36 protein-coding genes (1 of these 36 running past the window's edge) are annotated in these 57671 nt (G+C 56.8%); 22 read left to right on the forward strand and 14 right to left on the reverse strand.

Translation table 11 applies throughout. From position 1 onward, the window contains the following. Nucleotides 1-10879, reverse strand: a 10879-nt coding sequence (locus NHH03_RS01510; RefSeq protein WP_253153951.1) for a hypothetical protein, incomplete at its 3' end; no start/stop codon positions are given. A 631-nt stretch (nucleotides 10880-11510) separates the two neighbouring features. Between NHH03_RS01510 and NHH03_RS01515 the strand changes: the two genes are divergently transcribed. Further along, entirely contained in the window at nucleotides 11511-12239 is a 729-nt protein-coding gene (locus NHH03_RS01515) for a hypothetical protein (protein WP_253153952.1), read from the forward strand. Between the two features lie 139 nt (nucleotides 12240-12378). Here the strand turns inward: NHH03_RS01515 and NHH03_RS01520 are convergent, their stop codons facing one another. Genes NHH03_RS01520 through NHH03_RS01530 form a run of 3 tightly spaced genes read right to left on the reverse strand, consistent with a single transcriptional unit; the run spans nucleotide 12379 to nucleotide 17564 of the window. Continuing rightward, nucleotides 12379-14595: a site-2 protease family protein gene (locus NHH03_RS01520; protein WP_253153953.1), complete on the reverse strand. Its 2217-nt coding sequence runs from the start codon at nucleotides 14593-14595 to the stop codon at nucleotides 12379-12381. Nucleotides 14596-14610: 15 nt separating this feature from the next. Then, a complete protein-coding gene (locus NHH03_RS01525; RefSeq protein WP_253153954.1) occupies nucleotides 14611-15531 on the reverse strand; it encodes an efflux RND transporter periplasmic adaptor subunit in 921 nt (306 codons plus the stop codon). Nucleotides 15532-15572: 41 nt separating this feature from the next. Further along, a complete protein-coding gene (locus NHH03_RS01530) occupies nucleotides 15573-17564 on the reverse strand; it encodes an efflux RND transporter periplasmic adaptor subunit (protein WP_253153955.1) in 1992 nt (663 codons plus the stop codon). Nucleotides 17565-17749: 185 nt separating this feature from the next. On the opposite strand from NHH03_RS01530, the gene NHH03_RS01535 reads away from it, so the two are divergent. Beyond that, the gene (locus NHH03_RS01535) at nucleotides 17750-19852 is read left to right on the forward strand and encodes a TolC family protein (protein ID WP_253153956.1); all 2103 of its coding nucleotides are present in this window, start codon (nucleotides 17750-17752) and stop codon (nucleotides 19850-19852) included. 20 nt (nucleotides 19853-19872) lie between these two features. Beyond that, on the forward strand, nucleotides 19873-21420 hold the full coding sequence (ilvA, locus tag NHH03_RS01540) for a threonine ammonia-lyase, biosynthetic (RefSeq protein ID WP_261364027.1): 1548 nt from the start codon (nucleotides 19873-19875) through the stop codon (nucleotides 21418-21420). A gap of 1344 nt (nucleotides 21421-22764) precedes the next feature. Here ilvA and NHH03_RS01545 read toward each other — a convergent pair. Continuing rightward, entirely contained in the window at nucleotides 22765-23379 is a 615-nt protein-coding gene (locus NHH03_RS01545; protein WP_253153958.1) for a suppressor of fused domain protein, read from the reverse strand. A 958-nt stretch (nucleotides 23380-24337) separates the two neighbouring features. Then, nucleotides 24338-24868 carry a hypothetical protein gene (locus tag NHH03_RS01550; RefSeq protein WP_253153959.1) on the reverse strand — a complete coding sequence of 177 codons (531 nt, stop codon included), beginning with the start codon at nucleotides 24866-24868 and terminating at the stop codon, nucleotides 24338-24340. 230 nt (nucleotides 24869-25098) lie between these two features. On the opposite strand from NHH03_RS01550, the gene NHH03_RS01555 reads away from it, so the two are divergent. After that, nucleotides 25099-25338 (forward strand): hypothetical protein, encoded by a 240-nt coding sequence (locus NHH03_RS01555; RefSeq protein ID WP_253153960.1) that lies wholly within the window; start codon nucleotides 25099-25101, stop codon nucleotides 25336-25338. 458 nt (nucleotides 25339-25796) lie between these two features. On the opposite strand, the gene NHH03_RS01560 is transcribed toward NHH03_RS01555, so the two are convergent. From NHH03_RS01560 to NHH03_RS01575, 4 genes are all read right to left on the reverse strand, one after another. Then, a complete protein-coding gene (locus NHH03_RS01560) occupies nucleotides 25797-27929 on the reverse strand; it encodes a type VI secretion protein IcmF/TssM N-terminal domain-containing protein (RefSeq protein WP_253153961.1) in 2133 nt (710 codons plus the stop codon). A gap of 33 nt (nucleotides 27930-27962) precedes the next feature. Beyond that, nucleotides 27963-28613 carry a DotU family type IV/VI secretion system protein gene (locus NHH03_RS01565; protein ID WP_253153962.1) on the reverse strand — a complete coding sequence of 217 codons (651 nt, stop codon included), beginning with the start codon at nucleotides 28611-28613 and terminating at the stop codon, nucleotides 27963-27965. A 3-nt stretch (nucleotides 28614-28616) separates the two neighbouring features. After that, nucleotides 28617-30032: a type VI secretion system baseplate subunit TssK gene (tssK, locus tag NHH03_RS01570; protein WP_253153963.1), complete on the reverse strand. Its 1416-nt coding sequence runs from the start codon at nucleotides 30030-30032 to the stop codon at nucleotides 28617-28619. 354 nt (nucleotides 30033-30386) lie between these two features. Beyond that, on the reverse strand, nucleotides 30387-31031 hold the full coding sequence (locus NHH03_RS01575; protein WP_253153965.1) for a hypothetical protein: 645 nt from the start codon (nucleotides 31029-31031) through the stop codon (nucleotides 30387-30389). Between NHH03_RS01575 and NHH03_RS01580 the strand changes: the two genes are divergently transcribed. The 10 genes from NHH03_RS01580 (at nucleotide 30994) to tssH (ending at nucleotide 43650) form a co-directional block, all read left to right on the forward strand. Next, nucleotides 30994-32085, forward strand: coding sequence for a hypothetical protein (locus NHH03_RS01580; RefSeq protein WP_253153966.1), 1092 nt, complete (start codon nucleotides 30994-30996; stop codon nucleotides 32083-32085). The two genes, NHH03_RS01575 and NHH03_RS01580, sit on opposite strands and share 38 nt — an antisense overlap. A 402-nt stretch (nucleotides 32086-32487) precedes the next feature. Next, nucleotides 32488-33696 (forward strand): type VI secretion system protein TssA, encoded by a 1209-nt coding sequence (gene tssA, locus NHH03_RS01585; RefSeq protein WP_253153967.1) that lies wholly within the window; start codon nucleotides 32488-32490, stop codon nucleotides 33694-33696. 61 nt (nucleotides 33697-33757) lie between these two features. Beyond that, nucleotides 33758-34288 (forward strand): type VI secretion system contractile sheath small subunit, encoded by a 531-nt coding sequence (gene tssB / locus NHH03_RS01590; protein ID WP_253153968.1) that lies wholly within the window; start codon nucleotides 33758-33760, stop codon nucleotides 34286-34288. 6 nt (nucleotides 34289-34294) lie between these two features. Next, nucleotides 34295-35794 (forward strand): type VI secretion system contractile sheath large subunit, encoded by a 1500-nt coding sequence (gene tssC, locus NHH03_RS01595; RefSeq protein ID WP_253153970.1) that lies wholly within the window; start codon nucleotides 34295-34297, stop codon nucleotides 35792-35794. A gap of 97 nt (nucleotides 35795-35891) precedes the next feature. Beyond that, on the forward strand, nucleotides 35892-36377 hold the full coding sequence (locus NHH03_RS01600; RefSeq protein WP_253153971.1) for an Hcp family type VI secretion system effector: 486 nt from the start codon (nucleotides 35892-35894) through the stop codon (nucleotides 36375-36377). 221 nt (nucleotides 36378-36598) lie between these two features. Next, entirely contained in the window at nucleotides 36599-37474 is an 876-nt protein-coding gene (locus NHH03_RS01605) for a type VI secretion system accessory protein TagJ (RefSeq protein WP_253153972.1), read from the forward strand. Further along, nucleotides 37474-37971 carry a type VI secretion system baseplate subunit TssE gene (gene tssE, locus NHH03_RS01610; protein ID WP_253153973.1) on the forward strand — a complete coding sequence of 166 codons (498 nt, stop codon included), beginning with the start codon at nucleotides 37474-37476 and terminating at the stop codon, nucleotides 37969-37971. Before NHH03_RS01605 ends, tssE begins: the two co-directional genes overlap by 1 nt. 11 nt (nucleotides 37972-37982) lie before the next feature. Further along, the gene (gene tssF / locus NHH03_RS01615; protein ID WP_253153975.1) at nucleotides 37983-39863 is read left to right on the forward strand and encodes a type VI secretion system baseplate subunit TssF; all 1881 of its coding nucleotides are present in this window, start codon (nucleotides 37983-37985) and stop codon (nucleotides 39861-39863) included. Further along, nucleotides 39827-40843: a type VI secretion system baseplate subunit TssG gene (gene tssG, locus NHH03_RS01620; protein ID WP_253153976.1), complete on the forward strand. Its 1017-nt coding sequence runs from the start codon at nucleotides 39827-39829 to the stop codon at nucleotides 40841-40843. The genes tssF and tssG overlap by 37 nt, the downstream gene beginning before the upstream one ends. A gap of 38 nt (nucleotides 40844-40881) precedes the next feature. Beyond that, entirely contained in the window at nucleotides 40882-43650 is a 2769-nt protein-coding gene (tssH, locus tag NHH03_RS01625) for a type VI secretion system ATPase TssH (protein ID WP_253153977.1), read from the forward strand. Nucleotides 43651-43659: 9 nt separating this feature from the next. Here tssH and NHH03_RS01630 read toward each other — a convergent pair whose 3' ends face one another. The 3 genes from NHH03_RS01630 to NHH03_RS01640 all read right to left on the reverse strand — a co-directional run bounded on the left by NHH03_RS01630 (nucleotide 43660) and on the right by NHH03_RS01640 (nucleotide 45917). Then, nucleotides 43660-44031: a hypothetical protein gene (locus NHH03_RS01630; RefSeq protein WP_253153978.1), complete on the reverse strand. Its 372-nt coding sequence runs from the start codon at nucleotides 44029-44031 to the stop codon at nucleotides 43660-43662. A gap of 132 nt (nucleotides 44032-44163) precedes the next feature. Beyond that, nucleotides 44164-45702 carry a type VI secretion system contractile sheath domain-containing protein gene (locus tag NHH03_RS01635; RefSeq protein WP_253153979.1) on the reverse strand — a complete coding sequence of 513 codons (1539 nt, stop codon included), beginning with the start codon at nucleotides 45700-45702 and terminating at the stop codon, nucleotides 44164-44166. A gap of 23 nt (nucleotides 45703-45725) precedes the next feature. After that, nucleotides 45726-45917 carry a hypothetical protein gene (locus NHH03_RS01640; protein ID WP_253153980.1) on the reverse strand — a complete coding sequence of 64 codons (192 nt, stop codon included), beginning with the start codon at nucleotides 45915-45917 and terminating at the stop codon, nucleotides 45726-45728. A gap of 154 nt (nucleotides 45918-46071) precedes the next feature. Here NHH03_RS01640 and NHH03_RS01645 point away from each other — a divergent pair, with 154 nt between their 5' ends. The 8 genes from NHH03_RS01645 (at nucleotide 46072) to NHH03_RS01680 (ending at nucleotide 57296) form a co-directional block, all read left to right on the forward strand. After that, the gene (locus tag NHH03_RS01645) at nucleotides 46072-47118 is read left to right on the forward strand and encodes a hypothetical protein (RefSeq protein WP_253153981.1); all 1047 of its coding nucleotides are present in this window, start codon (nucleotides 46072-46074) and stop codon (nucleotides 47116-47118) included. A gap of 38 nt (nucleotides 47119-47156) precedes the next feature. Next, a complete protein-coding gene (locus NHH03_RS01650) occupies nucleotides 47157-47438 on the forward strand; it encodes a peptidylprolyl isomerase (RefSeq protein WP_253153982.1) in 282 nt (93 codons plus the stop codon). 376 nt (nucleotides 47439-47814) lie between these two features. Then, complete coding sequence (locus NHH03_RS01655; RefSeq protein WP_253153983.1) at nucleotides 47815-48198, forward strand: PAAR domain-containing protein; 384 nt, start codon at nucleotides 47815-47817, stop codon at nucleotides 48196-48198. Between the two features lie 7 nt (nucleotides 48199-48205). Further along, nucleotides 48206-49297, forward strand: a complete 1092-nt coding sequence (locus tag NHH03_RS28085; RefSeq protein ID WP_253153984.1) for a methyltransferase domain-containing protein — start codon at nucleotides 48206-48208, stop codon at nucleotides 49295-49297. Beyond that, nucleotides 49290-50312, forward strand: a complete 1023-nt coding sequence (locus NHH03_RS01665) for a class I SAM-dependent DNA methyltransferase (protein WP_253153985.1) — start codon at nucleotides 49290-49292, stop codon at nucleotides 50310-50312. The genes NHH03_RS28085 and NHH03_RS01665 overlap by 8 nt, the downstream gene beginning before the upstream one ends. Nucleotides 50313-50357: 45 nt before the next feature. After that, nucleotides 50358-53414 carry a PVC-type heme-binding CxxCH protein gene (locus NHH03_RS01670; RefSeq protein ID WP_253153986.1) on the forward strand — a complete coding sequence of 1019 codons (3057 nt, stop codon included), beginning with the start codon at nucleotides 50358-50360 and terminating at the stop codon, nucleotides 53412-53414. Between the two features lie 94 nt (nucleotides 53415-53508). Then, a complete protein-coding gene (locus NHH03_RS01675; RefSeq protein ID WP_253153987.1) occupies nucleotides 53509-55095 on the forward strand; it encodes a DUF1559 family PulG-like putative transporter in 1587 nt (528 codons plus the stop codon). Between the two features lie 305 nt (nucleotides 55096-55400). Further along, complete coding sequence (locus tag NHH03_RS01680; protein WP_261364023.1) at nucleotides 55401-57296, forward strand: sulfatase-like hydrolase/transferase; 1896 nt, start codon at nucleotides 55401-55403, stop codon at nucleotides 57294-57296. Nucleotides 57297-57357: 61 nt separating this feature from the next. On the opposite strand, the gene NHH03_RS01685 is transcribed toward NHH03_RS01680, so the two are convergent. Beyond that, nucleotides 57358-57671, reverse strand: the 3' end of a protein-coding gene (locus NHH03_RS01685) for a methyltransferase regulatory domain-containing protein (RefSeq protein WP_253153989.1). It continues 1270 nt past the right edge of the window; the window shows 314 of its 1584 coding nt (coding positions 1271-1584); its start codon lies off the right edge, out of view; the stop codon is at nucleotides 57358-57360.

Raw genomic sequence — 57671 nt, forward strand, 5'->3', positions numbered from 1 at the left:
CGCTGCTGCCGATCCCCGTGGCGGCTGACAGTGTCAATGTGCCGTCGGTGCGAGCATTGGTTTCGTTTGGTAATCCTGCATCGATGATTGCACCGTTTTGAGCCGTGGCGGCGATCGATCCGGTATCAGTTCCCAATGCATGATCGATCAGCTCCAAATTTCCCGTGGTCGCGGTCAATTCGATGGAGCCGGATCCGGTGTTGAGAATACTTTCACTCCCGGCCGAACCGGCGTTGAGCAACACGCTGGCGGCTTCGATCGAAATGATGGTTCCGTTTCCGCCGCCGACCAATTGCAGACCTGTCGCAACATCCAGCCCGCCGCCGGCGGTGATTTGGATGTCACCACCCACGGTCGATACCCCGTCGATTCCGTTACTGCCGGCACCGATCGTCAGGTCGTTTAACTCGCTGATGTAGATGCCGCCTGAGGCGGTGGTTTGTGCAGCCAAGGTGCCAATGTCGGTGTCGATGGCACCGTTGACGCCGGAGGTGCCGATGCCTGTCGCGGCAGACAATGTCAACGTTCCTGAGGTCGAGACATTGGTGGTTGTGTTGACGATGGATTCTAGGATTGCGCCGGCGCTTGCGGTGATGCTGACCGAACCGCTGTCGGTGCCGATGCCAAAATCTGGTAACAGCACATTGCCACTGGTCGCGGAGATCTCGACGGCGCCGGTTCCGGTGTTTCTCACGGTCTCGTTGCCGTCAGCGCCTTCGGCCAAGGTCACGCTGGCGGCCTGGATTGACACGGTCGTGCCATTGCCGCCACCGATCAAATGACTGCCCGTGTTCACGTCGACGGATCCGCTGGCATCCACCAATACGTTTGCGCCGCTAAGATCCGCATTGACGTCGAATGTTTCGCCCGTCAGTTCGATGTCTCCGCCGCCCGCGCTGACATCAGCGTTGATTTGAAAGAATCCGCTGCCGGATGAGATTTCAATGTCACCGTCTCCAGCGGTCGTCAGCCCCGCGACTCCATTGGCGCCCGTGCCAATCGACAGCCCGTCGTTTTCGGCGATGAAAATTCCGCCAGAGGAAGTTGTTTGCGCCGCCAATGCTTGGACGTTTGTATCGATCGCTGCTCCGGAAGCACCGCCAATCCCGGTTGCAGCCGACAAGGTCAAGGTGCCGGCAGTGGAGATATTGGTGTTCGTGTTGAGATCTGATTCGGTGATCGATCCGGACGTCGCAGTGATCAAGACGTCACCGAAGGTGCTCGTGATGGCGGCGTCCGACAAAACGATGTCTCCGGACGTGGCGACAAGAGTAACGTTTCCAGCAAAACCAGCATCAACATTGGAAACTTCAAGGCCGCCCGTCGAGCGGACTTCGATGTCGCCACCGGCTGTCTGAATCGTGGAGATCACGAGACCATCGGTGTCTTTGACATAGACACCGCCGCTGGCACTGGCGCTGAGCTGCGTGGCTTGAATGTCCAACGGTCCCGTACCATTGATCCCGGCACCACCGCTGGATCCGATCGCTCCACCGGCTGTCAGAACCAGCATCCCGTCAGCACTGATGTTGGTCGTGTTGTTCACACTGGATTCCAAAATCGATCCCACCGCGAGCAGGCTGACATCACCCGTGCCGCCGCTGATCGAATGGTCTGACAGCAGCAAATCAAACGTGTTGGCCGTCAATGCGATCGTGCCGGTGCCGCTGTTTTGAACCGTTGCATTGCCTGCACTGCCGGCCAAAAGAGTCAGATTGGTGGCGTCGATTGTGAGCGTCGTCCCGTCACCACCAGCGATCACCTGACTGCCCGCCGTGATCAGTAATTCGCCGGAGGCGTTCAGATCGATATCGCTGCCGATGATATCTGCGTCGATTTGGAACTCTGCCCCATTCAGCTGGACCGCTGCGTCGCCCGCATCGATCGCACTGTCAACTTGAAACAGGCCGCCACCACTGGTGATAATGATTTCAGCGTCATTGGTCGTCAGCCCACTGACGGTTCCACTTCCGATCGTCAGGTCATCCGATTCGTTGACGTAGATTCCGCCAGAGGTCGTTGATTGGGCCGCCAACGAGACGACATCGGTATCGATCGAGGCGATGCCACTGGAGCCGACGCCCGTTGCCGAGGAAAGGGTCAACAGGCCTCCGGCGGTGATGTTGATGTTTGAGCTGAGATTCGATTCCTCGATCAAACCATTGTCGGCAGCCACTGTGACGGCCGTGACGGCGACAACTGCATTGTCATTGAGCGTCACATTTCCGTTCTCGGCAACGATCGTTACCGCATCCGAACTGTCGATGTCGTTCACAACAATCGCCCCGGTCGAACGAATCGCGATCTCGCCGTCGACCGTGTCGATATCTGAGAGCGTTAACCCGCCGGTGTCATTCACATAGATTCCGCCGGAAACTATCGAATGTGCATTGAGTGATCCGACGCGAACGTCCAACGGTTGGTCACCCGATCCGCCGGATCCGATGCTGCCCTGTGCATTGAGTGTCAATTGTGCGGTGGTGCTAATGCTGATCGTATCGTTGGTGTTCGATTCCAAGATGGATCCCGCTGAATCGATCGAGACCAGTCCATCCACACCACCGATCGCGAAGTCACCCAAGGTAACATTGCCACCAATGGAAGTCACTGAAATGGACCCCGTGCCCTCGTTCCGCAAGGTTTCATTGCCGTCGCTTCCATCAGCCAGACTGATGCTGTTGGCCTCGATCGACAACACAGATCCATTTCCACCGGCGTTCAGATTGGCATCAATGTCAAGTGAATTAATGGCAGCGACGTCGATGTTGAACCCAGCAAGGTCAGCGTTCAAATCAAGGTTGTTGCCACTCAGTTGGATTGATCCGTTGCCCGCATCGATGACTTCATCGACCCGCAAGGTGCCGCTGCCAGAGCGAATCACAATGTCAGCGCTATTGGTCGTCAGCCCGGTGAGCGTTCCTGCACCGCTGCCGATGATGATGCCATCGGTTTCATTGATGTAGATTCCACCTGAGGTGGTCGCGGTGGCAGCCAAGGTGCCGACGTTGGTGTCAATCGCCCCGTCGCCCGAGGCGGTGCCGATGCCGGTGCCGGCGGAAAGGGTGAGTGTCCCCGAGGTGGTGACATTGGTGGCCGTGCCGGCGGTGGCTTCGCTGATCGATCCCGTATCGGCAATGATCGTGACCGCAGCGGTGCCGGCATTGATTCCAGCGTCTGCGAGGGTGATGTTGCCGGCGTTCGCGGTGTAGCTAAATTCTCGATTGGACGTGTTGTGTAGAACCGAGTTGATCGCGTGGTTGTCGTTGATGTCGATCAGATCGGCATTGTTGTAGTTGACATCGATGGTGCCAAATCCGGTGTTGCCGACGGTGATCGAAGTCGACGCGATGGTTTGCCCGGCCAGTTCTGTGATGTCAATCGCGCCGGCTGCGGTGTCGTCGATGACCAGGCTGGTGGCGCCGGCGAGTTCCAATGAATTGGTAGCCGATCCGATGGTTCCGGCGGTCAGCGAAATCTCCGCTTGATCGACATTAATCTCGGCAGTGCCCGTGGCCTGGGTGACAGTGATACTCTGCGTCCCCGCATCCAAGCTGACGTCACCACTGCCGCCACCAACCGCAAAATGATCCAATGCGATGTTGCCGGATCCGGCGATCAAGGTCACCGTTCCAGTGCCGGTGTTCTTGATCGTTTCGCTGCCGTCGGTTCCAGCACCAAGGGCCAGGCTGGCGGCATCGAGCGTCAGGCTGGTGCCGTTGCCACCGGCGATCACTTGGTTGCCTGTTCCGACCGTCAACGCTCCGCCCGCGGTGATTGCGACATCGCCATCGGTAGCGGTCGTCACACCCGCGGCGTCGATCGCCAGGTCATCGGTTTCGTTGATGTAAATCCCACCCGAAGTCGTCGTGGTTGCAGCCAGTGTGCCGACGTCGGTATCGATTGCGCCGTCACCAGTGGCCCCAATTCCGGTGGCCGCCGAGAGCGTTAAGACGCCTGAGGTGGTGACATTGGTGGTGGTGCCGGACGTGGATTCGCTGATCGATCCAGCTTGGGCCACAACCGTGACCGCAGCGGAGCCGGCGTTGATTCCGGCATCGGCAATTGTGATGTCGCCAGCAGTGGCGGTGTAGCTGAATTGACGATTGGCGGCGTTGTGCTGGACCGAGTCGATCGCATGGTCATCGCCGATGTTGATTTGATCGCCATTGTTGTAGTCAACGTCGATGCTGCCATAGCCGTCATCGCCGACGGTGAAGCTGGTCGCCAGGATGGTGTTGCCAGTGGTTTCACCGAGATAGATGTCGCCGGCCCCGGTGTCAGTGATCTCCAGTGCGGTAGCACCTGCGATTTCCAGCCGATTGCTGGCCGAACCGATCGCAGCGGCGGTCAGTGAAACCGTACCAGTGGATAAAATCTCGGCAGTTCCCGAAGCGTTGGAAACGGTGATGTCGCCGCTACCGGCGTCGAGTGTGACGGTGCCAGAGCCGGCGCCCACGGAGAAGTCACCGAGTTCGAAGGTGCCGTCCAGCGTGACTGTTCCGGTGCCGCTGTTACGAATGGTTTCGCTGCCGCTGCTGCCGTCTCCGAGCGTGATGTCATTGGCGGTGACCTGTAGTGCGGTGCCGCTGGCGATCACCTGCGCACCACTGGCAACATCCACTGACCCCGCCGCCGTGACGGTGACTTCGCCGCCCAGAACATCAGCGTCAATGTCAATGTGATTGCCATCGAGCGTGACCGCGCCGCTGCCGGCGTTGACCACCGCAGTGACCTGTAATGTCCCGCCGCCAGAGCTGACTGCGATGTCGCCATTGGTGGCCGTGCTCAAGCCGTTGACGCCGCCGGAACCGTTGCCGATGACCAGTCCATCGGCTTCGTTGATGTAGATTCCGCCGGAGAGGGTGGTGCTGGCAGCCAGCGTGTCCACGTCGGTATCCAAGCCGTTGGTGGTGGTGCCAATTCCAGTCGCGGCGACCAGTGTCAGCACACCGCTGCCGGTGATGTTCGTGGTCGTGCCACTGGACGCATCAAGGATCGCCCCCGCGGTGGCGGTGATGGTAACGTTTCCGTTGCCGCCATCAATGGCGTGGTTGGCGATGGTGAAATCGCCCGCGGTTTGCGTCAGAGCAATTTCACCGCTGCCACTGTTTTGCAGTGTTTCGTTCCCGTCGGTTCCCGCCGCCAAATTAATTGTGGAGGCAGTGATACTGAGCAGTGTGATCGAAGACAGTTGACTGGTCGCACCAACGTCAAAGCTGCCCGAGGCAGTGATGTCAATCGTGTCAGCTTGTATGGCAGCATTGATGTCAAATGTCTGGCCACTCAACGTCACCGTTTCCGTGCCGGCATCGATCGCTTGATCGATTTCAAACGTGCCAATTCCCGATGTGATGGTGATGTCAGCGTCTTGAGTGGTCAGTCCATTCACACCGCCTGCACCGCTGCCGATGATGATGCCATCGTTTTCATTGATGTAGATTCCACCCGAGGTGGTCGCGGTGGCAGCCAAGGTGCCGACGTTGGTGTCAATCGCCCCGTCGCCCGAGGCGGTGCCGATGCCGGTGCCAGCGGAAAGGGTGAGTGTCCCCGAGGTGGTGACATTGGTGGCCGTGCCGGCGGTGGCTTCGCTGATCGATCCCGTATCGGCAATGATCGTGACCGCAGCGGTGCCGGCATTGATTCCAGCGTCTGCGAGGGTGATGTTGCCGGCGTTCGCGGTGTAGCTAAATTCGCGATTGGACGTGTTGTGTAGAACCGAGTTGATCGCGTGGTTGTCGTTGATGTCGATCAGATCGGCATTGTTGTAGTTGACATCGATGGTGCCAAATCCGGTGTTGCCGACGGTGATCGAAGTCGACGCGATGGTTTGCCCGGCCAGTTCTGTGATGTCGATCGCGCCGGCTGCGGTGTCGTCGATGACCAGGCTGGTGGCGCCGGCGAGTTCCAATGAATTGGTAGCCGATCCGATGGTTCCGGCGGTCAGCGAGAGCTCCGCTTGATCGACGTTAATCTCGGCAGTGCCCGTAGCCTGAGTGACAGTGATACTCTGCGTCCCCGCATCCAAGCTGACGTCACCACTGCCGGCACCAACCGCAAAATGATCCAATGCGATGTTGCCGGATCCGGCGCTCAAGGTCACCGTTCCAGTGCCGGTGTTCTTGACCGTTTCGCTGCCATCGGTTCCAGCGCCAAGGGCCAGGCTGGCGGCATCGATCGTCAGGCTTGTGCCGTTGCCACCGGCGATCACTTGGATGCCTGTTCCGACCGTCAACGCTCCGCCCGCGGTGATTGCGACATCGCCATCGGCAGCGGTCGTCACACCCGCGGCGTCGATCGCCAGGTCATCGGTTTCGTTGATGTAAATCCCACCCGAGGTCGTCGTGGTTGCAGCCAGTGTGCTAACGTCGGTGTCAATTGCGCCGTCACCAGTGGCCCCGATTCCGGTGGCTGCCGAGAGCGTTAAGACGCCTGAGGTGGTGACATTGGTGGCGGTGCCGGACGTGGATTCGCTGATCGATCCAGCTTGGGCAACAACCGTGACCGCAGCGGAGCCGGCGTTGATTCCGGCATCGGCAATTGTGATGTCGCCAGCGGTGGCGGTGTAGCTGAATTGACGATTGGCGGCGTTGTGCTGGACCGAGTCGATCGCATGGTCATCGCCGATGACGATTTGATCGGCGTTGTTGTAGTCAACGTCGATGCTGCCATAGCCGTCATCGCCGACGGTGAAGCTGGTCGCCAGGATGGTGTTGCCAGTGGTTTCACCGAGATAGATGTCGCCGGCCCCGGTGTCAGTGATCTCCAGTGCGGTAGCACCTGCGATTTCCAGCCGATTGCTGGCCGAACCGATCGCAGCGGCGGTCAGTGAAACCGTACCAGTGGATAAAATCTCGGCTGTTCCAGATGCGTTGGGGACGGTGATGTCGCCGATACCGGCGTCGAGTGTGACGGTGCCGCTGCCGGCGTTGACGACTGCCGCGACCTGCAATGTCCCGCCGCCAGAGCTGACTTCGATGTCCCCATTAGTCGCAGTGCTCAAGCCGTTGACGCCGCCAGAACCGTTGCCGATGACCAGTCCATTGGCTTCATTGATGTAGATTCCGCCGGAGAGGGTGGTGCTGGCGGCCAGCGTGTCCACGTCGGTATCCAAGCCGTTGGCGGTGGTGCCAATTCCAGTCGCGGCGACCAGCGTCAGCACACCGCTGCCGGTGATGTTTGTGGTAATGTCGTCGGACGCATCAAGGATCGCCCCCGCGGTGGCAGTGATGGTAACGTTTCCGTTGCCGCCATCAATGGCGTGATTGGCGATGGTGAAATCGCCCGCGGTTTGCGTCAGAGCAATTTCACCGCTGCCACTGTTTTGCAGTGTTTCATTCCCGTCGGTTCCCGCCGCCAGGTTGATCGTGGAGGCAGTGATACTGAGCAGTGTGATCGAAGACAGTTGACTGGTCGCACCAACGTCAAAGCTGCTTGAAGCAGTGATATCAATCGTGTCCGCTTGCACCTGATCCTGAATGTCAAACATTTCTCCGACCAGGGTCACGGTTTCCGTGCCGGCATCGATCGCTTGATCGATTTCAAACGTGCCACTTCCCGATGTGATGGTGATGTCAGCGTCTTGAGTGGTCAGTCCATTCACACCGCCTGCACCGCTGCCGATGATGATGCCATCGGTTTCATTGATGTAGATTCCACCCGAGGTGGTCGCGGTGGCAGCCAAGGTGCCGACGTTGGTGTCAATCGCCCCGTCGCCCGAGGCGGTGCCGATGCCGGTGCCAGCGGAAAGGGTGAGCGTTCCCGAGGTGGTGACATTGGTGGCCGTGCCGGCGGTGGCTTCGCTGATCGATCCCGCATCGGCAATGATCGTGACCGCAGCGGAGCCGGCATTGATTCCAGCGTCTGCGAGGGTGATGTTGCCGGCGTTCGCGGTGTAGCTAAATTCGCGATTGGACGTGTTGTGTAGAACCGAGTTGATCGCGTGGTTGTCGTTGATATCGATCAGATCGGCATTGTTGTAGTTGACATCGATGGTGCCAAATCCGGTGTTGCCGACGGTGATCGAAGTCGACGCGATGGTTTGCCCGGCCAGTTCTGTGATGTCAATCGCGCCGGCTGCGGTGTCGTCGATGACTAGGCTGGTGGCGCCGGCGAGTTCCAATGAATTAGTAGCCGATCCGATGGTTCCGGCGGTCAGCGAGATCTCCGCTTGATCGACATGAATCTCGGCAGTGCCCGTAGCCTGAGTGACAGTGATACTCTGCGTCCCCGCGTCGAGCGACACGTCACCACTGCCGCCACCAACCGCAAAATGATCCAATGCGATGCTGCCGGAACCGGCGGTCAGGGCCACCGTTCCAGTGCCGGTGTTCTTGATCGTTTCGCTGCCGTCGGTTCCAGCACCAAGAGTCAGGCTGGCGGCATCGAGCGTCAGGCTGGTGCCGTTGCCACCGCCCAGTACTTGGTTGCCAGACCCGACCGTTAACGCTCCGCCCGCGGTGATTGCGACATCGCCATCGGCAGCGGCCGTCACACCCGCGGCGTCGATCGCCAAGTCATCGGTTTCGTTGATGTAAATCCCACCCGAAGTCGTCGTGGTTGCAGCCAGTGTGCTGACGTCCGTGTCGATTGCGCCGTCACCAGTGGCCCCGATTCCGGTGGCCGCCGAGAGCGTTAAGACGCCTGAGGTGGTGATTTTGGTGGCGGTGTTTTCAGTTTGTTCGACGATTGACCCGGCGGTAGTGGTGATGGACACATTGCCTGTTCCGGCGTCAATGGCGCCATCTTCCAGGGTGATGTTGTCGGCGGAGATGGAAACGTCGCCGCTTCCGTCGACGTCGTCGACCAGCAAGTCGCCGATGGATGCGATCGCGATCGCTCCCGATTGTCCTTGGGCAGTCAGTGTGGTTGCTGAGACACGGATAGGTGACGCGAAGCTGCCGATCGCACCGGTGCTGTTCGTCGCGGAATTTGAGATCTGCAGTGAAACGCTGGTCGCCGTGATCAGGGAGTCATCCGAGGCACGTAGGATGTCGCTTCCTGCGGTGATCCCATCGTTGGTGATCACCACCTCGGCGGTACCGGCGTCCAAACCTTCCAGCGTGATGTCACCGGAATCTTTGTCGGTGCCTCCGACGCCGGTCGACATCGTGATCGAAATATTGTGGTCGTTGGTGTCGATCAGAACGCCGTTGTTCATCGTGAACGCTGCCGCACCGGTGTCTCGTTGTCCTGCGATCGCCCCGCTGTCGTTCGCGGTTGCGGTGAAGGAACCATTGAGCGTTAGATTCTGTTCGAGAATGATCGAACGACCCGCTTGAAGAATCAGTCCATGCGAGTTGGGGTTAAGGGACGCATTCACTGCGACCGTGAAGGTAATGTCATTGTTGGCCTGTAGAACAACATCCGCGGAATTCAGTGCCAGGGTCAACACGGCTGCATTGAGTTCAACATCCGCGCTTGGCGTGTCTGCGAAAGCATCGACGTCAGCGGTTGTCGTCGCGTTGACTGTATTGGAGACGGTGATATTTTTGGGATCCAACAGCAGCGTTCCCACGTCTCCTTTGGTGGCACGCAGATCGGTGGATCCTTGATAGACCAATGCACTGCGTCCCGAAACCTCTGCCATTCCGCCGTCACCGGCAAGCAGCCCGCCGGTGGCGCTGATGGTGCCGTAGAACCGAGTGACGTCATCCGCCCAAACGATGACTTTGCCGCCATCACCGGCAGTGATTGCGTCGGCCAGCACGACCGCGTCGGCGCCGATGAAGGTTCGTTCGGAGTTGACCAGTGTTTCTGACTGACCTTGGTAATCGCCACCGATCAAGACTGCGCCACCGGCGGCATCACCGGACGCATTGATCATGGCTTGGTCGAACAGTCCGACGTGTCGCCCCAACACCTGAACCTGGCCGCCGCTTTGTCCGCTTTCATCGTTTGAGACGTCGATCGTGCCACGGACGATGGTCAGACCCGACGGACCGCTGTCTAGCGAGACCGATCCGCCTTGGGATCGGATCGATCCGTCGACTTCGATGTTGCCTGCTGTCGCGTCTAGGTCACCCGTTCCCAAATCATTCTGGCCGACGATCTGAAATTGATCGGTCGCATCGCCACGAAAAACAAAGTCGGCGTCGAACGAGGCATCCAAACCACCGAGAGTGACTTGATCAACATCCGCGTCACCATCGAGATCGTCTCCGTCGCTGGTGACGATTTGCAACTGTTCGGTCGGATTGGTGAAGGTCAACAAGAACCCGTCAGCAGATCCCGAGTCGTTGTCGCGACTGACTTCGATCTGGCTGGATCCTGACGCGTTGGCGTCGCTGATGTTGAGCGTGTCATTACCGCCGCCGACTTGCAGTTCAAAACGGCCGGTCGAGAGTTGCTGGTCAAACTGTTCGATTCCCTGGTAGCCGACCGATGATTCCGCGCTGCCCGAATGCAAGCTGACATTCCCGCTTCCGGGTTGGCTGATCGCGTGAATCAACGATTCAATGTGCTCGGCCGTGATGATACGGACCGAGTCGACTCCTTCACCGCCTTCGATCTTCAGATTCAGATCCGCCAATAGTCCGTCACCTAGATCGGCGACAACGGAATCTTGGTCGGAAGAGCCACGGATGGTGATCGAGTCCAATTCGCTAAGCGATGCGCTGCGGATCAATTCACCGTTGACAGAAAAGTCGACTTGATCTTGGTTGACCTGAATATGAAACGAATCGGCTTGACCGTCATCGGCGGCATCACCGGCATCGATCACCAATTCGCTGGTGACGCCGTCTCCATTGAGGACGCGGCGTGTTTCCAAACGGGTGATGGCGAGATCGGGAACCAAGTCTCGGCGCAGCCGTTTGCCGCGCTGATTGCTCTGCGGCACGCAGCTTGCGACAAGCTCTCGGATCCACTGGGACAACTTCATAGATTTGATCTCGATCTCGATGGGTGCAGCCAATGGTCCGGCCACGACATTGGGAATCCGATTCCCGGTTTCGATTATAGCTGCCAGTCGCAATCTGGCGGTTCTGAAACCGCTGCGACTCTGATCACTGGCACCAGGCGGAATGCCGACAAAAACAATTCATTGCCGATGACTGCTGCAACCTTTAGAACCCTACCATGCGTCCGGTTGAACCCACCGTTTCTGGCACAATTCAGCCCCATCGCACTGAGTTACTTTCGGTACAGACGGATTAGTTTCCCAGGCACCCGTGGCGATTCGTTCGTCTTCGTTGACAATCGCAGTCGTATGATCAAATTGATCGGGATGTAGGGGTCCTGCCATTTTATTAGTCCAGACGCAGAAATTGAAGAGCCAACCGGGGCCGCGTCGAAGCGATAAATCAGTGCAACGAGTGTATGCCATCTATTCGATTCCATTCGAACGTCCGTCAGCAGGAAGCTCGGCAGGCAATACACATGACACGTTGATTTAATCGTTGAAGGAAAGTGAACACCTAAGGTTCGATTCCATGGATGCCCGGTTCAATCCGAGATTGTTGTTGACCGCCACGGCCGCTGTCTGCCTGTGGTCAGCCCCCGAGTCTCGATCCATGCAAGCGCAAGACTACATCGCGCCAGAGCATTGGGAAACGCCAGCGATCGTGCAGTTGGCACCCGAGATTCAAATGGCAAACTTTGTGAACGGCCCGGAAGATCGTCCGGTCGTCGTGCACGAATTGGTGGTCATGGTTGACGACGACCAAGCATTGCCGCAGCCAAGGCCGGCTGCTGGTGGGCCTGTGTTAGACGATCCGAGTGCGCCCTTTGTTCCCGTGCCACGTCGTGAATTGGCTGCGCCGCTTCCAGAACAGGATTCCGCTGCGAATCTGGAATCAATCGAAGTCCGCCAAGCGGCGCCGAGTCCGATGCCGGCGGCCCGCCAACAGGTGGCCCGACGATCCGAGCGGCCTTGGTTGGACATTCGCCCCCGCGGCGTGGCACCGGATGCGACCACGCTGTTGCCCGCAGATCAGTTGCCGCCGGACACCAGCGGAATGCCATTGCCACCACAAACGCCACAATTGGTTCAACTGTATCAAGCGGATTTGAAACTATGCGATATTTGGGCCGGAGCTTCGTTCTGTCACCAACCGCTGTATTTCGAAGACCAAAATCTGGAGCGCTTGGGCACCACAGGCCGCTGCCTACAGTGCTGTCCACCGCTGCACTCGGCGGTTGATTTTGTTTGGAGCACAGGGACGCTGCCGATCAGCGTCATCCTACAACGACCCTGCAGTTGTGTTCCCAGTGGATACAAAGCTCCACGGTTTCAATTCTAAGGATCGCCCGAACAATCTCTACCGTAGCTGATCCCGCCAGGGTTCAGTCGGCAAGCTTTATCGTAGCTGATCCCGCCAGGGTTCAGTCCGGTCGGAACTCTGCCGGGGCCCCCTACAAAAACCACCAAACCAGCCTGTCTTAGATCACGGGTTTAAACGTGCGGGCGAGAAAACGTTGCACGCGGGTGCGTAGTGGTTGCCAATCGACGGCAATTTTTGCTTTCCCACGCACACCGATCACCATCGGAACCTCTGTCGGGTCCAAACGCACATAGGCTTTGTACGAGGTCTGTTCGGGACGGCGGACACCGGACGGATCGACACGGTTGGCCAATTGTTGGTCGACGCCCAATTCCGTCGGCACGCTTTCAATGTTGATTCGCGCGACTTCTCGAATCGTTCCCTGAATCACGCTGCCGCCGGCGGTTTCCAGCAGCAGCGACACCCGCTGATTCTGATGCACATAGGGTATATCCGCTTGGTCGATATAGACAACGGCTTCAAATTGGTCCGGTTGTCCGATCATGCAATACAGTGTCTTGCGCTCGAGCAGGGAACCCAAGTTCTGACGGTCCAGCGGTGAACCACTCCAGACGCCCAACTCTTGATCCGTTTGCGAGACAAGCTGGACACTTGGGGGCGGCAGGATTTGACCCGCGACGGGCGCGGTCAAGGCCAACGCCGCTTCGTCGTTTTCCAACTGCCGCAGTCGCTGTTGCAAATCCAACAAAATCTGTTTGGCTGCGGGCAATTGCGCCGCGACCTGATCATCTTGTGTACGCATCGATTCCAAGTTTCGCAGCCGTAGTTGTTGGCTGAGCACCTGGCCGTGGACCTTCTCCAAGTCACGTTGGATATCAATGTTCTCCAGCCGTGCCAGCGGATCACCCGGTTGAACTGATGCGCCGACACCGATCGATTCACGCAGTGTTCCCGGTACAGAAACATAGACACGTCGCGCATCGAGCGGTTCAATCATCACCGGTGCCGCGATCCGACAAGGCAGCGGGACCCAGCAGCAGCCTGCGATCAGTGCACCCAGCAATCCCATCGAAAATACGATCCGCTTGGGTTTGATTCTTCGACGAAACACAGGGTCTGTCATCATTCGCCACAACACATTGATCGGACCCGAACAAACACCCACCAACAATAGGATCGCCAAAGCCTGGGCCAGGAACAACAATCCATGCGGTTTGCAAATTCGATAGACCAGGTACAAGATCGATGCCAACACCAACACGCGGTAGGCTGTCGATGCGATCGCATAGACCAGTAGCATACCTGAGTGATTGCCGAGTGACATCGAGTTGCCCGGTTCGATTCCCAGCACCCAGCGGTACAGCAAACGTTGTAGCCGCGCACGGGAATCTTGCCACAGGTTGGGCAATTCGAGCGCATCGGACAAGACGTAGTATCCGTCATAGCGCAAGAGCGGGTTGCCATTGAGCAACAGTGTGCCCACCGAGCAGATCAGCATCACGTTCAAACAAACCGTGTTCAAAAGTCCCGGTGCACTGAACCACCACATCAGGGCGCAGAGTGCTGCCAGCACGACTTCGACAAGGATCCCCGCGGAACTGATTGCCACCCGGTGCCAACGGTTTGGCAACTTCCAGGCATCGGTCACATTGCAATACAAACAGGGGGTGAATACCAAAAACATCACTCCCAGTTCATGACAATGCCCGCCATAGTGTTTGCAGGCGATCGCGTGGCCGATCTCGTGGATGACTTTGGTCAATGCCAGCGCGATGGCGAGACAAATCAAATTGCCGGGGCTGAGCAATCCGTTGACTTCCGCCAAGCGTGTGCCGAAGCCGTGTAGGTTGCTCAGCATCACGGTCAACGCGATCAAGACCAACGCGATGCAGGCGGCGGCCATCGTCGGGGTGAACACCCACCACAGTTTCGGATACAGCCAATTGAGAAAACGCGCCGGATCGATGCCGGGCAACCGGATCGCCAACGGATTGGCTAGCGAGGAAGTCCAATCGGATCGTTGCTGACGCCGGTGACGCAGCAGCAACTGTTCCCCTTGGCCGGGAACATCCGAAAGCACCAATCCATTGCGGTGCAACCCGGCGACAAACGCATGCAGTTTGCTGACGGTCATTCGCTGGGGGGCGAATTGTTTTTCAAACCGAGTCTTCAATTGTTCGAGTGTGGTGTTGCCATCGAGCCATTGCAGGATCGCAAACTCTTCTTCGCGGAACTGAAAGTACCGTAGCGACATCGGATCTTTGATCACCCACACGCGCCGCGAACGACGCCGTTGGGGATAGATTTCCAGATCGAACCGCCGACGCAGTTGCAATGGATTCAGGTGCGATTCTTGCTGTCTCTGACGCGTCACCACAGTCAAAACCCGTCAATCGGTGGCGATCGTCATTTTGGCGCGTAACCCCGGACGCAGGTGACCCTGCGGGTTTTCGACTTCGGCCCAAACGCGAACTTGGCCGTTGACCGGATCGATCTCGGGGCTGACAAAGACGATCTTGCCCGAATACCGCTGGCTGAGTTTGTCGCCCAAATCGGGTGTGACGGTGACCGGTTTACCGCGCAGGTCTTCCACGACGTCGCTGGCACGAACGAATCCCTCGGCACGCAACCGGTCGGTGCGGACGATGCGAAAGATCTGTTCGCCGGGTTTGACCCATTCGCCGGGGTGGTGCAAGACATTGACAACGACGCCACTGAGCGGCGCAAAAATTTTACGAACGTCGACATTTCGTTCGGCGAGCGCCAGATCGTTGGCGGTCAGGTTTTTGCGAATGTCGGCTTGTTCCAATTTGCGTTTGGCGAGTTCCAATTCCAGAGCGGCCTGTTCGGCGTCCAAGCGGGCTTTTTCCAATTCTGATTCCGAGACGCTGCGCGGTTGGGCTTGGTCGGCACGCGAGAGACGCTGGTAGTGGGCTTGCGCATAGATCCCCGCTTTCGTGGCTGATCGAATCGCCACGTCATCGTTGGCTTCATGGCTGGCGATGGCATGTTCGTACTTGGCACGCTGACGTTCCAGTTCGGCTTCGGTGTCATCAATTCGGGCCAACAAATCGCCTTTTTTGACCACTGCTCCCTCGTCGGCATCAATTTCAATCAACGAACCGATCGCACGGGCGGGCACATCGACTTGATCGATCAGTCGAATCAAGACGGAATCGGCTTCGATGTCTTCGCCGTGCGTTGATTGACAACAACATGCCAGAACAAGACCAGCGATCAAGGATGAATACAGATGCAAATTCAGAATCTTTGCGGCGTCAGACGTGAGAGCGTCAAGGTTTCGGTTCATGTCGAATTCAACAGGGAGGATTCGTCAGGTTCGGAAGGGATTTAGAAAAACAGCCAGGCACGAATTGTCTGGAAAATGTCATGCAGCCAGACGAAGCCGAGAGAATGCTGTCCACAGTCAATTTTGGCGTAGATGGTCGCGCCAGGTCGCAGCATTTTGATCGCGGTTTTCGGCACGGTGACTTCGGCCCGAGTTGCGGCCTGGCCCTCGTCGGTCACCTCCGTCCGCCCGGCCATCTTCAGCAACTTGCCACGGTAGGTCGTTGCCCGGCCGGTCGCCAACGCAAACGTCACGTCCAGTGGTTGTTCCTGGGCACGTTGGGCTTGGATGACATGTCCGATTTGACGATCGGGCACGTCAAGTTCCAAAATCCAGGGACCACTTAGATCGGCCACGCTAACCAACAATTGCCCGCGCTGGACCGGTCGGTCGGCCAACAGTTCTTGAGGGTTCCAGGTCAGCAACTGTCCGGTGATCGGACTGCGGACATTCAAAAATTCACGTTGTTGTTTGACTAAATCAATCTGGGTTTGCTGGCTGTCCAATTGTAGTTTCAATTCCTGTTCTTCGGCCGCCAGCTGTCCGGGATAGCGGTCGCTGGCGTTGTCATTGCCACTTTGCACGCGCGCCGATGCAACTGCCAGCAACTTTTTTTGGATGGTCTGGTAGTCACCCTGCAATCGCTGCAGTTCCAATTCCAGTTGTCGGCTACGAAGAACCACCAACACCTGGTCAGCGACCACCTCTTCATCGTGGCCGCTGTTGACTTCCACCACTTCGCCATCCAGCGGCGCGTACAGATGTCGTTGAATCGCGGGTTGGATTTCACCCTGGGCGTCGATTCGCAGCGTCGCCGGGATCAGCCACAACGCCAGCCCCGCCAGTAAAGCGATGGCGGTAGCGATCAATAGCTTTCGCCCCTGCATCTGACCGGCGCGCTGGCCACGGCGGACCCAGCGGGCCAGTGACAATAGCGGCAACGTGTCATATTCGACGGCATTGCGCAGCGCTGAACTCGCTAAATTGGCAACCCGTGTGGTTCGTTCTTCGCTGCCAGCATCCTCGCTGCCCTCGAACCGTTCCAAAATCAACATGCCGATCAATTCACCCGTTTGCTGCGGTGGCGTCTGCGAGGACGAGAGCAGGGGAATGACATCGATGGATTGGGAATGGGATTCATCGGAAAATTCGCAAACCGGTTGTTCCAGTTGCGGCGGCATCGCGTCGGTCTGGCCACGGTAGCGCAGCCACTGGCCGGACGGTGCGACAGCGGCAGCCAGCGATTCCATCGCTCGGACCAGATTCGAACGTCGCTGAAAACTGTCAACGCCACTGATCGCCAGCGTTTGCATTTGGCCACGACGGGGGATCAGTAAACTGGCACGATCGCAACCGATAAATAAACGTCCGTCGTTGACCAGTTGATAGGCCGTGTCCTGAAGATCCAAACTGGCGTGCGCACGTTGCGACAGGATTTCGTACTGTTGCCAGCGATCGGTCGCTTGCTTGTAATCGTTCAATTGTTGGCGGCGTAAAAAATCGCCCGTCAATTCGCCGACCATTGCCAACAGTCGCTCATTGCCCAACAGGGTGGCGTCGTTGGTGGCGGCCGGCTGGGTGACTTCGATCGTGCCGACGACGTCGCGATCGAGCTGAATCGGGACGGCAATCCAGATCTGATCGGATTGTTGTTGCGCCGGACTGGATTGGGGTTTCCCGGAATGAATGACCGCCTGCAGAAATCGCGTGTGCGGCGCGCTGCAGTCAACCTCAGCCGGGTTGAGCTGGGCGTGTTGGTCGACGTGACAAACCGGTTGCAGTTCCGATTGCTGGCCGACGACCCATAACGACGCCGAGTGGGCGGCCAGTAATTCCACGGTTTGGCGCAGCGATTGGCTGGCAAATTCCGCCAGTGAATGGGATGACTGGGAAAGCTCGGAAATCTCGGCAACAAACTGCTCGATTTCGCTCCAGCTTTCGTCGCAGTCGCCGCTGGGTGACATCGCACTATTTGACAATTTCTGTCGACCCATCGAAGTCAAAGGAGGAAAGCCAGGGAACCTACTACGAATGAAACGAAAATAGCGTTCCTAACAAAAATTACGTTTATTCCAGCTGCCAGCCTGCCGATGGTAAGCAAAGTGTCATTCTGGGAACCACGTGACCAGCATCCTACCACGTAAGCACTCGAAACCGCTACGGAAACACAGTTCGCTCCATGACGGCAAGATACATCTCTACCTGGAGCGTTTCGGCGATCGCGTTGACCCTATTGGTGGGTTGTGCGACGGGGCTATCGGTCCCGACCGCTGACTTGGCAAACATGATGGCCGAAGTCGAGGTGGTCGGACCGGCGGAGAGTGAAGTCATCGCCGATGTCGGTCGACAAGGTTCTTTGTCGCCGTTTTCCATTCGCGGAAGTGAATCGCCACAGTGGAAGCCGCCCGAGTCTTGGGAGCTGACAATTGATGAAGCGATCCAGATCGCGCTGGCCAATTCGACGGTGCTCCGCAGTCTAGGCGCCCGTGTGATTCAAACCCCCGGATTGACTCCCACGATCTATGGGCCGGCGATCCAAGCGACCAATCCGACCGCTGGTATCGAAGCAGCGCTCAGCGAATTTGATGCCCGGCTCAACGGTAATATTTACTACGAAGACAACGATCGTGTGCTGAACAATGAATTCGTTGGCGGCGGGGTGAACTTTTTTCACCAAGACCTGACGCGGATGGAATCCAGTCTCAGTAAACGAGCGGCCACCGGCACGCTGTTCACGCTGCGACAGAATTTTGACGCCGACCTGAACAACTCCGATCGCAACCTATTGCCAGGACGCGCCTGGGACTGGAATTTTGAGGGCGAGATCAGCCAGCCTTTGCTTCAGGGACGCGGCGTGATGTTCAATCGCATCGCCGGTCCGAATGCAACGCCCGGCGTTTATAACGGTGTGATCATCGCCCGCTTGAATGCCGACATCACCGTCGCCCAGCTCGAGATCGCACTGCGGAATTTCTTGAGTGATGTCGAGAATGCGTACTGGGATTTGCATTTTGCCTATGCCGATTTGCAAATCAAAACCAAGGCGCGTGACCGCAGCTTGAACACCTATCGATTGTTGCAAGCTCGCAGCGAATTGCCGGGGGCAGAAAAAGACAAATTGGCACAGGCCAAAGAGCAGTACTTCCGTTTCGAGGAAGACGTTCAAAATGCGCTCGCCGGTCGGTTGTTGTTTGGCACACGCGCGTTCAACGGCAGTGGCGGCGGAACATTCCAGGGCACCGGCGGTGTTTATGTCGCCGAGCGGCGATTGCGAATGATCATGGGAGTCCCGATCAACGACGGTCGACTGATCCGTACCGCCAGCGAGCCCACCGACGTACCCGTCACCTTTGACTGGAATGATCTGGTATCCAATGCACTTGCGCGTCGAACCGAACTGCGCAGCCAGCGGTTGCTGGTCGACAAACGCGAGTTTGAATTGGTTGCCAGTCGGAATTTCTTGTTGCCGCGTTTGGATGCCGTCGGTCGCTATCGCTATCGAGGACTCGGTGAAGGACTGTTTGACCGCAACATCCCACTGAACAACGCCGCGGTGGGATCGGACACTCACGAATGGTTGATGGGCTTGAGTCTGTCCTATCCGGTTGGGTTCCGCCAAGCGTTTTCCGCAGTCCGAAACGCCCAGCTGGAACTGGCCCGTGAGCGAGCCATGTTGACCGAACTGGAGCGACAGGTCGTCTACGGACTCAGCAATGCCATCTCAGAAACCGACCGTGCCTATTCGGTCCTGCGAGTCGCGATCAGTCGCACCAACGCGGCTGAAGAACAATACGAAATCTTGAACGGCGAAGCCCAGGCGCCGGTGCGACAATTCGACTTCAACGCGTTGTTGGATGCGGAACAACGATTTGCTGAAGCCGCCACGGCGGCCAATCGCGCCCGAGTCCAATACGCTCTGGCAACAAAAAATTTAAATTTCGAGATGGGTGCATTGCTGGAATACTTCAATATTCATCTCACCGAAGACCAGGGTTTGCTCGCAACGACGACGGCTCAGTCCACCGAGACGACGATCGGTAACGTGGTGTCTCAAATCACCTCGCCCCTGGAGAAATTCTCTCCCGATCATCGATCTGGACCCGCCTCGCAATTTGACGCGGATGATCCCGAGCAATCCGCTACCGAGACCGGTGCTGCGGAGTCCACTATGATCGGCGAAGATTTGATCAACGAGATCATTGAACGCGAGCTCGCAGCGGGCGAGACCATCGTCAGCCGCAGCGAAAGTGATCCGCCCATTGCGTCACCCTCGGATCGGTAGTCTATCCTCGTTATCATCGACTGACGTCACGCACGAGGAATAATGGGATGGAAAAGCAGCACCTGGACTATTTGCAGCGGATCTTGAATGCGCGCGTCTACGATGTCGCCGTCGAATCGCCGCTGGATCACGCCGTCAAGCTTTCGGCTCGGCTGGGCAACCAGATTTGGCTGAAACGCGAAGACACGCAGCCGGTGTTCAGTTTCAAGATCCGCGGTGCGTACAACAAGATGGCGCACTTGACGCGGGAACAATTGGACGTCGGCGTTCTGTGTGCCTCGGCGGGCAATCATGCCCAAGGCGTTGCCTTGAGTGCCCGGCAATTGAACTGTCGTGCCGTGATCGTCATGCCGGAAACCACGCCCGAGCTGAAAATTGATGCGGTCAGAGCGCTGGGGGGCGAGATCGTGCTGCACGGTGAAAGCTATTCGGATGCATTTCAGCATGCGCAGGAGCTCGAAAAGCGTGACCAACTGGTGTTCGTGCACCCTTTCGATGATCCGGATGTGATCGCCGGCCAGGGAACGATCGGGATGGAAATTTTGCGGCAGCACCAGCATCCGATCCACTGCGTGTTCGTCGCGATCGGCGGCGGCGGTCTCATTTCTGGCGTCGCAGCGTACATCAAAGCCGTACGGCCGGAGATCAATGTGATCGGAGTTCAAATGGCGGATTCCGATGCCATGGTTCGTTCGGTCAAAGCAGGCCACCGCGTCGATTTAGCCGATGTCGGAATCTTTTCTGATGGCACGGCGGTGAAGCAAGTCGGTGAAGAAACGTTTCGGATCACGCGAGAGTTGGTCGACGATTTTGTCATCGTGGATACCGACAGCGTTTGCGCCGCGATCAAAGATGCCTTTGAAGACACACGCAGCATCTTGGAACCGGCCGGTGCGATCGGCATCGCGGGGATGAAACAATACATCGCCCAGCACCAGTTGCAGGGGCAGACACTGGTGGCGATCACCTGTGGCGCGAACATGAACTTCGATCGACTGCGATTTGTTGCCGAACGCGCCGAAGTGGGGGAAGAGCGAGAGGCGTTGTTTGCCGTCACGATCCCAGAGGAGCGAGGGAGTTTTAAGCGTTTGTGCCAGACCATCGGCCAGCGCAGTGTGACGGAGTTCAGCTATCGGATCTCCGATCAACAACAGGCGCATGTCCTGGTCGGACTGGCAACTCGAAACCATGACGAGACCGCCGCAATCAGTGCGGCGTTGACTGAACAGGGATTTGTGACAGTCGATTTAGTCGACGATGATCTGTCAAAGGACCATTTACGGCACATGGTCGGTGGCCGCAGCCGGATGGCGGAAAATGAACGCTTGTACCGATTTGCCTTCCCCGAGCGCCCGGGTGCGTTGATGCGGTTTTTGTCCAGCATGCATCCCAGCTGGAACATCAGTTTGTTCCACTACCGCAATCAAGGCGGCGACTATGGGCGAATCCTAGTCGGCATCCAAGTCGCCGACCAAGAGATGCTAGCCTTCCGCGAATTCATCGACGCACTGGGGTACCACTGCACCGATGAAACCCAGAACCACGCCTACCACCTCTTCCTACGTTAAAAGGGGAAAGGGGTTTTTACGTAAAAACCCCCTTCCCCTTTTCGCATTCATTCAAATAGCCAGCCCCTTTTCAGGCTTGATAGAGAACCAATGCCAACACCGCCGCTCATTCACGCGATGTCAAAATCTAATTGGCTACCGACTGTTCGCTAATCGAAACGACCGTCGTATCCGAGCGTTTGTGAAACCCGCCTCGCGAGTGGTTCCGAGCATGCTTCATGCCGTGCATTAGCATATCCGATCAACATCTCTTCGCCTGGAACGAGGTTGAAGGATACGCACCGATCCTCGTCATTATCGACATCCGCAACGACGACGTAGGCTGCGTTCCCACGATGAGATGACCAATGCTCGATCATGTCATCCAATTTTGTTGTGTCCCCAGGTTGTTTCCAACTTTCCCGAGTGCGCTTCATCTTGAGCCAATGCGTGATCATGTCCGAAATCAGGTCGTCACCACGGTCGCGATCAGCCTCAAAAACATTGAATTCTTCACGCAGTAGATCGAGCATCTCATCAAGCGACCTGCGTGGAGTAGATTCAGTTGGCCAAAGTGTGTGGGACATGTTTCATTGCCGGGGAACGAAATGCGATCTATCGAGGTATTCGGATCGATCGGGCGTTGAACTTTGTTGACCATCACGTGGGTCGGGTTGGCGGGGAAGCGATCCGCGTCAGAATGATTCTAACCCATTGCCTCGTCCCAATGCTGTCGGAACTTCTGCGACTGAAGCTCCGCATACCACCGATCTGCACGCTGAACCAAATCCCGCCAACTGATCCGATGATGCCAGAGTTTCTCGGCAACGCGACCTGCGGGCTGCCGGACCGTTGACCGATTGCGATCGCACCTCTGTGCCTTGGTGCCTCTGTGAGAGACCCCGGACCAATCGATCTCACGGAGGCACCAAGGCACGGAGAAACAATGTTGATTCAAACAAAGCGATTGATGACCAACCCTCGTTTCGGATGCTTCGTTGGTGTGGAGGATTTATCCGACCAAGCATGACGCGTTCTCCTTTTGATTTCGTCGGATAAATCCTCCACACCAGCAAGTGGCGTCGCGCGCAAACACGTCGTCGAAATTTGATCCGGCTGGGCGTTCCACGTCGTCAAGCGATTCGCCATGCACGCAGCCGCAAGGGACCTTGGCACATGGCCAAGACCACCGCCAGCGGTGTGGGCATGACGAACAATTGGTTGCAGGACCAGGGCGTCTTGAGCTGAAAGACTCTGTGGGCGGAACTTGCTCCGCTTCGTTGAACTGCCGTATGAGGACCCGCACGTACGGTGGTGTGGGGAGGGCGTCGGGAGACCGGCGTCCTTACCCGATTTCGTCAGTTTTTACGCTACGGCGGGACGATCCATGTCGGAATACGGATAGCAACCAGCCTGCTTCAATTTGGCGATCAGTTTCGTCCCACCGTGCTCTCGCGCGTAGACCATTTCTGAACGGTAAATCTCGATGATTGCTAGCAAACCGAATTCTGCATGATTCCCTTCAAAATCGTACGCATCGAAGATCAGGCATTTACCCCCGACCGTTTTCATGTCTTCGGGAAATTCACACGTTTCTCGTGGATTCAGTGTTGCCTGCTCGCTGTACGGCGCCATGCAATTGAGAATCGCGTTGATCGCGTGATGGGTGCTGCCAAATGGCGTAGATTCATTATTGACCTCGTCAAGCGACAGTGAGTGGCGTGTAAACATTACGAGTTCATATGTTCCAAACGCGTCATTCGATGATCCTTCGCCTGGCGTTTCAGAGAGTTCCTTGGTTGCGATTGCTGTGCCGGCAATACCGTTGGGATAATAGTACAAGTCGAGGCCGCCACCGAGGGCGTACGGAATGATCGCGTGCATCACCTTGTCATGTTCTTCGCCAAGGATTTGCTCCATCATAGCCGACTTCTTGTCGTACCATTCCTCAGCAAGTTTTTCGTCATGGTCTCCGGTCATGGCAGGAGTCTATTTCTCGAGTTGGCGAACGAAACGAAATGCGATCTATCCGGGTACCGGAGGTGCACGGATAGATCGGGCGTTGAACTTTGTCGACCATCATGTGGGTCGGGTTGGCGGGGAAGCGATCCGCGTCAGAATGATTCTATCGCAAAGGATCGCTGTGATGTCATTCCCGCGAGAGACAACTGCAGTGGGGGAGAGGCTGCGGCGGGCGATGATTCCTTTGCACCTTCTACCTGCGTTTCCAGGTGCCAATCGGTCAACCCCGCACCCATTCCTTCGCCCCAATGCTGTCGGAACGCCGCAACCGAAGCTCCGCATACCACGACGGACACCGCTGATCTTAACGCCGCGATAAATCCCGCCAACAGATCCAATGATGCCAGAGTTTCTAAGCAACGCAACGTGCAGGCAACTGAACCGTCGACCGATTGCTATCTCGTCTCTGTGCCTTCGTGCCTCTGTGAGAGACCCCGGACCAATCGATCTCACGGAGGCACCAAGGCACGGAGAATCAATATTGATCCAAACAATGCAATTCATGACGGACCGCGGGTCTGGATCGAAGACCAACCCTCGTTTCGAATGCTTGGTTGGTGTGGAGGATTTATCCGACCAAGCATGACGCGTTCTCCTTTTGATTCCGTCGGATAAATCCTCCACACCAACAAGTGGCGTCGCGCGAAATTTGATCCGGCTGGGCGTTCCACGTCGTCCAGCGTTCCGCCATGCACGCAGCCGCAAGGGACCTTGGCGGATGTCCAAGACCATCGCCAGCGGTGTGGGCATGACGAACAAGTGGTTACAGGCTCAGGGCGTCTTGAGCTGAAAGACTCTGTGGGCGGAACTTGCTCCGCTTCGTTGAACCGCCGTATGCGGACCCGCACGTACGGTGGTGTGGGGAGGGCGTCGGGAGACCGGCGTCCTTACCCGATTTATCGCAAATCTCGTGGCATCATCCAAAATGTTCTCGCAATCCTTGGGTGTCTGGTCCTGGAGTATTCATTTTCTCCTGGTAACTCTCTGGATCGAAGATACTGAGATAAACGAGCGTGGACTGAATCCGCGAGAGTAGACTAGAGAAGACGTCTGGGCGAGATCGCATAAATCGGCCAATAGCCAAGATCAATCGATCAGCCTGCGTGGGCATTAATCGTTCGAGTTTGCGTCGCTCATCGTCGGATACTTCAGAGCCATCAAAGAAACGTTTCAGGCGATTGGCAAGAATCGAATGTTCGAGTGCAACGAGGCACGCCAAATAGAACGAAGTGCTGTCATTGGCCTCAAGAGAATCGAGCCCATCGCCACCGATTAACCCAGTTGTCATGTACACCGAGTACACCACGCAGAACTCGTGGGGTCCGTCAATGTCTCCGCGGCACAAAGCCTCGTGATCAAACATTTCCGCCAAAGCGCAGCAAACAACGTCTGCTAATTCGGCGTCTCCAAGACGAGCTGCAATCGATTCGTAGGTTTGTGTCTTCAAGAAAAGTTCGTTGCGATAACGGCAGCCGTCACCGGGCACGGAGAGACGACTTTCCATTCGTGAAAACGCGCAAGCCGTGCTCCGTGTGCACGGCATTGTTCTGCCTTCTTGCGTCACGTTGAAGCGTTGACGCATCGGGAAACCCAGTATATCTGCTTGTGGTGGTGAGATCCAAATTCCGCGACCCAGCAATCGGCGTCGCGTTTGGTGGTTGGGATTCCGATCTTGACTTGGTTGCCATCGTCTCCCTGTCGCCAGACCTGAAAGGCATCAAGCTCAAGCAAGGCACAGTTCTGGTCGGCAAACCGCTCGATCATTGCCTCACGGTCAGGGGCGAACATGTCGGGCGGGACGTCAACCAGTTCACGGTCCCAGTGGCGCAGATGCCGACGTACATGTTGAGCACACGGCAAATCAGCGTAAACAGAAGCGCCTTCGGACAGATGAAAGAATTCAACCCCAAGCTCTAACCCGCAGTCAAATCGAACTGCCCAATAGTCGGCGTCACCAAGACCGGGTTCATCAGCAACAACTGGTTCGACGTCAAAGAATGACGCTGCGTCCTCGCGACGAACGTTCAGTTGGCAAACGTGAAACCAAGGTTTTGTCTTGTTGCCTAGAATCGTTGTGACGTCGAGTGCAATCATTGATTCAGTGGCAGAACAATATTGTATGGGCGGTCCGAGTGCTGGTATCTACTGCGATATCCCGTCGTCGGACTGCCAATAATGGGAACCACCCATAGTACGGGGGTCTGGTGGGGTGGTCAACGAAATTTCGCTCGTTTCCATGGTCTGGCGACCACGGCAGTGGCTGTGTCAGGCTTGCCGGCAGATCGAACGCGTCGTCGCCTCAGGCCGATTCATTTGCTGCACCACAAAGTGGGGGCGAGAAAACGTTGTCAGAACTCTTTTCCCCACAAAGCTGATTAGAGCCATTTGACTAACAGCAGTAATGCTAAGAGTACAGTGAGGATCCAGCCGGCGATGGCGAACAGGCGGAACGAGCGGTGGGTTCGCATCGCGGCTTGTGTCCATTGGACTTGCGATTGTTCATCGACCAGTTTGTCTTTCAGGACGCCTTTGACGAACGCCGGTTGTCCGGTCGTCGCACCACTGGCGGCGAAGTAACAACCGCTGAAGAAAAAGGATTCGTCGTTTTCAGGATCTGTAGATTGATCGCTTGATTCACACCCAAACGCTTGACCGAGAACGATCCGCAATCGCGGTTTCAGCTCGTGACGAATCTTGCTGGTCAGGGCATACAGTTTGCGATTGCCACGCTGTTGGGCCAAGCCGTCTTCACGGCTGAACAACCGGTACACCCAGTCTTCGAACGCATCGCACAATCGGTCACTGTGGGTATTCAATTCGTTGGGTGTCGGTCGGCTGCGAAGATCAAATCGGCCGCCCAATCGCCGTGAAAGGAGTCCCGGTTGCAGTCGCCGTACCAGTTCACCAAACCCCTTGTCTTGCTCCAGCCCGACCAAGACGGCGGTGACCGGGGCGCGGATTCCCAAGGTTTCTTGAATCGTGCTGACGTCGCCGCGCGCCGATTGGGCGAAGGCCGAAAGTTGCAGCGGGCCGACCCGCGAGAGTTCAAACGGGATCAATGTCACAGCGCCATTGATTCCACACATCGGTCGGCGCACCCGTTTGAGCAATTGACAGACATAGCGCAGACGCGGCAATTGATCGGAGGTGTCCAACGAGGCGGGGAGAGCCACTTTGCCGGCCGCCACGCGCGGCATCGCAACTGGGGCGACGGGTTTGATGCTATTGGTCGCGGTGCCAGTGGTTGCGATGCTGTTTTCGGCAGAGCCACTTTGCGCGGCGACGGTGGGGTCGAAACGCGCCGAGCGAGCCGCTTCGCTGGCTTGATTGCTGACCGAGCGGACGATCTGGTCCGGGATCGATGAGGGGTTCCCCGCAGCGTGTGCTGCGGTCGACTGCGCCGAGGTGGCGGCCGAGGGTGTGACCGCAGCGGCAAACCCGGCCGCATCCGGTTGCTGGGGCTGGAATTGATCGAACGAGATGGTGCCGTCGAAACGTGGCGCAGGCCGCATCGCGTCACGTGAAAACGGCGACGCCGGTGCCTGTGGTGGCGTGGGGACGTGAGCGGCCGGTGCTTGTGGTGTGGCCGCGGGCATCGAAAACGGAGTGGCGGAAGCCGTTGCTTGTTTGGGTGAGGAATCAACCGACTGGAATTGAATGGTGCCCATGTAGGCATCCGCTGCGGCGGGTTCAGCTGTGGCGGCGGGCGGGTTTGCCGGCGCCGCTTTCATGTTTGATTCTCGGGTCAATGCTGCGCTAGCTGGTGCAGCAGCTGGATTGGACGCGGCTCCGGCGGTGGAGGTGGGAGCGGGGGCGGCACGTTGAATTTTGGGCAGCCCGACCGGCGCTGCGGGGGCTGTGGCAGCGGGGCCGCTGCTGGGCTGGGGCGCCGCTTGGTTGGTGGTTTGCGTGAGACCGCCCGGCGGCACTCGCCGCGCGTTGCTGGTCATCGACGGAGTGGTCCAGCGGCCCATCAGTGCACTTAGCGAACTTGCGCCGGGGCAAAACAAATAGATCGCATCCGAGCTCATGTACCATTGCAGGGCATGGCTGATGCCACTGGCATCGGGAATCCCGTGCAGGTTCATTCGCGTGTCGAGCGCCTCCATCAAACCGAGTTCGACTTGGTGGCCGGATGAGCCGAGGATTAAAAAAATTGGGTAATCGGTTGCCTCGATGCCCTGCGCGTGCAGCGCGTCGATGCCGGCTTGCCAGGCGCGATCGATATCCGGAAATTCACCTTGAATGACTTGGTTCCAGCGACGGATTCCCCAGTACAAGACGATCGGAATGATCACCACCAATGCGAATTCAATGATCATCCGTGGAATTGTCATCGCATGACTCAGCCGCACGCTTTGCGATCCGAACAGCCGCAGCGTCCAGACCGCCGCCAGAATCAGGACCAGTGCCAGAGCGGTCCACAGGGCCGCACTGCCGGCGACGGATGAGGGCAGCAGTCGGCGAAAGAAGCGACGCTTTTTTGTGGGTGGGGTTTCGTTAGACATGGCCACGTTCGTGAGTGGTTACCGTGACGTGTGTCAGGCGCGAAAGTAGGAAAGGATTAGCAACCCGGCGAGGATCGTGACCAGCAACCAGGGCCAAACGATTCGCGCGCGATTCCACAGCGGAACAGCGGTGACGATCGCGCGTTCACATTCTTGACCGGCAGTGGCGTCATTCCAACGCTGCCTGGCTTGGGCGACCGCGTTGCCGTATTCACCGGCCCAGGCTGGTAGGTCGCTGGCCAGGCCGTGTTTATCGATCAGCATGCGATTGAGTCGCGCGTCGCGGTACAGCCCGCGAAACCCCAGCATCACGCAGACATAGATCAGTTGCAGCGCGTCATCGGATCCAGAATTCAACGCCGTGTTGGCGTTAACATAATACAAATCGTTGCAACGTCGGGAATTAAACAGTGACCATTCCAAGACGTTGTCACGCCACCATTGTTGGCCGTTCCAAATGTGGCCATCGACCAGCATTTCGTCGATCCAAGTGACCAACGCATACTTGGCCAACTCCCAATTTTCGGCATAGCCGACCAAACGGGCGTCGGCCTGTTGCACCAGGCCTTCGAGCGTTCGCTTTTCTTCGGCCGGTGAAACGTCTGATCCCGCATCAATTCGCTCCAGCAGAGAGAAAACGTGAATCAGAATCGGGTCGACGGCGTCGGCGAATCGAGGTGTCATGATTTAAGTACGAATGGCGAACAGTGCGAAACGAAGTCGGGCGCGATTGCCGTCGGGAGTGACAACGTCCAAGTGCCTGGCCCCGGTCAGTTCGTCATGATTGCGGACCCGCATCGCGACCGTTTGAGTCCGCCGGATTTCAGACCAGCCGGGCGATTCGTATTCATCCTGCGAGATTTTGTAATACGTCCAGTACTGGCGGGATGGCAAATCGGGGATGGTTGTCGACACGATCTCGCGACGCAAACCGTTCTGGCGGATATGAAACAGGTTTTCGACTTGGTCGGCACTGCCGAACACCCAATACCATTCAGCCGATCGCTCGAGCAGCTCCCGCAGATTCGATTCACTCGAACCGCCACGTTCAATCCCCAGGTACCATTCCCATTCCGGGTCGAACCATTCGGGTCCCAGTTGGGCGATCATCGTCGCCCCATGGCCTTCGAAATTGGCACGCAAGTATTCGTCGAACTGGGTGGCGTACAGGATGCCGAGAATTTTTTCGCGGATGTCAGCGAAAATAAAACCCAGGTTGTCGTGGTCGTAGGGTTCGACTTCGATCGCCCGCCGCTCGGAACCGAAGATCGACAGCCGACCGAGAATGCGGGCGAGTTCCGAATAGGCGACGAAGGGGTGCACGCCCAACGCGGGTCCCATCACGTCCAACGTGCTGTAGGCTTCGTTCAAACGATCCAGCATCGACACGCGACCTGAATCGGCCGGCTCGAGCGAATGGCGACCGACGCTCAATTGGCGAACCGGTTCGCTAAGCGTGTCCATATTGCCGCTCAGCACGTCGCGGATTCCTTGCACATAGTGGCGGCGCAAGAACGGCCAAGAACGTGTGGTCAGCACCGGTGGGATATACGAGTCGTCGACGACGGGTTGCACGTCGCGTTCACTGGCGCTTTTGATTCTCGCGATCGGCAGGACTTCGTAGCCGGCCGTGTCGCCGCCGACGATCAACCGCAAATTCAAGCGGCGAAACTCGATCGGTTGACCGGTGTCCTGACCGTTCTCGTCCATCACGGTCATTTCATTGCGCGTGTAGCGGACGAAACCGTTGGTGGCATCTTGGGAAACATTTGCCCCGCCGAGATTTAGTTTTGGCACGCCGACATAGACCATCAGCGATGATTCCGAGTCCGCGTTGGACTGGGCCTCGAACGCCTCCTTCAAATCGACTTCCAATTCCTGCCCCGATTCCAGCCGAATCAGCGTGCCGTCACGCAATCGGCCGTCCAATTCTTCGACGCGAAATTGTCCGCTGGCCAAAGCATCTTTGCTGTAGCTGATCGCGTGCAGCCCATATCCATAGGGATGATCCCAGTGCTGAGACGTATGGGCGAATTCCGACCAATGCCGATCTGCCGCTTGAAGATGCTGGGGCCGGACAAACAGGCCCTGATACCAATGCACGCGCGGATTCTTCATACGACAGTAACGCCTCTAAAGTACATCAAGTGGGTCCTGGTTAGCGTGACGTTCGAACACCCCTCCTGCAACACGGGATTATTTAGCGTTTTACGGGCGCCGACCGATGCGTCATCGGCATTCAGGCTGCTCAGCATCGGTCGTCAAACTCGATTCCCAACAGAAACTGATCGTTCGTTCGTCAACAACCGACAGAATTTACCCAATTATCATGACCGTAATGAGCCCGAGGACCGATAAACCGATAGAGAAATTGCAGCAAGACAATGAACTGTGAAAGATTGACTCGACTAAGCCCATCGCAAGGGCCGGGGCCGAGTCGGTTTGTCACAGAGAACTTCATCGAGAAATCGAATCAGTGGCGTATCGCTGGCAAGTCAGTTCTGACAAGTCGCCTGGATTGCGCTTGACCTGCGCGCTGATCGTGCTGGTTTTCGCTGTCTCAGTCGCGTCGGCACAGACCACCGGGTTGAACTCCACCGCAACAGAGACGTCCGCTGCGATCGGGACGGGCGTCGCCCCAGGTTCTGTCGCTTCCCCAGATTCTCTCAGGCCATGGCGAATGCCACCCGTCGAGCCTGAATTGATCGAATCGATCCCCGCAGACTCTCGCCAGGGGCAGCGGCCGATCGTGATCAGCCCGGTGCCGCCGCCGATTGACGCAAACACGTCACCTTCGCGGTCCCAGCCGACTGTGGCGTCGGGCGAGTTAGCACTGGATCCCTTCCGTGACGGGCGGTCACAGGCCTTGGTCGCCGAACCCCAAAGCGAACCGACGTCGAATTCATTTTCATTGCCTTCCACATCATTGCCTTCCACATCACTGCCGTCATCATCTGCCGAGCCCGTCAATTCGATCGGCGAAAACCGACCGCGGATTCTGTTCCAGCCCGCGGTGCCATCGCGGGATCGATCGGGGCGGACCATCTTGCGTCCGACGGTCCAGTTGGCCGATTCACCACAAGCGGAAATTCTGCCCAGCATCGAAATTCTGTCCGAGATGTACCCGCCGCAAGGTGGTGGCGACGGTCGAGTGGCGTTGGGAGATCGCCTGGTTGATGCCGGCCGCGGCGCTCCGGACGGTGCGTGGGTGCCTTCGCAATGGGGCGAGCGAGTTCGTGATTTTGGAGACCGTCGCCGGAAACCGTTGATGCGGTTGTTGGGCGGCGTGCAAGCCTACCGGCAACGCCAGGCACGCCGTGACGCGGGGATTGGAGTGGAACGATTGCCGTTCGCGTTGTTCGAAGTCGATACGTCGCAGCCGTCGAACAACTTTCGCGTTCGATTCGATGCCGCCTATGACTGGGAATTTCCTGACCGCGCCGAAGTTTTATGGTCCAAGATCGGTGGGAAAGGCCCGGCCGAAACGATCCCCATCGAATCATCGGTGGACTACCAAGACATTCGGGTAGCGATCGAAGTCGGCGGAAAGCGATTTTCCGCGACGACCGAGTTGCCACTTCGTTTCATTGATCCCACGGTGGTCGGCAACACCGGCGGGATGGGCGACATGGTGCTGACGACCAAGACATTGATGATGGACGGCGACTCGTTTCAATTGACGCAAGTGCTGCGGAATCAGTTGCCAACCGGATCGGCTAGAAACGGCCGCGGAAACGGTCACACCTCGATGGAGCCCGGATTTGTCGCTCGCTATAGCTGGAGCGAGAAGACGATGATTCACAATGAACTGAAACTTTGGTTTCCACTGGGCGGCGACCCCGATTTCTCAGGGCCCGTGCTGCGATATGGATTTGGACTGGCCAATGTTCTTTACGATAGCGATTCAGTGGCCGTGATTCCGACGTTGGAGTTTGTCGGCTGGTCGGTGTTAAGCGGACAAAAAACGGTCGGGCTTCTTCAGGTCCAAGACATTGATGGTGAGAATATCTTCAACATTTATCCCGGCGTCCGCATGGTTCGTGATACCGGCGGTGGGGCAGGGGTATTTGAATTTGGAATCAGTGGCGGGACCAGTGTTTCGACCAGTCACTGGTACGAAAGTCTGATGCGGATGGAACTGCGTTGGACGTTTTAGCTTCCGGCGGTGGTGGATCTTGTTAACGATCCGTCGCGTGAGGGAGATCTTTAGCCAGATGCAGGTCCGCGGTTGGCCGGAAGGCGATGTTTTTGGAAAAAGTTCAGCGCCGTTGCAAAATTTTGTTTGTAATGGGCCCACATGTATGCTGAAGCGATTGTATCTTGGTCGCTATCACCGGCACTTTCATTGCAGAACTCCAACTCAAACATAAACCGGTTATTCGTTTTTCAGGGACCGATGAGCTGATTCTACGAATGTTCTACATTTCGAAGACGTTAATGCCCGACAGCCTCGCGCGATGCTTTGTTTCTGAGTGATGCCAGCGTTTGGCCAGCAGCAAATTCAGCTCTGTCGCAGTGTTAACCCCTTCAAGACGCCGCCACCAACGTTGTGAAACCGATGGATCTCTCGGATCTCGAAACACTTCTCCAGCCAATATCCGACGATCAACCGTGCGGACCGGATTTGGAATATGACGCTGATTTTGGCGAGATGGAACGCGCGGCACAAAGCAAGTCCGAGCAGCAATACGGTGACACGATCGTGGCGGCCGAGCCGCCGGATTGGAAGGATGTCAAGCGACGTGCCCTGGCACTCTTGGACCGCACCAAGGACATGCGCGTCGTGACCTATTTGGCGCGGGCAGTGTTGCATCAGGACGGCATCGTCGGTTTCGAGCAAGCGATCGGCTTATTGCGTGGATACGTCGAAACGTATTGGGACAGTGTTCATCCGGAACTCGATCACGACGACGATGATGATCCGACCTATCGCACCAACACGTTGATCATGTTGTGTGACGAAGAGACGTTTGTGCGAGATCTTCGCGAGACGCCGTTGGTTTCATCGCGGGCGATGGGGCAATTCAGTCTGCGCGACACGCACCGGGCTCATGAGGCTCCCGCGGCGCCGGTTGAAGAGACGGAAAGCAGTTGGGGTGACGAAGGGGGCGGAGGCGAAGCGAAACCGAAAGGGCCCAGCCCGGCGGCGATCGAAGCGGCATTCACCGATGCATCCATCGAGGACATTCAGGCCACTGAGGCTGCCACGCGATTAGCTGCCGAGCATCTGGCGGCGATCGAGCAGTTTGTCACCGAACAGGTTGGTGTTGGTTTAGCGGTCAGTCTGTCACCGCCCCGATCGGTGCTGGAAGAAATGAATCAAATCGTCCTGGCACAACTCGAGCGACGCGGCGTGTCGACCGGTGGCGAGGACGAAGCCGAGGAAGCCGAAGTGGCGGATGATTCCTGGGGCGACAGTGGCGCGGCGGCCGGCGGCGGCGAAACATCGCCAGCTGCGACAGCTGCCGCGGTCCAAGGCTATCGCGTCAATGGCAAGATCACGTCACGCAAAGACGCGATCAAGGCGCTGGACGACGTTTGTGAATTTTATGAAGAAAACGAACCGTCTAGTCCGCTGCCCTTGTTAATTCGCCGTGCCCAACGATTGGCATCCAAAAGCTTTTTGGACATCTTGCGAGATCTCGCCCCGGATGCTGTCTCACAAGCCGAAGCTCTCGGTGGTGGGATCGCCAGCGAATCCTCAGGCGGCTATGCCGAATCGACCGAAGAATCTGCGGGTGAATCCGAAGAATCATCTAGCTGGTAAACACTTGATTTTAATGAACGGCGATACCTGATCGTCTATAACTTTCTTGCAGGAGAAACCAATGGCTAAGTCCAGTGCTCAGAAATTTATCGCGAGGAATCGAGCGCCTCGCGTGCAGATCGAATATGACGTGGAGGTCTACGGTGCCGAGAAAAAGGTCCAACTTCCATTCGTAATGGGTGTGATGGCGGACCTGTCCGGCAAACCGGAAGACCCGTTGGCGCCGGTGGCCGACCGCAAGGCGATGGAGATCGATGTCGATAACTTTGACGATCGATTGAAATCCATGAAGCCGCGAGTCGCGTTCCAGGTTCCTAACACCCTGACCGGCGAAGGCAACATGGCGGTCGACTTGACGTTCGAAAGCATGGACGATTTTTCGCCCGCCGCCATCGCCCGCAAAGTCGACTCGCTGGGTAAATTGCTACAGGCCCGAGAGCAGCTGTCGAACTTGTTAACCTATATGGATGGAAAGGACGGTGCCGAAGCCTTGCTCGCCAAAGCCCTCAAAGATCCAGCACTACTGCAATCGCTTTCCGCCGCGCCCAATCCGGCCGGCGACGAAGCAGCAACACCCGCAACCGAGGAGTAAGGCAAGATGAGTTCAGATTCCGCATCCACCGAATCACAACCCGAGGGCGCAACCCTCGAAGCCAGCGAGTTTTCCTCGCTGTTGCAAAAAGAGTTCCGTCCCAAATCGGACCAAGCCAAAGAAGCTGTTGAAACGGCTGTCAAAACGCTGGCCGAGCAGGCCCTCTCGCAGACCTCGCTGGTTTCCGATGACGTGTTGGCTTCGGTCGAAGCCATCATCGCTCAGATCGATTCGAAACTCAGCGAACAAATCAACCTGATTCTGCATCACGCTGACTTCCAGAAGCTCGAAGGGGCCTGGCGCGGTCTTCATCACTTGGTGAACAATACCGAGACCGATGAAATGCTGAAGATCCGGGTGATGAACATCACCAAGAAAGAGTTGCACAAGACACTGAAAAAGTTCAAAGGCACCGCTTGGGATCAAAGCCCGATCTTCAAGAAGATGTACGAAGAAGAGTACGGCCAGTTCGGCGGCGAGCCCTATGGTTGCCTGGTCGGAGATTACCACTTCGACCACAGCCCGCCGGACGTCGAGCTGTTGGGTGAAATGGCCAAGGTTTCCGCGGCCTGTCACGCACCCTTCATCGCCGGGGTTGCCCCTGCGGTGATGCAGATGGATTCGTGGCAAGAACTGACCAATCCACGCGATTTGACGAAGATTTTCCAAACGCCCGAATACGCCGCCTGGCGTTCGTTGCGTGAATCGGAAGATTCGAAATACATCGGGTTGGCGATGCCACGCTTCCTGTCGCGTCTGCCCTATGGTGCGGCATCGGATCCGGTCGACGAGTTTGCCTTTGAAGAGGACACCGCCGCGTCCAACAGCGATAACTATTGCTGGGCCAATGCCGCCTACGCAATGGCCACCAACATCACCCGTTCGTTCAAACAGTACGGTTGGTGCTCGCGGATTCGCGGGATCGAATCCGGTGGTGCCGTTGAAGAACTGCCCTGTCACACGTTCCCGACCGATGACGGCGGCGTGGACATGAAATGCCCGACCGAATTGGCGATTAGTGATCGTCGCGAAGCCGAGTTGGCGGCGAACGGTTTCATGCCGTTGATCCACAAGAAAAACTCGGATTTCGCAGCCTTCATCGGCGCCCAATCCTTGCACGCGCCCGCGGAGTACGACGATCCAGATGCGACGGCCAATGCCAATCTGGGTGCTCGGTTACCGTACCTGTTTGCGACGTGTCGCTTTGCTCACTACCTGAAATGTATCGTTCGCGACAAAGTCGGTAGTTTTAAAGAGCGCAAGGACATGCAGATGTGGTTGCAAGATTGGATCATGCAGTATGTTGATGGAAACCCAGGTACCTCTAGCGAAACCGTGAAGGCGCAAAAGCCGTTGGCGGCTGCAGAAGTGGTCGTGGAAGAAGTCGAAGGCAATCCGGGTTACTACACCTCGAAGTTCTTCTTGCGTCCTCACTATCAACTTGAGGGTCTTTCCGTCTCGCTTCGCTTGGTCTCGAAACTCCCATCGGGCAAGGGCGGTGGTTGAAAACCGGCGCGAAGGATAAAAACGTATCTCGCGAAGCGACGTGCTTCGCGACTTTTTTCATCGGATTACAAACGCACAACTGTAAAGGAACATCGAGATGGCTGTAGACATGTTTTTGGCCCTGAAGGGCGAGATCAAGGGCGAATCCAAAGACCAGAAGCACAAAGACGAGATCGACGTCCTGGCGTGGAGCTGGGGAATGTCTCAATCCGGTTCATTCCACGTCGGCGGTGGTGGTGGTGCCGGCAAAGCAAACTTTCAAGACATTTCAGTGACGAAGTGGATCGATAGCGCTTCACCGATCCTGATGACCTACTGCGCCAACGGGGATCACTTCACCGATGCGAAGTTAACGGTTCGCAAAGCTGGTAAGAAGCCACTGGAGTACTTGGTCATTGAAATGAACAAGGTCATGGTGACATCGGTCAGCACCGGTGGATCGGGTGGCGAAGACCGTTTGACGGAAAATGTCTCGTTGAATTTTGCCAAAGTCAAAGTGGTCTACAAAGAGCAAAAAGACGATGGCAGTGGTGGTCCCGACAAGACGTTCACGTGGGACATCGCGGCTAACACCGACAAGTAGTGCGACGTTGAATCGATAGAGATCGGCGATTGTGTATCGGGGCTTCCCACCGATCGCCGAGCTTTGTTGGACCGGTCGACCTGTTGTTGTCGTCGACGAGTGACTGTCGAAAGGAAACAGGTGGGACGACGAGCGGCGTGCCAATCGAGTGCGCCGTCGCGGCGGCTTGCGTTGGCTCCTTGGCTAGACGCTCCTTTTGCTAGACTCTGGAGACTTACGAGATGCAGGCCGAAGAATACCTTCGCGACGGAAAGCTTGACGAAGCGTTCGCGGAACTTAAGCGTCAGGTGCAGTCCAATCCGTCCGACGGAAAGTATCGCGTCTTTCTGTTTCAAATGCTGACCGTGGTCGGGAAATGGGACAGCGCCCTGACTCAGTTGGAAATTGCCGGCGACCTTGATCCCGGCAATTTGGCAATGGTGCAAGCCTATCGCGAAGCCATCCGCTGTGAATCCAAGCGCTCGCGCGTGTTCGCCGGTGAATCATCGCCATTGATCTTTGGCCAACCCGATCGCTGGCTGGCATTGATGATCGAAGCGTTGAAAATGGATGCGTCCGGTCAACATGACCAGGCCCAGCAATTGCGTGACGAAGCGTTCGAGTCGGCGCCGACCACCGCCGGACAGATTGAGTTTTCTGGCGAAAAACAAGACGACTTCCAGTGGATCGCTGACGCCGACCCGCGGATGGGGCCTGTCCTGGAAGCATTGCTAAACGGCCAATATTACTGGATTCCGTTTCATCGCATCGCCCAAATTGATTTTGAGGCACCGGCCGATCTACGTGACTTTGTTTGGACCCCGGTGCATTTCACTTGGGCCAATGGCGGTGAATCGGTGGGCATGATCCCCACACGTTATCCAGGATCTGATTCGGTTGCGGACCCGATGCTGCAGTTGTCACGGAAAACCGATTGGAAAGCCGCGCCGGGGCAAGACGATGATTCCGCGTCGATCGGGATCGGCCAACGCATGCTGGCGACCGATCACGACGAGTATGCACTGCTGGACATTCGAAAGATCACGTTGGATGTCGTGGCAGACGATGATGCATCGCAAGACGGATCGGCAGAACCAGGGGACGAACCAGCAAACTGATGGCTGACCTGAGTTCCCAAGAACGTTTGTTTCCGTCGTTGCTGGATCGGTTGACCGATGACCATGCGGACAAAAAAATCGAACCGCGTGATCAGCGACTGTTTTCGGTTCACAAGTTGCGCGCCGCGGTGCTGCGTGATTTGGTGTGGCTGTTAAACACCTGTCACCTGGAATCCACCGAGGATTTGGATTCGTATCCGTTGGTCAGTCGTTCGGTCCTGAACTACGGAATCCCAGATCTGACTGGAAAAACGGTTTCAGGGTTGGAACTGGTCGATGTGCGTCGAGAGATCAAACAAGCGATCTTGAACTTTGAACCACGCATTCTGGCCAACACGTTGGAGGTCCGAGGGATCAAGGACAACGATGCTGCGACACAGAATTCGTTAATGTTCGAAATCGAGGGCGAGCTTTGGGCGCGGCCCTATCCGGAGCGATTGTATCTGCGCACCGAGCTCGATTTGGAAACGGGCACCTTCAACATCAATGAAGTCTGAGGCACATCGGCATGGATCCGCGATTGCTGAACTATTACAACCAGGAACTGCAGTTTGTCCGTGAATCGGGCGCCGAGTTTGCTGCGGATTATCCCAAGATCGCCAGCCGTCTGGGCATTGATGTTTTTGAATGTGCCGATCCCTACGTGGAACGCCTGTTCGAAGGGTTTGCGTTGTTGGCCGCGCGTATCCAACTGAAATTGGATGCGGAGTTCCCTCGATTCACCCAGCACTTGTTGGAAATGGTGTGCCCACACTATTTGGCGCCCCAGCCGTCGATGGCGGTTGTCGAATTCCAGCCGGATCTGACCGAGGGGTCGTTGGTGGACGGGTTCACGCTGCCACGTGACACCGTGATGCACAGTTTGCTGGGCAAGGGTGAGCAAACACGGTGTACCTACCGCACCGCGCACGAGGTCACGTTGTGGCCGCTGCAGTTGAATGAAGCAAATTATTTTCCCCGCGACGTGGCCGCGTTAAACCTGCCGGATCATCCCGCGGTCAAAGCCGCCATGGTATTGCGATTGGAGTCGACGGCGGGATTGAAGTTCAACCAGTTGGGAATGGACAATCTGCCGTTGTATATCCGGGGTGCGACGGATGTGCCGATGCGGATCTACGAACAACTGATTTCCAATGTGGTTGGAATTGCAGTCCGCAGCAACGATGAAAATGGCACCGGCAACTGGGACGTCCTGATGGGCAAATCGGCCGTCCGCCCGCTGGGGTTTGACGATCAACACGCCTTGCTGCCGTATGGACCACGGTCGTTCCAAGGCTATCGATTGTTGCAAGAGTATTTTGCGTTTCCCCAGCGATACATGTTTGTTGAACTGGCAAACCTGAAACGATTTCTAAAGCGTTGTAAGAGCCAGTCGGTGGAGATTGCGGTTTTGCTTGGCCGTGGCGATCCACAATTGGCGAATCGGGTCGACGAATCCCATTTTTCGTTGTTTAGTAGTCCGGCGATTAACCTGTTCGAAAAACGATCCGATCGAATCCATTTGAGCAATCAGTTTTCGGATCATCAGGTCATTCCCGATCGCACACGCCCGCTGGATTTCGAGGTCTATCAGGTCCGCCAGATGCGCGGCTACGGTGCCAGCAACGATCACGAACAAGAATTTCGTCCGTTCTATTCGGTGGATGATTTGTCATCGGATAACCGCGAGCGAGCCTTCTTTTCGGTGATTCGTCGGCCTCGGATTTTGTCGGCCAAACACAAGAAATTTGGGCCTCGTTCGAGCTATATCGGAAGTGAGACGTTTGTGTCGCTGGTCGATGCAAATGAAGCACCCTACTCGCATGATTTGAAACAACTGGCGATTGACACGCTGTGTACCAATCGCGACCTGCCTTTGCAGATGCCCGTCGGAATCGGGAGCACGGATTTTACTTTGGAAAAAAGCGCGCCGGTGCAGTCGATGCGGTGTTTGGCCGGACCGACCAAACCGGAACCGTCAAAGAGCTATCGCAACGGTCAAACGACTTGGCGATTGATCAGTCATTTGTCGCTGAACTATCTTTCGCTGACCAATAGCGAAGGTGGTAGCGCTGCAGCGATGCGTGAGTTGTTGTCGCTGTATTCTGATACCAACAATGTTTCGGCCAACAAGCAGATCGATGCGGTCCGATCGATCGAGTCCAAGCCGGTGACGCGCCCTATTTCGTCGTCGGGGCCACTTAGTTTCGGCCGTGGATTGGAGGTCACCGTGACGCTGGATGAAAGCGCATTTGAAGGCACCGGTGCATTTCTACTGGCCGCAGTGCTGAATGAATTCATGGCCAAATACGTTTCCATCAATTCCTTTACTGAAACGGTCTTTCGAACCACCGAGCGTGGTGAGGTAACCCGATGGCCCGCAAAGATGGGACGGCGGCACGTCCTTTAGACGCGACGCTGGAAGAACTCTCGAATGCCCCGCATGAGTTTGATTTTTATCAAGCGATGCGGTTGCTTGAATGCACCTTTCCCGATGCCCAGCGGTTTGGGAAATCGATGCGTTTACCCGACGAACCGATCCGGCTCGGTCAAGAGCCGTCGCTGGGGTTTGCGCCTGCATCACTCTTCGGATTTGGGCCCGCCAAGAATGCTCGCTATCACAAACTACTGGTGCGTTTCTTTGGACTGTGCGGACCCAACGGCGCCCTGCCGCTGCACCTGACTGAATACGCTCGCGATCGAATTCGGCATTATGACGACACCACGATTGCGGCATTTCTAGACGTCTTTCATCACCGTATGCTGTCGTTGTTTTATCGTGCCTGGGCGGATGCCCAGCCGACGACGCACTTTGACCGTCCGGAAACGGACCGGTTTTCGATGTATGTCGGATCCCTGCTGGGAATCGGTATGCCGACGCTCCGTGATCGCGACAAGTTCCCGGATTTGGCCAAGCTGTATTACGCCGGACGATTCGGTTGCCAAGCCAAGAATCCCGAAGGCTTGCGGGCAATGCTTTCGGATTTTTTCAAAGTGCCCTGCCAGATCGAAGAATTTGTCGGTCAGTGGACGAAATTGCCGGCGGAGTCAGAATTCCGTTTGGGCGACAGTCCCGACAGTTCTTCCCTTGGCGTTGCCTGTACGTTGGGATCTCACGTCTGGGATTGTCAACAAAAGTTTCGCGTCACGATCGGTCCGATCGGATGGGATGACTTTGCTCGGTTGTTACCCGGCGGCGACAGTTTGCAACGGCTGACCGCCCTGGTACGGAACTACATCGGCGAAGAATTGCTATGGGATTTGAACTTGGTTCTCAAGCAAGAAGAAACACCGTCTTGGGTCTTGGGTGACGCCAAGCTGGGACAAACCGTTTGGATGGACAATGCCGGTGTCACCGAAGATTCCAGAGACCTGACACTGCATTCCTAATCGCTCATACACATTAACACAACCACAGGAGATTCACCTTGTCTGATATCAGCCGCACCGCACTGTTCGGAAAATTAAACAGTGTCGGATACAAGTCGATCGAAAGCGCCACCGTGTTTTGCAAAATGCGTGGCAACCCTTACGTGGAACTGGTCCACTGGTTCAATCAAATCTTGCAATTGGAAAACTCCGATCTGCATCAGATTGTCAAACAGTTCAATTTGAACCCGTCGCGGTTGGTCAAAGACATGACCGAAGCACTCGACAAATTGCCACGCGGTTCGTCTTCGATCTCAGACCTGTCATCGCAAATCGAAGAAGCGGTCGAACGCGGTTGGGTTTATGGCACATTAATGTTTGGTGAATCCCAAGTCCGCACCGGCCACTTGGTCGTCGGCATGTTAAAAACACGGAACCTGACACATGCGCTGTACGGCATTTCGGCTGAGTTCGAGAAGGTCAAACTGGATACATTGACCGATCGGTTCAATGAAATCGTCAGTGCTTCGCCTGAGGAATCGATGCGGTCGAGCGATGGTTTCCAAGTCGGCGGTGGTGCCGTGCCGGGTGAAGCGAGCGGGGCGATGCCGCCGGCGGCGATGGGGAAACAGGAAGCGTTGAAACAGTTCACCGTCGACCTGACTGAGAATGCACGCCAAGGGAAAATTGATCCGATCGTCGGTCGCGATGAAGAGATTCGTCAGATCATCGACATCCTGATGCGCCGCCGTCAAAACAACCCTATCCTGACTGGTGAAGCCGGGGTCGGTAAAACCGCTGTGGTCGAAGGGTTCGCGCTGAAAATCGCATCGGGCGACGTTCCACCGCCATTGAAGGATGTCTCGCTGCGATCACTGGACGTCGGATTGTTGCAAGCCGGTGCCAGCATGAAAGGTGAGTTTGAAAATCGCTTGAAACAGGTGATCGAAGAGGTCCAGGCGTCTGAGAAACCGATCATCATGTTCATCGATGAAGCCCACACGTTGGTGGGTGCTGGTGGCGCTGCCGGAACTGGCGACGCAGCCAACTTGCTAAAACCCGCCCTCGCCCGGGGTACCCTGCGAACCGTCGCGGCGACCACCTGGGCGGAGTACAAAAAGCACATTGAAAAAGACCCCGCACTGACACGGCGGTTTCAAGTGGTTCAAGTCGAAGAGCCCAGCGAAGAACGTGCGATTCTGATGATGCGGGGAATGGCATCCACACTTGAAAAACACCACAAGGTCAAAGTGTTGGACGAAGCGTTGGAGGCTGCCGTCAAGTTGTCACATCGTTATATCCCCGCGCGGCAATTGCCCGACAAGTCGGTCAGCTTGCTGGACACCGCCGCCGCACGCGTTGCCATCAGTCAACATGCGGTTCCCGCCGAGGTCGACGATTGTCGCAAACGGATCGACGCGTTGAACACGGAACTGGGCATCATCGCCGACGAGACGATCGTGGGTGTGGAAACCGCACAGCGCGAGAAACGTGCCACTGAAGCTCTCGAGATGGAAAAGTCTCGTTTGGAAGGGCTCGAAGAACGGTGGAACAGCGAAAAAGAACTGGTCGACAAGATTTTAGACGTCCGTAGCCAATTGCGTGGTGTCACGGGAACCGTGGAAGGCACTCACAGTGAACTCGAGAAGGCCGCCGACGCCGATGCCGAATCGGTGAAAGTGGAAACCGGCCCCGCGGACGCCAACGCCGGTGGTCAACAGCCAGTGACCGATGCGCAGCGAAACGAGTTGCTGGAAAAATTGAAAACGCTTCAATCGCAGTTGTTAGAACTGCAAGGCGACAGCCCCCTGATCCTGCCTACGGTCGATGAACAAGCGGTGGGTTCCGTGGTCGAAGATTGGACCGGAATCCCCGTCGGGCGAATGGTCAAAGATGAATTGGCGACCGTATTGAGACTGGCTGATATTCTGAATGATCGCATCATTGGTCAACGCCATGCGTTGGACATGATCGCCCGCCGCATCCAGACCTCGCGGGCAAGTTTGGACAACCCCAATAAACCGATCGGCGTGTTCATGCTGGCCGGCCCCTCAGGTGTCGGAAAGACCGAAACCGCATTGGCGCTTGCCGAAGCACTGTATGGTGGCGAGCAGAACGTGATCACCATCAACATGAGCGAGTTTCAAGAGGCTCACACCGTTAGCACGCTCAAAGGAGCGCCTCCCGGATACGTCGGCTATGGCGAAGGCGGTGTGTTGACCGAAGCGGTTCGGCGGCGTCCCTACAGCGTGGTGTTGTTGGATGAAGTCGAAAAAGCGCACCATGATGTGCACGAAATTTTCTTCCAAGTGTTCGACAAGGGATGGATGGAAGACGGCGAAGGTCGGGTGATCGATTTCAAAAACACGTTGATTCTATTGACCACCAACGCCGGCACCGAACTGACCACTAACATGTGCAAGGATCCGGAATTGATGCCCGATCCGGAAGGCTTGGCGAAAGCCTTGCGGGCACCCCTGTTGAAGGTGTTTCCACCGGCGCTGCTGGGGCGGATTGTCACGATTCCCTATTACCCGCTAAGCGACGAAATGGTCGGCGCGATCGCCCGCTTGCAGCTCGGCAGAATCGAAAAACGGGTGCAAGCCAATCACGAGATTCCATTCACCTATGACGATGCCGTGATCGATCTGATCGCCAGTCGTTGCACGGAATTGGAAAGTGGCGGTCGGATGATTGACGCCATTTTGACCAACACCGTGTTGCCACGGATCAGCGGTGAATTCCTGACGCGGATGATGGAAGGAAAACCGGTCAAACGCGTGCATGTCCAAGTCGCCGACGGCGAGTTTGATTACTCGTTCGAGTGATCGATCCCGTTAGAACTTTCGTGTGTGGTCGTTTTTGGATCCAAGGTATTCACAAGGAATGCCGTATTCGCGAAAGTCTGCAACGATCTTGTCACAGATGGTTTTGACACCAGGGATCGGCGAGTAGGAGCCACCGCGACTGTTGACGTAAATTGCGTTTCCGGATGCATTTCGTTTGATGTAAACGTGCGTTTTCGTCCCGCCCGTTGTGATCAACGTCACATGCGGCCAGCTCCAGGCTTTATTGGAAGAAGTGTATTCCGGGAAATTCATTGTCACATGCACGTCCGAATACCCGGACGGTGCGCTGGGGTAGATTTCCCATAAACCGTAACCCGTGGATTTATACTTTTTGTTGTCCGTCCAACCGTAGTTCGACATGATTTAACTCTTTGATGGTTACAAGGCATTGTCGTCTAACAGGTCACGCCATCAAAGTGTAATGATCTCAGGTCAGCGTCGCTTGCAATGTGTCATCTATTTGTCTTGTTGACTGGACGCCGTGTGGAACAATCATGCCCAGGGGCCGGACAATCCGGTTAGTGGATCGGCGATGGACTGAAAACGCAGCAATCGGATCGCGTTGCGGTTTTTAAAACTCATCAAAGGCATGATGCCTTGGTCAAGCAATGATTCAGCGACTCGTTCTGAGAGGTAAACTTCGCTGCAGGCTTTGAGTTGTTTCTCGCCTTCGTCGTCGAAAATCACGGTCGGGAAATCATCGAGTTCAAGGTTGTCGCTGAGATTCATCTCCCATTCGTTTTCCAAGAATGAGGTGGCGATCAACGTGCCGCAGAACAATGCCGGGGCGCCCCACAGCAGCGTCTCGTGATCGGCCTGGGGATCGTTGATTTCTTCAAAGGAAAAACTGTCGATCGGATCGGTTGCGGCACCATAGGGCATTCGCAACAAGAATCGGGGGCCGGCCAGTCCGATCCAACTGGCGACGGGGCTCGAACGCAACGATTGCCAATTTTGGTCCTCGACGTCCGCGGATGGGGCCGATGCGGCAGTTTCGGATTCGTCGGTCCACGTGGGGCGATTCAACCAGCTGGAACCGGCACCGGCCAACAGCGGTCCGCCGGATTGAGCCGCGATCGCTCCCAACCGGCTGAGCAACAGGAGGTCTTCGGTTTGCTTGCCGAACGATTCCAGAGAGACAATCACCGACCACGGCTGTTGTTCTCTCCGGGTGACCAGGCGATCGTACAAAGCAGAATCACTGAGTTGTTCGCTGGGCGACTCGCCGGCCTGTTGCAGGTCGGCCGTCGTTGCGTCGCACAGGTAAACTTGCAATTGTCCGTCAGTGGTGGCTTGCGAGACTAGGTAGTACAGGCCCCGCCAAGCGGATTCCAGCGATTGAAACGTGGGGTGATGCAGCAGGTCACGGAGCTGTCCGGCCACGGCTGAATCGACGCTCTCGAGATACTCCGCCTGCCGCGGATCCGATTTGGGTAGCACATAGGGCGCGACGATCTGATCGATCATTCTTTGCAGGTCGAACGTTGACCCGCCCGCGGGGCGCTCGGTGTTGACGCTGGTGGATTGGCCGAGCACCCGCTCGAGCGTCGCTGCGTCACTCTCGTCGGTCGTTGTCGCGGGCGGCTGGTCGGCCGATTCGTTTTCGCCGCTGGCCGGTGACGGCTGGGACGCACCTCGCAGTTTCGCGGCGGCCTGGTCAAATGTCGCTGGATCCAACAAACGTTTGCGCAGATCCGCCAGTTCGGCAAACACCGGTAGTTCACGATACAGATGGTCGGGGTGAAAGTGATCGAGCTCGGAAATCGAGATCTGTGCCTGCGCGTCGGCTTGATCAGCGAGTCCGCCCTCTCCCAGTGGGATCTGGATCTGTGGATTGATTTTTGCCAGCACCTGTTCAAAGTTGTCGATGTCGATGCGTAGCAGTGGCCGCTCGGCAAAGGGTTCGGCGGTTTGGCCACTGCGGCCACTAAAATTGCCGATCACCAAGATCCGCAAGGGTAGTTGTCGATCACGGGGGGCGCCGGCCGGTGCCCGACCAAACTGGAATGCAGATTCAAACGAATGGGACAACAGTTTGCTCCGAGAGAGAGTCGTTAGTTTTTGGACTGATTTTTGGCATCACGGTAGCCGGATTGGTAGCCCTGCCGAAAGGCTTGGCTGAGCAGGCTGACATAGTGTAGGGCGCTGCGTTGATCGCTGCAGACCATGACCGTGCGTCCTCCGCGGTCGGTCACCGCATGTCGACCGGAATCATCCACAACGTGGTAAGGGGTTTCATCGTTCATCGTGATTCTCCGGCAAAGATTGCGGGGGCAGGTTGTCGATGACATCTACCAGATGAAGTTTGCTAACATGACCTGGCGACATCATTTCGCTCTTTCCTACTCGATCGAACAGACCACAATGATATGCGTTTGCGTCCCTCAAATTGCTAAAACAATGGGGTCGATCGAGGCCAGCGAAGTCACGCTCAGTCTACCGCCGATGCCGGCTGGCGCCGCCGGTCTTGCCATGATGGCCAACTCGGCAGCGGCGCTCAATGCCGTCGCTTCGCTGGCGGCAAGTGGGGCTCTCGATGCGATGCTGAGCGCCAGTTTGCCGGTGCCGTCGATGGAGGGCCTGTTGGCGTTGGAATCGATGGCCCAAGTTTCTGGGGCGTTGGGGATTGATCTGACCGCTCCCAGTGCAGCGATGGAATTGTCGCTAGCAGCCGGATCGCTGAACGTCGCTGCGCCGGCGCTGAGCCAAATGGGTGCGGCGCTGGGGCCGGCAATGGAACCACTAAGCGGTTTGTCGGTTCCCCTGTCGATCAATGCCGCGATCGAAGCGGCACTGGGAATCAACATGGCGGCACCAGGTGCGCCGGCGGCTCTGGCCGCGGCATTGGAGGCAGCGATGGAGGCGGCGGGGGAATTGGCCGCCTCGATTCCGATCGAGGCGGCGGTGGAGTTGGGGATGGCCGCGCGTGCGATCAACGCCGCGATCGCATTGGGAATGCAACCCGGCGAAATTCCAGCCTTTGCGGCTGCCCTGCAAGCCACCGCTAGTTTGGAGGTTCCGCCCTTGACCATGCCGCCGGCTGAGATGGCTGAAATCAGTGGGTCGTTGACCGATCTGGGGTTGCTCAATCAAGCCATTGCGGGCGGAATGGAGCCGACGGCGCCGGCTATCGAAGCGACGATCGGAGCGATGTCGGCGAATATGGAGGCAGCTGTTGACGCGACTGCTGAGATGTCGGCGGAGATGAGTGCGGTAGCCGATGTGAGCGCGCAGTTGGGGGCGGCACTCAGCGCAGCGATGCCTGCGATGGCGGCCATGCCGGGGGCTCCAGCCATGGGATTGCCAGCGCTGGATCCAGGTGCATTGCCTAGCATGGGTGATCTACCTGCGGCGGCCAGTTTGTGCCAATCTTTCGAATCCGCTACGGGATCACCGCTCTTATCCGGAACTCCCTGCCCAAACATTTTTTGTGTTGCCGGACGTTAGTCGACGCCCCTTCGTTCCTCTTCAAGGAATCCGCTACCGTGCTGCGAATTCGAGCCCGCCACATTCAACTTGCTGATTTGGAAACAGCGCAGCAGGTGATGCAATTTTGGCAAGACGGCCAACCGTTTGAGCAACTGGCCACGACCTATTCACAGTGTCCGACAGCCATCCAAGGAGGCGATTTGGGTGAATTTGGGCCTGGGCACATGCCGCCCGAATTGGACGCGGTGTTTCTTGGTGGAGACGTTGGGTCGGTGTATGGTCCGGTCGCATCGGCTCGCGGGTTTCACCTGATTGAAATTCTGGGGCGAACCGAATGATGTTCCGACAGATGATGGTGTCACAGGTCGATTGTGATAGCGGCGAACACTGTCGCGAGCTAAACTGGGGGCACAGTGATTTTTTGTGGTTGCTGCCTGAGTTTTTGGTAACCCGACGCGTCAGTTTTGAAGCCAGCGTTTTCGCAATTCACTCTCTCGCTCCGCGGGAGAGTGAAGAGATCGAAGCGGCAATTTGCTGAGTCATCTGTGCTGAAAAGGCTGTTTAACGCACCCTCCAAATAAATCCCTCGCTCACGCGTCGGGTTGCGAAGAGAACGTCACTTCGAAACTCACGCCTTTGCGCATCGTGCCGGTATCGATCGGTATTCAATGCAAATCGACACTCCTGACCAGACCTTTTAAAACGAGAGATGCAATGCCTCCAGCGGCACGAGTGGGCGACTTAGTCAAACAAGATGCGCCGCATTGTCATGCACCGATCCATCCGGCGGCACCGTCGCCAACTCCGGTGCCGCACCCGGCGCTTCCTTTGACGATTGTCAAAGGTGAAAACTCCGTGTTGATCGGCAACAAGCCGGCGGCGCGATCCACCGACACTACGAAGCCCTGTACCTTGCCAAGCTGTTCACCAGGTGGACCGGGCATGATCGCTAAAGGATCGACAACGGTGTTGATCGGCAACATGCCGGCTGCTCGAATCAATGACATGACCGCACACTCCAGTTGTGTGGCACCGATTCCCAGCCCGGTCGGTAAGGTATTGCCGCCGGGTTGCCCGACTGTGATCATCGGAGGCTGATTGCCGCGTGCGACAATCACATTTCGAATCACTGCGACCGGTGTGCCCGGTTTGCCGTCAGGGCAATGAATCGTATCACCGTTTGCAGATCGCCGAGATCGTCAAACAGTCCGGCGACCATTTGATCGAGGGACTGTTGCACTGTAGCAACGCAAACTGTCAGCGCGAGTATCCGATCATCGATGGGATTCCGTTGATCATTGCCGACATCCGCGCCTACCTTTTTGACAATGCGTTTCAGGTGTTCCAACGCAGGGACCTGAGCCCGCTGATTGAAAGTGTGTTGGGTGACTGTTGTGGGCAGGGTTCCATTTGTGATGCCGTTCGACAGCACCTGAGTTGCTATGCATGGGGACACTACGCCGATTTAGATCCTGCCGAACCCGATGCATCGGGTTCCAAACATCCAGCCGATCAATCGATGTTGGGCATGCTTCAGCAGGGTTTGCATTTAGCCGAATCCCATTGGCCCTCGGAAGGGCCGATCGTCGATATCGGCTGTTCGGTGGGCCGCAGCAGTTTCGAGTTGGCCCAGCAGTTCAATCGACCGGTGCTGGGAATCGATTTGAATTTTCCAATGCTGCGGCTTGCCGGCGAGGTGTTGCGTGAAGGCGAGGTGCGTTATCCGCGCCGCCGAGTGGGTTTGGTATACGATCAACGCGAGTTCTCGGTGTCGTTTGAGCATCACGAACAAGTCGATTATTGGGCTTGTGATGCGACCGCACTGCCGTTTGTTTCAGGCACGTTCAGTGCAGCGACCAGTATGAACGTGTTGGACTGCAACCGATCACCGCTGGAATTTTTGTCGTCGCTGGCAGATGTGTTGCAGCCCGGCGGTTCAGCATTGATCGCGTCTCCCTACGATTGGTCGACGTCCGCGACTGCGGTCGAAGGTTGGTTGGGGGGACATTCGCAGCGCGGTCCCGATGGTGGTGCAAGCGAAGCGATGGTGCGGCGATTGTTGACCGGTGATCATTCGCAATCCATTCCGGGATTACGGTTGGTCGCAGAAACCGACGTGCCGTGGCGGGTGCGGATGCACGATCGCAGCGAAGTCGGCTACACCAGCCATGTCTTGGTAGTTTGCAAAGATGGTTAGTCCACCAAATCGCGATTGGCAAACGATCCAACGAAGCTTGGCGGGGCAATCGAACCAGCGTTGTTCGGCGATCGAAACGGTTCGACAGTTGAAACGCCAGGGGCATCCCATCGCCGCACGAACGGCGGCATCCGAGCTGGTCGCCGGCGGCATGCTTTCTTCACGCGATCTAGTCGTCTTTTCGGATCAATGCCGTTCGTTGGCTGATCACGCGGATTGGCAATTCTATCGTCGCTTGGCCTATCAAATCGAAATGTCGCAGCTGGGTTTGACCGGCCAGGACCTGGACGATTCGGTCGACTATTGTTTGGCAGGCGCAGGGGTCAGCGAGTGTTCGAGTTCGCCACCCCAGGCATACATCCGCGCGGTGTTTGATCGTTACTCCACCCGATTTGACGAGCGTTTGGTTGGCGAACTGGATTACCGCGGGCCGAGCGAAGTCCAGCGTGTCTTGCGCACACAGGTTGGGAACCAAATCGAAGGCGCGCGGCTGTTGGATATCGGCTGCGGAACTGGACTGGCCGGGCCCTTGTTTCGATCGACTGCCTCGCTGATCCATGGAATCGATCTGTCGCCACAGATGATTCAGGTCGCCCAGCAGCGAGGGGTTTATGATGCGTTGTGGGTGGGCGAAATTGTGGCGACCTTGTCGTGTCATCGCGAACCATACGAGATCGTGTTGGCAATTGATGTGTTGGTCTACTTTGGTGATCTGGTGCCATTTTTTGCTGCCGTACGCAACGTGATGGCACCCGGCGCGGTCTTGGCGGTTTCGGTCGAAAAAGGCACGACCGGGTATCAGCTGGCCGGTTCGCGGCGCTACGTCCATGGGTTGGACTACGTCCGCAGTGCAGCCGCGGCGTCGGGAATGCGATTCTGTCACACCGAATCAGTCTCGCTGCGAAAGGAGGCAGGGAAAGAGCTGGAATTCGAGGTCATTCTGTTGACGGTGGCTGAATCTGTTGATGCAATCACACAGGAGCGGGCAAGCGTGCCGGGAAACGGTGTAAACTGAACGGCCACGCCATTCGCCCTGCCCGCCGATCAATCCCACCTGCCTATGTCTGCTCTGCTTCGACGATTTGTGTTCTTGGCTGTCGTCTTGATTTTGTTGCCGGATGCATTTTCCCAGGACGCCGTGCCAGAGACGCCGGCTGGGAATGAAAAAGTCGCCGAGATCTTTCGGACGTTTTCGGCGCTCGGCGCGCAAAAGGATGATTCTGAACCGACGCCGCCTGATCAGACAATCGCACGGTTTCAAACGCGCGAGGACATCGCGGTTGATCTGGTTGCGCACGAGCCCACGGTGTCTCAACCACTGTTCTTCAGTTGGGATTCCCGCGGGCGGATGTGGGTCGTCCAATACCGCCAGTACCAGTATCCAGCGGGACTGAAAGTCATTCGCTTTGACCAATACTTGCGCGCCGTCTATGACAAGGTTCCCGAACCGCCGCCCCACGGGGTTTCCGGTGCTGACAAGATCACTGTGTTGGAGGACACCGACGGTGACGGCGTTTACGACCACAGCAAAGATGTGATCGGCGGCCTGAACATTGCCACCTCGGTGGAAGTCGGTCCGGATGGGATCTGGGTGTTGAATCCGCCTTATTTGTTGCACTACCCCGACGCCGATCACGATGATGTGCCGGATTCCGATCCCGTCGTTCACCTGTCGGGGTTTGGAATGCAGGACACTCATTCGGTGGCCAACAGTTTGACCTGGGGCCCCGATGGATGGTTGTACGGCGCCAACGGCAGTACCACCGCTGGGACGGTCAGCTCACGCGTGACCAAGGGCGTTCGATTCGAAGGCCAATGCATTTGGCGCTACAATCCCCGCAGCCAGGTCTTTGAAATCTATGCCGAAGGTGGCGGGAATACATTCAGTTTGGAAATCGATTCCAAAGGCCGAGTGTTTTCCGGCACCAACGGCGGCAATAAACGAGGTTACTTTTATCCCCAAGGCAGCTACCACGACAAGAACTGGGGCAAGCATGGTCCGCTGACCAATCCGTACGCGTTCGGTTACTTCACCGGGATGCCGCTGCAAGGTGATTCGCGTCGGTTTGCCCAGTCGTTCACGATCTACGAAGGCGGACTGTTTCCCGATGCCTTCGATGGCACGATTGTCGCTCCCAATTCACTGCACAATTTGGTTTGGAACAGCCAGCTGATCGCTGATGGCTCCAACTACCGCACTGTCGACTTGCCGAATCTGATCGACACCGATGACCGTTGGTTTCGACCGGTCTGTGCGGATGTGGGGCCCGACGGAGCGGTCTACTTGGCCGATTGGTACGACACACGGCTCAGTCATGTGAACCCGATTGATGATTGGCACAAAGACAGCGGTCGTCTGTATCGGATTCGTCCTCGTGGCAGTCACCCGGTGTACCGTGGCGGTGATCTAAGCCAACAATCCAGTCCGCAACTGATCGACCACTTCAGCGATCCCAACAAGTGGATTCGCCAGCGTGCCGCGCTGGAACTCGGCTGGCGTGGCGACACTTCGGTGGTGCCAGATTTGGTTGCCAAGGTCGATCAAGACGCGTCATTGGAATCATTGTGGTCCGTTCACATGATGGATCAGTTGACGACCGAGCGAGCTGAGAAATGGATCACTCACGCCGATCCACACATCCGCCGCTGGACGATCCGGTTGTTGGGCGATCGCCATCAGGGAAGTCGCCGGATGGTCACACTGGCAACCGATGAATCCGATCTGCAGGTCCGCAGCCAACTAGCCAGCACCGCCAAACGCATTGACGCCGCAACCGGTTTGGCAATCATTGCTGAACTCTGCCGGTCCGAATCGGATTTGACGGATCCGCATTTGCCGCTGCTGTATTGGTGGGCTGTGGAATCGCACGCAGATGATTGGGATGCCACCAAGCAATGGCTGGCCGATCCCGCTGTTTGGAATCAACCGATGACGAGATCCCATTTGCTGGGTCGGTTGATGCAGCGCTATGCGTCGTCGGGGCAAGAATCGGATTTGGAACATTGTCAACAATTGATCCAACTCGCTCCGGACGATTCGAGCCGCGAAATTTTGTTGGTCGGTTTGATCCAAGCGTTTCATGGTCGATCGATTCCTGCGCTGCCCAGCGAATTGGAACAAGCGCTGCAGCGATACCAAGATTCGCGGGGCAATGCCGGCGTCGTGCTGGCGCTGCGCAGCGGACGGTTGGGAGCCAGTGAAGCGGCGATCAAACTGCTGCGTGATTCGGCGACCGATTTGGGGCTGCGAATCGAGATTGCAGAGACTCTCGGAGAAGTCCAGGTGGCAGCCGCTGTTGATCCGTTGTTGCGTTTGGCCAGCGGGCGAGAAAGCTGCCCACCGGTGCTTCAGCGAGTGGCGATCACGACGCTCGCAAATTTTCCGGACGATCGGATTGCCGGGCAATTGATTGGGGCTTTCTACAGCAAGATATCACGGGAACATGGGTTGCGCTCGGCGGCCTGTCGCACGTTGGCCAGCCGCGCTCCTTGGGCCGATCGTCTGTTGGACGAAGTGATTCAGTGGCGGATGAAGCCGACCGAGGTTCCCGACGATGTGATCCAACGATTGCGTACGTATCAGGCAGCGGAACTCGCTGCGCGTGTCCGCCAAGCCTTTGGGGATCCCGCCACAGTCTCGACGGCTGAGAAAATCGAACAGATTCGACAGTTGTCTGAACTGGTCGCATCAGCCGACGGAGACGCAGAGCGAGGCAAAGCCCATTTCGTCAGCAAATGTGCAACCTGTCACAAATTATTCGGCGAAGGGAAATCGATCGGTCCACCCTTGGACGGATATGAACGCGGGAATCCAACATTTTGGTTGAATGCGATTGTGGACCCCAGCATGGAGATCCGTGAAGGGTTTCAATCTTATCAAGCGTTGACCAACGACGGCCGTGTGGTGACCGGGATGATGGCAGCCCAAGACCCGCAGACGGTCACTCTGCGGACCGCCGACGATCGCCAGGTCGTGTTGGTGCGAGACCAATTGGAAGTATTCCAAAGCGTCAAAACATCGCTGATGCCGGATCAATTGCTAAAGGATTTAACCGAGTCGCAGATCCAAGACCTGTTTGCCTATCTGATGTTGGGCATCAAGCGTCCGTCAATCTGAATTTTGGACACGGATTATTGCAGCGATGTTACGATGGAAGCCCCCCTACCACCCGTCACAGGAGACATCAATGTATCCTCGCAGTTTTCTCGTCATGGCAGCCGTTTTCCTGGTGGCCCTGTCGACTGGCGTTGCTCAAGATTCAGAAAAACTTTCCAGCAAGAGTGTTCCTGACGACGCCATTCTGGCCGCATTCCTATCGCCCAGCGAACTGATGGCGTCGTCGGAGTGGGAATTGATGCCGACCGAAGTGTTCCGAGCGGCCGGACAGCAGTTCGTCGGCATTGACCCAATGAATCTGGAACAGGTGACAGCGGTTGTTGGTATGCCTGGACCCACCGGCCCGCGATTCGGCGTCCGCATGCAATTTTCACAGGATGTGAAAATTAGCGATCTAAACCCTCAACTACTGCAGCAGCTGGAACCTGGCGATGAAGGCGGTTTGGCGGTTTATGCCAGTCGTCGACCACCGCAGTTCGTCTTGCATCAAGCGGATGCTCGAACCCTGATGGTCGCCGGCGGCGGCTACCTGAAAGCGGTGTTAGAGGCGGATGGGACGGGGCAGGGCCAACTGCCGGCACTCGCGTCCAAAATCACCAGTCGCTCAGGCGTCACGGTCGTTGCGGTATTGGACCAGATTCGCCCGTTGGTGAACGGATTGTTGCAACAGTCCGCTTCGAAACTACCGCCGCCCTTGCAAAGCGTCACTCAGGTGGGTGATCTGACCGATGCGGTACTGGTCCAGATGAATTACGCGCCGTTCTCGGCATCGGCCACCGTTTCGGTGCTCGGACGCGATGATGCCGCAGGTGAAAAACTAGAGCAGATCCTGAACGATGCGATCGATTTTGGACGAGCGACTGCGACCGCTGAATTCAAGAAATCGGCCCCCGGTGGCGGCCCGGTCCAAGATGCTTGGCATAGCTACATCGACCGTGTCAGCGCCAGCCTAAGTGACCACATTCGACCGGTGAGAAAGGGAAAGATGGTGCGGCTGGATTTCTCCGGCGCGACCGGTACCTATGCCACGACGGGCGTGTTGGTCGGATTGCTGTTGCCGGCTGTACAAGCGGCGCGCCAAGCCGCGCGGAGAGTGTCTGCCAGTAACTCGCTGAAACAAATTGGATTGGCGATGCACAACCACTACTCCGCCTTTCAAACATTGCCAGATCGGGCGATCCGTGATGCCGACGGCAAACCGTTGCTCAGCTGGCGTGTCAAACTGTTGCCCTTTCTGGAGCAACAAACGCTTTACGAGCAATTTCATCTCGACGAACCCTGGGACAGCCCGCACAACATCAAACTGGTCGACCAGATGCCGGCGGTCTATCAGCACCCTGCCGTCGTTCTGCCACCAGGGAAAACTTTGTTTCAAGTGCCCGTCGGCGAAGGATTGATGTTTGGCCCCACCGGCGGGCGGACGTTTGCTGACGTCACGGACGGTTTGTCAAACAGTGTCATGGTCATCGAAAGCCGGCCCGACGCCGCAGTCGAATGGACCAAGCCCGATGACTTGGAAATTGATTTGGACGATCCGTTGGCTCAGATCATCCCCAATCAAAGAGGCCAATTTATTGTCCTGATGGGCGACGGAGCCGTGCGTCAAATTTCCCAATCGATCGCCGTGGACGTTTTTCAAAGTCTGTTGACGATTCAAGGCAGGGATCCGGTCAACTTTTAGCAATCAACGTTGATGTGGTTTGGAAGGTTTGTTTTTCATCACAACCCGACGCGTCGGGTTACCAGCCCGGAGGGCGGCACATGGTCTCACGCAACGTTGCAGTCATTGTGTCGCCCGCTGGGCTTAAGAAAACCCTGGCTTCAAAACTCACGCGTCGGGTTACCAAAGCCGACTGTCACAAGAAAAATCCCCACTTCAAATGCACGCAATCGCTGCACTCACCTGTGCGTGGTGCTTGTCTACGCTGGCCTGTCGATACCGTTGCTTTTTTCTCGATTCTCTCGAACGTCCCTTAGATCTGATCCATGTTTTCACTGTATTCGCGTTGCCTGGCTATCAGTTTTTGTTGCGCCGCTGTTGTCTGCTCGGCGGCCGATTCAAGGCCGAATATTTTGTGGTTGTCTTGTGAAGACATCAGCCCGCATTTGGGCTGTTACGGAGACCCGCACGCTATCACTCCGCGAATCGATCAACTCGCTCGCGAGGGCGTGTTGTATCGCAATGCGTTTACCACTGCCGGTGTCTGCGCGCCCTGTCGTAGTGGCATCATTACCGGACTGTATCAGACGACATTGGGCACCCAGCACATGCGGTGCACGGCAACACTGCCGGAATCCATCCGCCCATTTCCAGTTTTCCTACGGCAGGCTGGCTACTTTTGCACCAACAATTCCAAACAAGACTACCAATTCAAGACCCCGAAAGAGACTTGGGATCAATCGTCGGGGAAAGCCCATTGGCGTGATCGGCCCGACCCATCGAAGCCTTTCTTTTCGGTGTTCAACTTCACCGGATGTCATGAGTCCGGAATCGCATCCGAAGAAAAATACAAGTCGGTCACGTCAGGACTCCGTGACGATCAACGTCAAGATCCCCTGGCGTTGGAGTTGCCGCCCTACTATCCAGACACGCCAATCGTGCGCGAGGACTGGAAACGAAATTACGAATTGATCACCGCGATGGATCAGTGGGCCGGCGAATTGATCGATCAACTGAAGGAGGACGGGCTGTACGAAAACACGATCATCATGTATTGGTCGGATCATGGCGTCGGATTGCCGCGTGCCAAACGCTGGCTCTATGACTCAGGAACTCACATCCCGTTGGTCGTCCGAATCCCCACGTCTTGGCGTGTCGGCGATCAAGGTCAGCCAGGAACGCAAGACGACCGATTGGTCAGTTCGATCGATTTTGGGCCGACGGTTTTAAACTTGGCGGGCGTCGTGATTCCCGACTATGTGCAGGGCCAGCCTTTCTTGGGTGATGACCTGCCCGCGCCGCGAGATTATGTCTACGGGGCACGCGACCGGATGGACGAACGATACGACATCATTCGCATGGTTCGTGACAAACGATTCAAATACATCCGTAACTATGAACCGCTGAAAAGCTGTTACCAGTACATCAACACGGCGGAGAAAGGTGCGACGATGCGGGAGCTGCGTCGGTTGCATGATGCCGGCCAGTTGGCGCCCGCGGCGGAGTTCTACTACGCGGCCAACAAACCGGTTGAAGAATTGTATGACTGCCAAACCGATCCACATGAGATCCATAACTTGGCCGCTGATCCAGACTTCAATCAGGTGCTCGTGCGGATGCGCGGGGCACAAAAACAGTGGGTCCGTGACACCGGCGACCTGGGTTTGATTCCCGAACCGATCATCGCTCGTCGGGCGCAGCGACTGGGCAGCGAGTACATGATTCTGCGACAGGAGGATGCCGACCAGTACAACGCACAACTGGCTGATATCGCCGCACTTGCCTCGTCGGGGCCCGCGGCTTTGGATGACTTGCTGGCGTCAGTTGATGATCCGGACAGCGCGATTCGATATTGGGCAGCGACCGGTGTCGGCAACATCGGGATGGAAGCTGATCCGAAAGCACTCCAGCCGATGAAGGGTTTGCTGAGTGATTCGTCGTCGGCGGTCCGCACGGCCGCGGCGCGGGCGCTCTGCCGGATCGGAGATCCAGAACCAGCGCTTCCGGTATTGATCCACGAAATGCAAACCGGCCAACAATGGGAACGGTTGCAGGCGACCATCGTGTTGGACGAAATCGATGCCCAAGCTCGGCCGGTCGCCGATCAAATGAAGCAGGGACTGGAGTACCAACCGGGATTCAATTCCGATGGCAAGTACCGCGTTCGTGTGATGAATCGGGCCCTAAATGAACTCAACGGGACAGAGCATTCAGTGCCTTGAATCGGGGGCGGAAATAACACGCTGAAGCGTGAACTCCAACGGTGACTGGGCTTGTCGGCGGTTATTGGACGGGTTCGTTCGAGAGCAGTGCGACGCGCAACAGGTGGTTGAGTGATGTTTGCACCGCGCTGCGAAACTCGTCTGCTGTTGGCATGGAATCGGTCGAGGTGTCTGCGTTTTTCTTGATCCCGGATTCACGCAATTGATCTGCGATCTGTTCGATTGTCGTTTGCCCATCGCAGTGGCGCACGACTGCCAGCGTGAATTCGTCCAGGCGAACATTGTCATGTCGCTGGCTGGTCAGGTGACTTCCGTTGGCAGCTTGATAGCGGGTCAGCTCACTGGCCCATGGCCTGTCGCTGATCGTTGACACGC

This window comes from Stieleria tagensis, assembly GCF_024129865.1.
Classification (GTDB): Bacteria; Planctomycetota; Planctomycetia; order Pirellulales; family Pirellulaceae; genus Stieleria; species Stieleria tagensis.

What these genes read in the sequence shown, in the direction of transcription:
- NHH03_RS01600 (WP_253153971.1), top strand. Translation starts at nt 35,892, where the DNA reads ATGGCTGTAGACATGTTTTTGGCCCTGAAGGGCGAGATCAAGGGCGAA.
- tssC (WP_253153970.1), top strand. Translation starts at nt 34,295, where the DNA reads ATGAGTTCAGATTCCGCATCCACCGAATCACAACCCGAGGGCGCAACC.
- NHH03_RS01665 (WP_253153985.1), top strand. Translation starts at nt 49,290, where the DNA reads ATGGTTAGTCCACCAAATCGCGATTGGCAAACGATCCAACGAAGCTTG.
- NHH03_RS01545 (WP_253153958.1), bottom strand. Translation starts at nt 23,379, where the DNA reads ATGACCGGAGACCATGACGAAAAACTTGCTGAGGAATGGTACGACAAG.
- NHH03_RS01680 (WP_261364023.1), top strand. Translation starts at nt 55,401, where the DNA reads ATGTTTTCACTGTATTCGCGTTGCCTGGCTATCAGTTTTTGTTGCGCC.
- NHH03_RS01525 (WP_253153954.1), bottom strand. Translation starts at nt 15,531, where the DNA reads ATGAACCGAAACCTTGACGCTCTCACGTCTGACGCCGCAAAGATTCTG.
- tssB (WP_253153968.1), top strand. Translation starts at nt 33,758, where the DNA reads ATGGCTAAGTCCAGTGCTCAGAAATTTATCGCGAGGAATCGAGCGCCT.
- NHH03_RS01645 (WP_253153981.1), top strand. Translation starts at nt 46,072, where the DNA reads ATGGGGTCGATCGAGGCCAGCGAAGTCACGCTCAGTCTACCGCCGATG.
- NHH03_RS01630 (WP_253153978.1), bottom strand. Translation starts at nt 44,031, where the DNA reads ATGTCGAACTACGGTTGGACGGACAACAAAAAGTATAAATCCACGGGT.
- tssG (WP_253153976.1), top strand. Translation starts at nt 39,827, where the DNA reads ATGGCCCGCAAAGATGGGACGGCGGCACGTCCTTTAGACGCGACGCTG.
- NHH03_RS01575 (WP_253153965.1), bottom strand. Translation starts at nt 31,031, where the DNA reads ATGCTGGGCAGAATTTCCGCTTGTGGTGAATCGGCCAACTGGACCGTC.
- NHH03_RS01560 (WP_253153961.1), bottom strand. Translation starts at nt 27,929, where the DNA reads ATGTCTAACGAAACCCCACCCACAAAAAAGCGTCGCTTCTTTCGCCGA.
- tssA (WP_253153967.1), top strand. Translation starts at nt 32,488, where the DNA reads ATGGATCTCTCGGATCTCGAAACACTTCTCCAGCCAATATCCGACGAT.
- tssE (WP_253153973.1), top strand. Translation starts at nt 37,474, where the DNA reads ATGGCTGACCTGAGTTCCCAAGAACGTTTGTTTCCGTCGTTGCTGGAT.
- NHH03_RS01640 (WP_253153980.1), bottom strand. Translation starts at nt 45,917, where the DNA reads ATGAACGATGAAACCCCTTACCACGTTGTGGATGATTCCGGTCGACAT.
- NHH03_RS01535 (WP_253153956.1), top strand. Translation starts at nt 17,750, where the DNA reads ATGACGGCAAGATACATCTCTACCTGGAGCGTTTCGGCGATCGCGTTG.
- tssF (WP_253153975.1), top strand. Translation starts at nt 37,983, where the DNA reads ATGGATCCGCGATTGCTGAACTATTACAACCAGGAACTGCAGTTTGTC.
- NHH03_RS01675 (WP_253153987.1), top strand. Translation starts at nt 53,509, where the DNA reads ATGGCAGCCGTTTTCCTGGTGGCCCTGTCGACTGGCGTTGCTCAAGAT.
- NHH03_RS01655 (WP_253153983.1), top strand. Translation starts at nt 47,815, where the DNA reads ATGCCTCCAGCGGCACGAGTGGGCGACTTAGTCAAACAAGATGCGCCG.
- NHH03_RS01530 (WP_253153955.1), bottom strand. Translation starts at nt 17,564, where the DNA reads ATGGGTCGACAGAAATTGTCAAATAGTGCGATGTCACCCAGCGGCGAC.
- NHH03_RS01670 (WP_253153986.1), top strand. Translation starts at nt 50,358, where the DNA reads ATGTCTGCTCTGCTTCGACGATTTGTGTTCTTGGCTGTCGTCTTGATT.
- NHH03_RS01565 (WP_253153962.1), bottom strand. Translation starts at nt 28,613, where the DNA reads ATGACACCTCGATTCGCCGACGCCGTCGACCCGATTCTGATTCACGTT.
- NHH03_RS01515 (WP_253153952.1), top strand. Translation starts at nt 11,511, where the DNA reads ATGCAAGCGCAAGACTACATCGCGCCAGAGCATTGGGAAACGCCAGCG.
- NHH03_RS01605 (WP_253153972.1), top strand. Translation starts at nt 36,599, where the DNA reads ATGCAGGCCGAAGAATACCTTCGCGACGGAAAGCTTGACGAAGCGTTC.